41 protein-coding genes and 1 tRNA gene (1 of these 42 only partly in view) are annotated in these 47357 nt (G+C 72.0%); 15 read left to right on the forward strand and 27 right to left on the reverse strand.

From position 1 onward, the window contains the following. Positions 1–1889, forward strand: partial view of a glycosyl hydrolase gene (locus tag Mam01_RS37865; RefSeq protein WP_239101592.1) — the 3' portion only. Its footprint begins 916 nt before the window's first position; the window shows 1889 of its 2805 coding nt (coding positions 917–2805); its start codon lies beyond the left edge, outside the window; it ends in the stop codon at positions 1887–1889. A gap of 51 nt (positions 1890–1940) precedes the next feature. Here the strand turns inward: Mam01_RS37865 and Mam01_RS25135 are convergent, their stop codons facing one another. Continuing rightward, positions 1941–2888, reverse strand: a complete 948-nt coding sequence (locus Mam01_RS25135) for an AraC family transcriptional regulator (protein WP_204287660.1) — start codon at positions 2886–2888, stop codon at positions 1941–1943. 81 nt (positions 2889–2969) lie between these two features. On the opposite strand from Mam01_RS25135, the gene Mam01_RS25140 reads away from it, so the two are divergent. Both Mam01_RS25140 and Mam01_RS25145 read left to right on the forward strand, forming a co-directional pair. Continuing rightward, positions 2970–3473: an anthrone oxygenase family protein gene (locus tag Mam01_RS25140; protein WP_204287661.1), complete on the forward strand. Its 504-nt coding sequence runs from the start codon at positions 2970–2972 to the stop codon at positions 3471–3473. Positions 3474–3800: 327 nt separating this feature from the next. After that, complete coding sequence (locus Mam01_RS25145) at positions 3801–5198, forward strand: glycoside hydrolase family 16 protein (protein ID WP_239101593.1); 1398 nt, start codon at positions 3801–3803, stop codon at positions 5196–5198. Positions 5199–5246: 48 nt separating this feature from the next. Here the strand turns inward: Mam01_RS25145 and Mam01_RS25150 are convergent, their stop codons facing one another. Next, a complete protein-coding gene (locus Mam01_RS25150; protein ID WP_204287662.1) occupies positions 5247–5915 on the reverse strand; it encodes a hypothetical protein in 669 nt (222 codons plus the stop codon). Positions 5916–6149: 234 nt separating this feature from the next. After that, positions 6150–6743 carry a TetR/AcrR family transcriptional regulator gene (locus Mam01_RS25155; protein WP_204287663.1) on the reverse strand — a complete coding sequence of 198 codons (594 nt, stop codon included), beginning with the start codon at positions 6741–6743 and terminating at the stop codon, positions 6150–6152. Positions 6744–6823: 80 nt separating this feature from the next. Here Mam01_RS25155 and Mam01_RS25160 point away from each other — a divergent pair, with 80 nt between their 5' ends. Continuing rightward, the gene (locus Mam01_RS25160; RefSeq protein ID WP_239101594.1) at positions 6824–7531 is read left to right on the forward strand and encodes an alpha/beta fold hydrolase; all 708 of its coding nucleotides are present in this window, start codon (positions 6824–6826) and stop codon (positions 7529–7531) included. Between the two features lie 29 nt (positions 7532–7560). Here the strand turns inward: Mam01_RS25160 and Mam01_RS25165 are convergent, their stop codons facing one another. Further along, positions 7561–7950, reverse strand: a complete 390-nt coding sequence (locus Mam01_RS25165) for a response regulator transcription factor (RefSeq protein WP_225311067.1) — start codon at positions 7948–7950, stop codon at positions 7561–7563. A gap of 128 nt (positions 7951–8078) precedes the next feature. On the opposite strand from Mam01_RS25165, the gene Mam01_RS25170 reads away from it, so the two are divergent. Continuing rightward, positions 8079–8153 (forward strand) — tRNA-Arg (locus Mam01_RS25170). Positions 8154–8363: 210 nt separating this feature from the next. Further along, positions 8364–8777, forward strand: a complete 414-nt coding sequence (locus Mam01_RS25175) for an RNA-binding S4 domain-containing protein (RefSeq protein ID WP_239101595.1) — start codon at positions 8364–8366, stop codon at positions 8775–8777. Between the two features lie 172 nt (positions 8778–8949). Here Mam01_RS25175 and Mam01_RS25180 read toward each other — a convergent pair whose 3' ends face one another. From Mam01_RS25180 to Mam01_RS25215, 8 genes are all read right to left on the reverse strand, one after another. Next, complete coding sequence (locus tag Mam01_RS25180; RefSeq protein ID WP_204287666.1) at positions 8950–11841, reverse strand: glycosyl hydrolase family 95 catalytic domain-containing protein; 2892 nt, start codon at positions 11839–11841, stop codon at positions 8950–8952. Between the two features lie 390 nt (positions 11842–12231). Further along, positions 12232–12927, reverse strand: coding sequence for a DUF305 domain-containing protein (locus tag Mam01_RS25185; RefSeq protein ID WP_204287667.1), 696 nt, complete (start codon positions 12925–12927; stop codon positions 12232–12234). Further along, positions 12924–13535, reverse strand: coding sequence for a thioredoxin-like domain-containing protein (locus Mam01_RS25190; RefSeq protein ID WP_204287668.1), 612 nt, complete (start codon positions 13533–13535; stop codon positions 12924–12926). The genes Mam01_RS25185 and Mam01_RS25190 overlap by 4 nt, the downstream gene beginning before the upstream one ends. A gap of 85 nt (positions 13536–13620) precedes the next feature. Next, entirely contained in the window at positions 13621–14568 is a 948-nt protein-coding gene (locus Mam01_RS25195) for a M56 family metallopeptidase (protein WP_204287669.1), read from the reverse strand. Beyond that, entirely contained in the window at positions 14565–14921 is a 357-nt protein-coding gene (locus Mam01_RS25200) for a BlaI/MecI/CopY family transcriptional regulator (protein ID WP_204287670.1), read from the reverse strand. The genes Mam01_RS25195 and Mam01_RS25200 overlap by 4 nt, the downstream gene beginning before the upstream one ends. 57 nt (positions 14922–14978) lie before the next feature. Further along, a complete protein-coding gene (gene gap / locus Mam01_RS25205) occupies positions 14979–15977 on the reverse strand; it encodes a type I glyceraldehyde-3-phosphate dehydrogenase (RefSeq protein WP_204287671.1) in 999 nt (332 codons plus the stop codon). A 141-nt stretch (positions 15978–16118) separates the two neighbouring features. Continuing rightward, positions 16119–17066, reverse strand: coding sequence for a GlxA family transcriptional regulator (locus Mam01_RS25210; RefSeq protein WP_204287672.1), 948 nt, complete (start codon positions 17064–17066; stop codon positions 16119–16121). A gap of 121 nt (positions 17067–17187) precedes the next feature. Then, entirely contained in the window at positions 17188–18159 is a 972-nt protein-coding gene (locus Mam01_RS25215; protein WP_204287673.1) for a helix-turn-helix transcriptional regulator, read from the reverse strand. Between the two features lie 46 nt (positions 18160–18205). Here Mam01_RS25215 and Mam01_RS25220 point away from each other — a divergent pair, with 46 nt between their 5' ends. Next, complete coding sequence (locus Mam01_RS25220) at positions 18206–18661, forward strand: hypothetical protein (protein WP_204287674.1); 456 nt, start codon at positions 18206–18208, stop codon at positions 18659–18661. A gap of 86 nt (positions 18662–18747) precedes the next feature. After that, positions 18748–20343 (forward strand): serine/threonine-protein kinase, encoded by a 1596-nt coding sequence (locus Mam01_RS25225; protein ID WP_204287675.1) that lies wholly within the window; start codon positions 18748–18750, stop codon positions 20341–20343. Between the two features lie 40 nt (positions 20344–20383). Here the strand turns inward: Mam01_RS25225 and Mam01_RS25230 are convergent, their stop codons facing one another. Next, positions 20384–20947 (reverse strand): ArsR/SmtB family transcription factor, encoded by a 564-nt coding sequence (locus tag Mam01_RS25230; protein WP_204287676.1) that lies wholly within the window; start codon positions 20945–20947, stop codon positions 20384–20386. A gap of 79 nt (positions 20948–21026) precedes the next feature. On the opposite strand from Mam01_RS25230, the gene Mam01_RS25235 reads away from it, so the two are divergent. Then, positions 21027–22454 (forward strand): alpha/beta hydrolase family protein, encoded by a 1428-nt coding sequence (locus tag Mam01_RS25235; RefSeq protein WP_204287677.1) that lies wholly within the window; start codon positions 21027–21029, stop codon positions 22452–22454. A 9-nt stretch (positions 22455–22463) separates the two neighbouring features. Here the strand turns inward: Mam01_RS25235 and Mam01_RS25240 are convergent, their stop codons facing one another. Both Mam01_RS25240 and Mam01_RS25245 read right to left on the reverse strand, forming a co-directional pair. Continuing rightward, the gene (locus Mam01_RS25240; RefSeq protein ID WP_204287678.1) at positions 22464–22880 is read right to left on the reverse strand and encodes a hypothetical protein; all 417 of its coding nucleotides are present in this window, start codon (positions 22878–22880) and stop codon (positions 22464–22466) included. A 68-nt stretch (positions 22881–22948) separates the two neighbouring features. Beyond that, positions 22949–23662: a TetR/AcrR family transcriptional regulator gene (locus Mam01_RS25245; RefSeq protein WP_204287679.1), complete on the reverse strand. Its 714-nt coding sequence runs from the start codon at positions 23660–23662 to the stop codon at positions 22949–22951. A gap of 389 nt (positions 23663–24051) precedes the next feature. Here Mam01_RS25245 and Mam01_RS25250 point away from each other — a divergent pair, with 389 nt between their 5' ends. Beyond that, a complete protein-coding gene (locus Mam01_RS25250; RefSeq protein ID WP_204287680.1) occupies positions 24052–25038 on the forward strand; it encodes an LLM class flavin-dependent oxidoreductase in 987 nt (328 codons plus the stop codon). Positions 25039–25081: 43 nt separating this feature from the next. Here the strand turns inward: Mam01_RS25250 and Mam01_RS25255 are convergent, their stop codons facing one another. Beyond that, positions 25082–25669 (reverse strand): TetR/AcrR family transcriptional regulator, encoded by a 588-nt coding sequence (locus tag Mam01_RS25255; protein ID WP_204287681.1) that lies wholly within the window; start codon positions 25667–25669, stop codon positions 25082–25084. Between the two features lie 139 nt (positions 25670–25808). Here Mam01_RS25255 and Mam01_RS25260 point away from each other — a divergent pair, with 139 nt between their 5' ends. After that, positions 25809–27227 (forward strand): MFS transporter, encoded by a 1419-nt coding sequence (locus Mam01_RS25260; protein WP_204287682.1) that lies wholly within the window; start codon positions 25809–25811, stop codon positions 27225–27227. Here Mam01_RS25260 and Mam01_RS25265 read toward each other — a convergent pair. Genes Mam01_RS25265 through Mam01_RS25285 form a run of 5 tightly spaced genes read right to left on the reverse strand, consistent with a single transcriptional unit; the run spans position 27224 to position 37275 of the window. Beyond that, positions 27224–29266 (reverse strand): YehQ family protein, encoded by a 2043-nt coding sequence (locus Mam01_RS25265; RefSeq protein WP_204287683.1) that lies wholly within the window; start codon positions 29264–29266, stop codon positions 27224–27226. The two genes, Mam01_RS25260 and Mam01_RS25265, sit on opposite strands and share 4 nt — an antisense overlap. Beyond that, entirely contained in the window at positions 29263–30384 is a 1122-nt protein-coding gene (locus Mam01_RS25270) for a VWA domain-containing protein (RefSeq protein ID WP_204287684.1), read from the reverse strand. Before Mam01_RS25270 ends, Mam01_RS25265 begins: the two co-directional genes overlap by 4 nt. Before the next feature lie 14 nt (positions 30385–30398). Next, positions 30399–32642, reverse strand: coding sequence for a DUF5682 family protein (locus Mam01_RS25275; protein ID WP_204287685.1), 2244 nt, complete (start codon positions 32640–32642; stop codon positions 30399–30401). Positions 32643–32644: 2 nt separating this feature from the next. Further along, positions 32645–33721: an ATP-binding protein gene (locus Mam01_RS25280; RefSeq protein WP_204287686.1), complete on the reverse strand. Its 1077-nt coding sequence runs from the start codon at positions 33719–33721 to the stop codon at positions 32645–32647. Next, positions 33718–37275 (reverse strand): WGR and DUF4132 domain-containing protein, encoded by a 3558-nt coding sequence (locus Mam01_RS25285; RefSeq protein ID WP_204287687.1) that lies wholly within the window; start codon positions 37273–37275, stop codon positions 33718–33720. The genes Mam01_RS25280 and Mam01_RS25285 overlap by 4 nt, the downstream gene beginning before the upstream one ends. 253 nt (positions 37276–37528) lie before the next feature. Between Mam01_RS25285 and Mam01_RS25290 the strand changes: the two genes are divergently transcribed. After that, positions 37529–38236 (forward strand): ThuA domain-containing protein, encoded by a 708-nt coding sequence (locus Mam01_RS25290; RefSeq protein ID WP_239101596.1) that lies wholly within the window; start codon positions 37529–37531, stop codon positions 38234–38236. Between the two features lie 135 nt (positions 38237–38371). Here the strand turns inward: Mam01_RS25290 and xynA (Mam01_RS25295) are convergent, their stop codons facing one another. Beyond that, the gene (gene xynA / locus Mam01_RS25295) at positions 38372–39460 is read right to left on the reverse strand and encodes an endo-1,4-beta-xylanase XynA (RefSeq protein WP_204287688.1); all 1089 of its coding nucleotides are present in this window, start codon (positions 39458–39460) and stop codon (positions 38372–38374) included. 696 nt (positions 39461–40156) lie between these two features. On the opposite strand from xynA (Mam01_RS25295), the gene xynA (Mam01_RS25300) reads away from it, so the two are divergent. Next, complete coding sequence (xynA, locus tag Mam01_RS25300; RefSeq protein WP_204287689.1) at positions 40157–41152, forward strand: endo-1,4-beta-xylanase XynA; 996 nt, start codon at positions 40157–40159, stop codon at positions 41150–41152. A gap of 109 nt (positions 41153–41261) precedes the next feature. On the opposite strand, the gene Mam01_RS25305 is transcribed toward xynA (Mam01_RS25300), so the two are convergent. Both Mam01_RS25305 and Mam01_RS25310 read right to left on the reverse strand, forming a co-directional pair. Then, positions 41262–41471 (reverse strand): DUF397 domain-containing protein, encoded by a 210-nt coding sequence (locus tag Mam01_RS25305; protein WP_204287690.1) that lies wholly within the window; start codon positions 41469–41471, stop codon positions 41262–41264. After that, entirely contained in the window at positions 41462–42250 is a 789-nt protein-coding gene (locus Mam01_RS25310) for a helix-turn-helix domain-containing protein (RefSeq protein ID WP_204287691.1), read from the reverse strand. The genes Mam01_RS25305 and Mam01_RS25310 overlap by 10 nt, the downstream gene beginning before the upstream one ends. A gap of 358 nt (positions 42251–42608) precedes the next feature. On the opposite strand from Mam01_RS25310, the gene Mam01_RS25315 reads away from it, so the two are divergent. Beyond that, positions 42609–43097 (forward strand): ATP-binding protein, encoded by a 489-nt coding sequence (locus Mam01_RS25315; RefSeq protein ID WP_239101597.1) that lies wholly within the window; start codon positions 42609–42611, stop codon positions 43095–43097. A 70-nt stretch (positions 43098–43167) separates the two neighbouring features. Here the strand turns inward: Mam01_RS25315 and Mam01_RS25320 are convergent, their stop codons facing one another. Continuing rightward, positions 43168–44049 (reverse strand): aminotransferase class I/II-fold pyridoxal phosphate-dependent enzyme, encoded by an 882-nt coding sequence (locus Mam01_RS25320; RefSeq protein ID WP_204287692.1) that lies wholly within the window; start codon positions 44047–44049, stop codon positions 43168–43170. A 170-nt stretch (positions 44050–44219) separates the two neighbouring features. Between Mam01_RS25320 and Mam01_RS25325 the strand changes: the two genes are divergently transcribed. Then, entirely contained in the window at positions 44220–45026 is an 807-nt protein-coding gene (locus tag Mam01_RS25325) for an arylamine N-acetyltransferase family protein (RefSeq protein ID WP_150929996.1), read from the forward strand. A gap of 136 nt (positions 45027–45162) precedes the next feature. On the opposite strand, the gene Mam01_RS25330 is transcribed toward Mam01_RS25325, so the two are convergent. Together Mam01_RS25330 and Mam01_RS25335 are read right to left on the reverse strand one after the other, a co-directional pair. Next, a complete protein-coding gene (locus tag Mam01_RS25330) occupies positions 45163–45579 on the reverse strand; it encodes a cobalamin B12-binding domain-containing protein (protein ID WP_204287693.1) in 417 nt (138 codons plus the stop codon). Next, positions 45549–47195, reverse strand: coding sequence for an acyl-CoA mutase large subunit family protein (locus Mam01_RS25335; RefSeq protein ID WP_204287694.1), 1647 nt, complete (start codon positions 47193–47195; stop codon positions 45549–45551). The genes Mam01_RS25330 and Mam01_RS25335 overlap by 31 nt, the downstream gene beginning before the upstream one ends. Positions 47196–47357 lie beyond the last annotated feature (162 nt).

The raw sequence follows: 47357 nt of genomic DNA on the forward strand, positions 1-47357 counted from the left end.
TGGCGCTCTACCGTCACCAGTGGCTGGCCACGAGCAGCCCGCTGACGTCGTACACGTACGTCTCGCCGCGCGGCACGATGAAGCTGCGCGAGGGCACGTCGTTCACCACCGCCCAGACGTTCCACGGCGTGCTGCCGTCGCTGCCCGACCTCGGCGCGTACGACAGGACGCGGCTCGGCGACTACGTCAGGCAGGAGGCGAACGCCGCCGACCCGTGGAAGGGCGCGACCGACACCTACTGGACCGGCAAGGCGCTCGGCCGCCTCGCCCAGCTCGTGCCGATCGCCGACCAGCTCGGCGACACGACCTCCCGCGACAGGCTGCTCGAGCTGCTCAAGGGCGAGCTGGAGAGCTGGTTCACCGCCGGGGGCGCCGAGCAGTTCCGTTACGACTCCACCTGGGGCGTGCTCACCGGTTACCCAGCCTCGTACGGCAGCGACACCGAGGTCAACGACCACCACTTCCACTACGGCTACTACCTGATGGCCGCCGCGACCGTGGCGAGGTACGACGCGGCCTGGGCGGCGAACTGGGCGCCGATGGCCAGGCTGCTGGCCGCCGACGCGAACAACTGGGACAGGTCGGAGACCCGGTTCCCGTTCCTGCGCAACTTCGACCCGTACGCCGGCAACGGCTGGGCGTCCGGGCACCAGGGCTTCGCGGCGGGCAACAACGAGGAGTCGTCGTCGGAGGCGATGAACTTCGCGGCCGGGGCGATCCTGCTCGGCGCGGCGACGGGCGACACGGCCCTGCGCGACCTCGGCGTCTACCTCCACACGACCCAGACGTCGGCCATCGCGCAGTACTGGTTCGACAAGGACGACGCGGTCTTCCCGGCCGGGTTCCGGCACGACACGGCGGGCATGATCTGGGGCTCCGGCGCGGCGTACTCCACCTGGTGGACCGCCAACCCCGAGGAGATCCACGGGATCAACGTGCTGCCGGTCACGGGCGGGTCGCTCTACCACGGGCTGTACCAGGCCGACGTGAAGCAGAACCTGTCGGAGATGGAGGCGAACAACGGCGGCCCGGCGGTCGAGTGGAAGGACGTCGTCTGGGAGTTCCGGGCGCTCGCCGACCCGGCCGCGGCCAAGAGCGCGTGGGACGCCGGATACACGACCCTGACGCCCGAGTCGGGGGAGTCGCTCGCGCACATCTACCACTGGATCTACAACCTGGCCAGGATGGGGGTGGTCGATCCGGGTGTGACCGCCGACAGCCCGACCGCCGCCGTGTTCGTGAACGGCTCGGCGCGGACGTACGTCGCGCACAACTTCGGCTCGTCGGCCAGGGTCGTCACGTTCTCGGACGGCAGGACGCTGACCGTCCCGGCCAGGTCCACCGCGACCAGCGCGGGCACGTCCTCCTCCCCGTCACCGTCCCCGTCCCCGTCTCCATCGCCCTCTCCTTCCCCCTCCCCGTCCCGTTCGCCGTCTCCGTCACCCTCTCCATCGCCCTCGCCGTCTCCTGGTGGGGTGGACGCGCGCTCGACCATCCAGGCCGAGGCGTACCAGGCGCAGAGCGGCACGCAGGTGGAGACGACGCAGGACTCCGGCGGCGGGCAGAACGTCGCCTACATCGGCCACGGCGACTGGCTGCGCTACGACAACGTCGACTTCGGCTCGACGGCGGCGCGGCAGTTCAGGGCGCGGGTCGCCTCCGGCGCGGCGGGCGGGGCGAGCGGCCTGGTGCAGGTGCGGCTCGACAGCCTCACCGCCGCCCCGATCGGTGACTTCGCCGTCGGCAACACCGGCGGATGGCAGGCCTGGCAGACGATCCCCGCGAACATCACGGGTGTCACCGGCAGACACACCGTCTACCTGACCTTCAGCAGCGGCCAGCCGGCCGACTTCGTCAACCTCAACTGGTTCACGTTCGCCACGTCCTGACGAACGCGGTGGGCGGCACGTCCCGGCCGGCGTGCCGCCCACCCAGGCCGGTCAACCGGCGGAGCGGCGCGGGCTCTCCCGGTATCGCTGGGGGCTCACGCCGTGTTCCCGCTTGAAGGCCGTGCTCAGCGCGAAGGCGGTGCCGTACCCCACCTGCCGGGCCACCGCCTCCAGCGTCGCGTCCGTCTCACGCAGCAGGTCGGCCGCCAGTGCCAGCCGCAGCCCGGTCAGGTAGGCCATCGGCGGCTCGCCCACCAGCCTCCCGAACCGCTGCGCCAGCGCGGCGCGGGAGACCCCCGCCCGGCCGGCCAGTTCGGCGACCGTCCAGGGGCGGGCCGGTTCGGCGTGCAGCATCCGCAGCGCGCGCCCCACCACCGGGTCGCCGTGCGCGCGGTACCACCCCGGGGGCCGCGCGTCCGGCCGGGAGAACCAGGCGCGCAGCACGCCGATCAGCAACAGGTCGAGCAGGCGGTCGAGCACCACATCCTGGCCCGGTTCGTCCCTGCCGATCTCGCGGCCGAGCAGCGTGACTAGGGAGCCGTCCCAGGAGTCGCCGGGCAGCACCAGCAGCGTGGGCAGCGCCGCCAGCAGCCGCCCGGTGACCGCGCCGCGCATCTGGTAGGTGCCGATGAGCATCACGGCCGACCCGTCCGGGTCGTTGCCCCAGTTGCGGATGCCCAGGTCCATCTCCGCCGACAGGGCGCGGCCGTCCGGCGTGGTGCAGACCTGCCCGGGGTGGATCACGACCTGCGGGGCGGTCGCCGGGTCGTCGGCGACCGTGTAGTGAGCGGGACCGCGCACGACCGCCACGTCGCCGGGCCCCACCCGTACGGCCCGGTCCTCGTCCGGGGTGATCCACGCCTCGTCGCGCACCATCGCCACCAGGCACAGCGGCGCCTCGTCCTGGATCCGGACCGACCAGGGCGGGCTCAGGGTCGCCCGCAGCAGGAAGGCCCCCCGCGCCCGGGGCCCGTCCAGAAGGTCGGCCAGCGCGTCCATGCCCAGATCGTAGACGGCCGGATATGCGGTCGAGCGTCTCGGCGATGTCGCCCGGAGCGGTCCGCCGGTTGACTGATCATCATGATTTACCTTCCGGCCGCCGCCTCCGCCGCCCTCTCCATGCTCATGACCGCCGGGATGGCGGGCACCTTCTTCGGGTTCTCGGCCGGTGTCATGCCGGGCCTGAACGCGGCGGGGGCCTCCTCGGCGATCGACGCGATGAACGCCGTCAACGTCAGGATCCAGAACCCGGTGTTCCTGGCGGCGTTCGTCCTCGCCCCGGTCGTCACCGCCGGGACGGGCGCCCTGCTGCTGTCCCGCTCCGGCTCCGGCGCGGCGTGGCCCTTCTTCGCGGCGGCCGCAGTGTACGCCGTGGGCGTGATCCTGCCGACGGCCGCGGTGAACGTGCCGATGAACGACGCCCTCGCCGCCGTGGTGGTCCACGGCGACCCGGTGGAGGCGGCCAAAATCTGGTCGGACTACTCGCCCCGGTGGACCGCCTGGAACACCGGGCGGGCCGCGGCGGGCGCGGTCAGCCTGCTGCTGATGGGGTACGGCGTCTACCGCTGGGGCCGGGGCTCCTGACAGGGCCCGCTCCCGTTCGTCACAGCACCGCTCGTGCCAACAGAGAGCGCTCTCGCTTGTCAGCTTTATGCGAGCCTTAAACGCAAGAGAACGCTCTCTCAGATTTCACAGATCCTCTTGACGCGAGTGAGATTCAAAGGGGAAAGTGGCGCTCAAGTGGTCCGCGGTTCGCGGTGCGCGGGCCCTCACGGCTCCTCGCCGGACGCCGCCGTCCGGCCGTAAAGGACGTGCACTGCGCAGACGTGCGGATGTGCCGTCTCCGCCCGTGAGGCCGCCCGCACCCCCCATCCCCTCGCCGCGACGACCGGACCGAGGAGAGAGGTACTCATGCGTGTGCTCCACTCCCCATGGCGGCGCTCGATGGTGGCGCTGCTCGCCGCCACCGCCGCGGTCGCGGCCCTCGCCGTACGGCCCGCCGACGCGTCGGTGCCCGCGACGCCGTCCGGCTGGTCGCTCGTCTGGTCCGACGACTTCAACGGGTCGTCGGGATCGCTGCCGTCGTCCAGCAACTGGATCATCGACACCGGCCACGCGTACCCCGGAGGCCCGGGCAACTGGGGGACGGGCGAGATCCAGAACTACACGGCCGACCCGGCGAACCTCAGCCTGGACGGCGGCGGCAACCTGCGCATCACCCCGATCGGCAGCGGCTCGAACTGGACCTCCGCCCGCATCGAGACGCGCCGCTCGGACTTCAAGCCCGCCGACGGGCGCGTCCTGCGGATCGAGGGCCGCATCCAGATGCCGAACGTCACCGGCAACGCCGCCCTCGGCTACTGGCCCGCGTTCTGGGCGCTGGGCTCGCCGTACCGCGGCAACTACCAGAACTGGCCGTCCATCGGCGAGCTCGACATCATGGAGAACGTCAACGGCCTCAACTCCGTCTGGGGCACCCTCCACTGCGGCGTGAACCCCGGCGGGCCGTGCAACGAGACCAACGGCCTCGGCACCAGCCGGGCGTGCCCCGGCTCGTCCTGCCAGTCGGCGTTCCACACCTACCGCTTCGAGTGGGACCGCAGCGTCAGCCCCAACCAACTGCGGTGGTACGTCGACGGCCAGCAGTTCTTCAGCGTCAGCCAGAGCCAGCTCGACGCGACGACCTGGTCGAACATGACGTCCCACGCGGGCTACTTCCTGCTGCTCAACGTGGCCATCGGCGGCGGGTTCCCCAACGGGGTCGCCGGATTCTCCACGCCGACCTCGGCCACCGTCTCCGGGCGGCCGATGCTGGTCGACTACGTCGCGGTCTGGCAGAGCGGCGGCGGGAGCAACCCGTCGCCGTCGGCCACCCCGAGCAACCCGCCGGGCGGCGTGGACGCCCGTTCCACCATCCAGGCCGAGGCGTACCAGGCGCAGAGCGGCACACAGCTTGAGACGACGCAGGACTCCGGCGGCGGGCAGAACGTCGCCTACATCGGTAACGGCGACTGGCTGCGCTACGACAAGGTGAACTTCGGCTCGACGGCGGCGCGGCAGTTCAGGGCGCGGGTCGCCTCCGGCGCGGCGGCCGGCGTGAGCGGCCTGATCCAGGTGCGGCTCGACAGCCCGACGGCCACCCCGATCGGCGACTTCGCGGTCGGCAACACCGGCGGGTGGCAGAGCTGGCAGACCATCCCGGCCAACATCGCGGGCGTCACCGGCACGCACACGCTCTACATCACCTTCAGCAGCGGCCAGCCGGCCGACTTCGTCAACCTCAACTGGTTCACGTTCGCCACGTCCTGACCGGTGCGGGCGGGGACCCTGCGAGGGCCCCCGCCCGTGCTCGCGTCGTCATTCGGTGGGCGTGACGGTTCCGGGTGACTCCGTCTCGGTGGGTGTGGCGGGAGCCGAGCCACCGGGCGACTGCTCCGGCGCCTCTCCCGGAGCGCCGGGAGCACCGGGAGCGCCGGGCGGGGACGGCGCGCCCGGGCCGCCTCCGGCATGACCCGGCAGCGGCGGCCGGCTGGCGTCCGCGATCAGGACCGCACGCGGACTGTCCCCGGGCGTGCCGATCACCCACACCTGGTCGCCCTGCTGGATGCCCGGTAAGCCCTTGTAGTCGGCGACGATCCTGGTCGACTCGTCCACGGCGTAGGCCCGTCCGTCGACGGAGATGGAATCGCTCCGCACCGAGTCCACGGCGCCCGTCTGGCTGGTGAAGGTCTGGTAGTCGCCCTGGCCGGGCCGCCCGGGCTGCGGCTGCCCCTGCTGGAGCAGGGCGAGCTCCGTCAGCCCGAACTGGGCCGGATTGAACTTGATCGGGCCGGGCTGCTCCTTGGGCTGCTGAGCCTGTACGGCGCGGGACGGCGTGTGGTCGCTCGGAGCGTTGGCCGCGGCGAGGCCGGCGCCGGTGGCGAGCGTGAGCGCCGCGGCGACTCCGAGGAGAAGACGAGGCCGTTTTCCTCGCGGTGGCGTCGGTGGCTTCTCCTCCGCGTTCCCGCGGAATTCGGGACTGGTCATCGGTACTGCTCCCTCTGCTCGGCCATCAGCAGCCGCAGGCCACGCGCGTATGGGCGCGGCGCGGGTACGAGGTGGCCGGCGTGGCTTGGATGTACGCGGACATGGGCGGCTGTGCCCGTGGTGAAAGGTGGAAGTGGCCGGCGTCCCGGCGTATGCGCACGCACGGCGGCGTACGAGGTTCGGCCCGAAGGGCCGCCCGGCACGATATGGCCGGGCCGCCCGCGATCCGTCCGGTCAGCCGCCGGTCTGCGCCGGTCGGCCCGCCCTCGGATCCCCTCGCCGCCCTACCCCATCGAGTACGGCGGTCACCGCGTGATCGGTAAAGCCCTCGTCCAGAGGCAATTGCCGGAATACGACCCGCAGCCAGACGGCCCCGGCGAGCATGTCCATGATCAGCATCGGGTCGGCGGACGCGTCCAACTCGCCGCGCTCGCGGGCCCGTTCGAACATCGGGAGTTCACGGGCGAAGCGGTCGGCGAAGAAGCCCTTGACCGCGGCGGCGAGATCGGGGTTGCCGGCGGCGGCGCCCAGCGCGGCGACGGCGATGTCCGCCGCCGGGGGAGTGGTCAGCAGGCGCGCCAGGCCGCGCAGCAGAGCCCGGAGATCACCCCGGAGGCTGCCGGTGTCGGGCACCTCGAAGTCGAGTGCCCGCGCCTCCACCAGCGCGGTGCCGAGCAGCGCGGCCTTGGACGGCCACCACCGGTAGATCGTCGTCTTGTTGACCCCCGACCGTTCGGCCACACCCTCGATGGTCAGGCCCTCGTAGCCCCTCTCCGCCAGCAGCCGAAGCGCGGCGTTCAGGATCTCGTCCTTCTTGCGTGGGGCCACCCCGGAAGCCTACTGCAACGCACCGTTGTGTTTGAATGCTTCTGCAACGCAACGTCGCGTTGCGTTTTAGGAGGTGTGTCGTGACCCTGCCGGTCGTCTTCGTCCATGGAATTCGGCTCAGCGGCACCATGTGGTCGCCCGTACGGGCGCTGCTGCGGGTGCCGTCCGCCGCTCCCGACCTGCCGGGACACGGCGTTCGCCGCGGCCTGCCGTACGACACCGAGGGCGCCTGCGACGTCGTGGCGGAGGCGATCGCCGGCCTGGGCGGCCGGGCGCTGGTGGTGGGGCTGTCCCTCGGCGGTTACGTCGGTATCACCACCGCCGCGCGGCATCCGGATCTCGTCGCGGGGCTGGTCGCGATGGGCTGTACGGCCCGGCCGGGCGGGGCCAGGGCGCAGGCCTACCGGGTCGTCGGCCGCCTGGCCGCCCGCGATCCGGAGTTCGCGAACCGGGTGAGCCGCTTCGCGCTGCGCCACATGCTGCCGGGGCCCACCGGCGAGGCCATGATCGAGGGCGGGCTGAGCTGCGAGGTCGTGCCGGCCGTCGTCGAGGCGGTCGCGAAGGAGGATCCGATCGCCTCGCTGGCGGGCTATCCCGGGCGGGTCTGGCTGGTCAACGGCGCCCGGGACCCCTTCCGGGCGGACGAACGGGAGTTCCTCCGGGCCTGCGCCGACGGCAGCCTCACGCACGTAAGGGGTCGCGGGCATCTGACCGTGCTCGCCGATCCCGGCCGGGTGGCCCGCTTCGTAGAGGAGGCGGCCCGGCAGGCGTCCCCGTGCCCGGCCTGATCAGCCCCGCGCCGTACGTCCCGCTCGGGTCAGAGCGGCCTGGGGCTTCCGACGAGGTCCCGTACGGTCTGGATCAGCTCAGCCGGGTCGAACGGCTTGGTGAGATAGGCGTGCACGCCGATGTCGTACCCCCGCCTGCGGTCGTCCTCCTGGGCGCGGGCCGTGATCAGCATGACCTTGATGTGCTGGGTGTCCGGATCCTGGCGAAGCCTCGTCGCCGTCTCCCAGCCGTCCATGCGCGGCATCATCACGTCGAGCGTGATCACGTCGGGAGCGACGTCGCGCACCCGGTCCAGGCAGTCCTGCCCGTCGTACGCCGTCTCGACCTCGAACCCCTCAAGGGTCAAATTGACCGCGATGAGCTGCCGGATGACCTCGTCGTCATCCACCACCAGCACGCGTCCCAGAAGCTCACCCACGGGCGCCAAGTTAGCCAATGAGGAGGGGTGGGCGTGCGGTTTTCGCTGATCCGCCCGCCTCGGCCTCGGGACGGCCGTATTGATGTGACGAACGGCCCCCAAGTGCTGGTAGCCTTGTTCCCGGTTGAGCCCCCTTAGCTCAGGGGATAGAGCACCGGCCTCCGGAGCCGGGAGCGCAAGTTCGAATCTTGCAGGGGGCACCAGATCAAGACCAGTTCACATGTCGTGTGAGCTGGTCTTTTTCATGACGTACGACCTGTCGCGATGCTGCATTGCGACGGTGTCGGATGTCCGGCGACGGGGTCCGCGGGCAACGCGCGGGCAATGGAGCCGCTCACGGAAGTCCTGGTCGATCTCGTCGTGACCGCCGGCTCGCACGCCCTGCTGCGCGCCGCTCTCAGTACAGTGGCGGGGTGTCGGGTGAGCAGGTGGGCGCGCGGGTGGACATCTGGATCTGGTCGGTACGGCTGACCAGGACTCGTTCGATCGCGTCCGACGCCTGCCGGGGCGGTCATGTCCGGGTCAACGGGGTGCGGGTCAAGCCCGCGCACGTCGTCCGGGTGGGTGACGAGGTCCGTCTGCGGCACGAGGGGCGCGAACGCATCGTGGTCGTCTCCCGCGTCATCACCAAGCGTGTCGGCGCCGTCGTGGCCGCCGAGTGCTACGTCGACAAGAGCCCTCCGCCTCCTCCGCGCGAGGAGGCGGTGACGGTGGCCGTACGGGCCCGTGGCGCGGGACGTCCCACCAAGCGCGAGCGCCGCAGCATCGACAAGCTGCTCGGGCGCCCGGCGGTGGAAGCCCGGGACCGCCAGGCGCACCCGGAGTGAACGGGCACGTTCTCCGGTCAGGGCGAACGACAGATGATCGGGCGGGCCTCCAACGTCACGGAGTCCCGCCCGTTCTCATCGGCGCTCGCTGGCTGTGGGCCGATCGTGGACCACGACAGAGATTCCGGCCTGGCCGTGGAAAGCTCGGGGGAGCGCGGCCGGGTCCCTCGTGTCACACGGTGACGACCTGCCATTCCTGGTTGACGCCGCCGTTGCCGGTCCATTGGATGACCCGGGCGCCGTCGGCTGTGGAGCCCCCTTCGACGTCCGCGCACAGTCCGTTGCCGACGTTGACGAGCCGGTAGTAGCCGCTCGTTGCGGCGGAGACGAGTTTCCACCGCTGGTTCGCGCCGTTGGTGTCGGTCGTCTGGACGAGGGCGGTGCCCTGGGTGGCGTTCGGGCTGGTGAGGGCCTTGCCGCTGCCGACGCTGATCAGCCGGAACGAGCCGTCGGAGTTCTGCGTCATCCGCCACTGCTGGTTGGCCCCGCCCGTCCAGGGCCACTGGACGACGGTCGCGCCGTCGGCGGTGGAGCCGCCGTAGACGTCCAGCACCTTGCCGCTGTTGCGGTTGACCAGGCGGACGACGCCGGTGGACGGGCCGCCGGCGCCCAGTTCGACGGTGATCTGGGTCGTCGTACCCGCGGTCAGTGACACCTGCCGGGCATGGCCGCCCAACGGCGAGCCGGCGACGCCCGCGCTGGTGGTCACGGAGGCGATCCCACGCCGGACGATGAGCGTCACGGTCTGGGTGACGTCGGAGACGACGGTGGCGGTGACGGTCCGGGCGCCGATGTCCCAGGTGAGCGAGTCGATCCGGACGCGGTTGCGGCCGCGTACGCCGGTGATCGCGCCCTTGGCGAGCTGGTCGGGCAGCGCGGGCAGCAACTCCAGGACGCCGGGCCTGGTGTAGACCAACGCCTCGGCGAGAATCGCGGGCAGCGAGTTGGCGGCGTCGGCGTTGTAGATCGACAGGTTCGGGTTGTGCGAGGTCATCAACGACCGGAAGACCATGTTGTTGCCCAGGATCTTCCGCAGGTTGCCGTACACGCCGGCGCCGTCCTTGAGCCGGGCTCGGGCGAGGCTGCGGTGGATGGCGCCGTGGGCCTCCCCTCCCTCGTCCCCCCGCAGATCCAGGGCGCGGCTCGCGTAGCGGATCAGGTCGGGCCTGTCCTCGGGGTTGATCTCGTGCAGCGGCCAAATCGGATACATGTGCTGCACGTGCCGGTGGTTGTACCGGTCGGACAGGCTGGGCCACGACCATTCCGCGAGCGCCCCGTCGCCGTTGATCCGATAGTCGGGCATCTTGGCCAGCAGGGCGGTCCAGCGTTGTACGCCCTGGCCTGAGCCCTGCTCGGTGCCGAGGAAGTTGGCGGCGTCGATGGCGGCCTGCAGCGCGTGCTTGCCCGCGGCGATCTCCCCGGTCGCGTTGATCGACAGTTGCCTGCCCGTGTTGCCCGGGCTGTTCTCCATGGAGAAGCACGGTACGAAGACGACCTTGCCGCCCGCGTCGGTGCGGGTGAGGAAGTCTTCGTAGAACAGCGCGAGCTCGATCAGGACCGGGGCGAGCTTGGTGCGGTAGAAGGTGGTGTCACCGCTGACCTGGTAGTACTCGAGCAGGGGATAGAGCAGCCAGTCGGCGCCGCCGATCCAGGTGTGGCCGGGGAACCCGCCGTCGAAGTGCAGCATCTTGCCGTACTCGCCGTCCGTACGGGAGGGAGCGAGCAGGCCGCGGGTGCCGTAGAGGTTTCTGGCGTTGGTGCGCCAGTCGTTGATCTGGCCGAGGATCAGGGCGAAGTAACCGTCCATGGCTTCGGTGAGGGACAGGATGTTGCCGGCGGCGACCTGGAAGTTGACGTTGGCGTCGGTGGTGAAGTCGCCGGCCCATGCCGCGTCCCAAGCGCCCGTCCACAGGCCGGTGAGCCGCGGCGGCAGGACGCCGCTGGAGCTGAGGAACAGGTAACGGCCGGAGTCGTACATCCGCTCCAGCAACGCGAGGTCGATGACGTTGCGGTTGGAGTTCTGCCGGGCGATCAGCTCACCGGTCGACAGTTGCCGATCGGCGGCGCTGACGTTCAGGTCGAGGCGTGAACGGTCGTACAGCGGGGTGTGCAGGGCGGTGTGCCGCGCGAGCAGCGCCGCGTAGTCGGCGCTCAGCGCGGCCAGCGCCGTGTGCAGGGGTTTGGCGTCCCACGCGGTGGACGATTCGTAGCGGTCGAGTTTGGTCAGCAGCACGAGTTTCGTCGCCGCGGCCACGACGATGGTCGACCCGCTCACCCGCACCGAGCCGCCGGTCGCGACCACCCGGGTGACGCCCTCGTAGCCGAACGCCCCCTGCCCGGCGGGGTAGGTGCCCCGCAGGTTCAGGTAACCGTCACCGTTGGCGACCGTGGCCAGGGTGGTGAAGCCGACGGACCCCGGCACGCCGCTCAGGGCCGTGTTGACGCTCAGCGTGGTGTCGATCGTCCGGCCCGGCGCGGCCGTGAGTTCGTGGACGATGACCCGGTCGGCCCGGGAGGCGAAAGCCCGGCGCGTCCACGCACCGTAGCTGTCGGTCCACGTCGAGGTGACCTCCCCGCTCCGGAAATCGGTGATCCGGGCGTAGTTGCCGACGGTTGTCATCCCCGGGGTGCTGATCCGCAGCTCGTAGCCCGGATGGAAGGTCTGGGTCCAGCGCAGCGACCAACCGGAGGTGAAGTCACTGGTGGCGCCGTTGAAGTCACCGGCGAGCGCCTTGTCCCTGACCCCCGCCAACCGCCCGGACAGCACCGGCGGGGTCAGGTTGCGGGTGCCGTTGGGCAGCACGAACCGATGATGCGTGAAGACGACCTTCTCCAGAGTGGGCGCGCCGTAGAGCATGGCCCCGTACTCGCCGTTGCCGGTCAGGAAGGCGTCGGTCCAGTTGGCGGCGGCGGCCGTGTCGTAGATGCCGCGTTGCGGCAGCGTCACCTGCGGTGGTACGGCCGCGGCCGCCCGGCCAGAGAAGATCGTCGAAGGAAGCGCGGCGGCGCCGACGGTCGCCGCCGTGGTGGCGATGAAGCGTCGACGGTTGAGCGGCATGTTCATCGAAGCTCCTGGTGGCGAGTCGGGGAGACGGTCGCGGCCGAGCACCGCCCGTGCCGCCACGGCTGGTCCATCGCCTGGTCCATCGCCGTGGTACGGCCGCCGTTCGAGAGGTCACCCGGGCCTGTGGTCAAAAGGTGCCTCCGGGGGGGGGGAGAACCGATTCGATAGCGCGGAGACATCCCATGTATAGGACGCGTGGCCGCAACGTATGACGTCTTATGTGACCCGTCAAGGAATGATCGTAGAAGCCGCATACCCCGGTCTCGAGTCCCAGGACGGCTGACGACTCTCCCGCGAACTACCTGAAATTTTCATCGGGAGGACGGCCGGGCGCGGGCGACTCGGCACGGGTGCGCCTACCGTCGGCCGGATCCTTCCTCCGTCGTGGGCTCAGCCGTGTCCGCCGGGATTCATCCCATCTCTGGCGAGCGATGCTTCTGCATCCTCACCAGGAGATTCTCGCGACGAGGCCGTCGTGCGAGACGCGTCCCTCGTCGACAGCATCCGTTCCATCGACGAGATCTCTCCTTGTTGAGCGGCGACGATCGCCTCTGCAAGCCGCCGGACGCGCTCGTCGCCGCTCGACCGCAGGGCGGCGCGCGCCATGTCCACGCCACCCTTGTGATGGGCGATCATCAGGCGGAGGAACAGCGCCTCCGCCTCACGACCCTGGGCCTCCGCCAACTGCTTCAGCTGATTGGAGGTGCCCATGCCCGGCATCGAGGTGACCGTGTGGCCCATGGAGCCGTGCCCCGTCCGCGTCCATGCCATCGGAGGAGCCAGGGAGGTCTGCGGCAGCCCCCACATGTCGAGCCAGGCGAACATCTGGCCGATCTGCTGCTGCTGGGTCAGTGCGATGTCATAGGCGAGAGTCCTCACCTCCGCGTCCGTGGTGCGGTCGCGCACGATCAACGCCATGCGTACGGCCTGGGCATGGTGGGTCTGCATGTCCCTGGCGAATCCGGCTTCGGGGGAGTCGTCGGCCGGAGCCTGGCGAGAGAGGGCCGCTCCGGCCAGGACGACCACCACGACGGCGATGCCGATGACGGCCAGGGCCCGCGGGCCCAGGCGTCCGGACAAGGTCATACGGCGGGCTCTCCCGTTCCTCCGTCGCACGGTGCGCCCGGCTCGGGGGCCTCGGGGCTCTTCGCGTGGGCGCGGATGAAGCGCGCGAGTCTGGGGTCGTCCGGGCCGTCCAGCGCGAGTTGCCTGCCCCACGCGCTCGCGACGACCGCGGGCTTCTGGCCGGTGAACGGGGAGAGGACCACGTACTCCCGGCCGGCGACGAGGTCGCGGAGTTTCCGCCGGTCCTCGTCTGGGAGGGCGGGCGAGTGGGTGATCCAGACGGCGCCGTGCTCCTGGGCGTGCACCACGTTCTCGGTGCGGACCGGCTGGTCGTAGATGCCGCAGTTGATCCAGGTCGGGTCGTGGTCGCCGCCGACCGGAGGGGACTGCGGGTAGGTGACAGCCTCGGTCGTGTGATTGCGGTTCTTGACCGCGTAGGTGCGGACGGCGTCGAGCGACGTCTTGTTCCTCTCCCGGAGGAACAGGACTCCACTGGCTACGGCGATCCCGCTCACGAGAAGGGCCGACGTGCCGACCACGGTGATCCTCCGCAACCGCTCGGCCTTCCGCTGCCGGGCCTGCAGTTGTGAGAGGCGCTCTTTCCTGCTCGCCTGCTCCGCACCGGTCATGGGCTGCTCCCATCGCCTATCTTCTACGACGGGTAGAACTTCTACACGAAGTAGAATATGGCTGCCGTAAATCCGGGACCACGAGTCACGCGGGCCGGATGACCACGCACAACAACGGCGAGACCAGCACGGCCAGGGGTCCGACGAGGAGCAGACCGGCGATCGAGTAGGCGACGGCGGGGATCCACCGCGGCCGCTCGTCCGCCCTGCCGAGAAGCCGCTCCAGACGGTGGACGACCCCGGTGTCGGCCAGAGCGGGCATGTCGTCCGCGGAGGAGCCCGTTCGCGGCGTGGCCATGCGTACCAGCGCGCGAGCCAGTGGCAGCTCTCCATGCACCCGGCGGGCCTGGTCGTCCGCGAGCATCTCCAGCAGGACGGGAACGGCCTGCCGGGCGGTCCGTGCCGCCGCGAGCCAGGGAAAGGCCTCGGCCAGAGCGACGAACGGCAGCAGGATCAGATCGTGCCTGCCCCGGGCGTGCGCTCGTTCGTGGCCGAGGACGGCCCGCAGCTCCTGCCTGTTCAGCAGGTCGAGCGTGCCCTGACTGAGCACGACCCGGACCCGCCGCCCGGGAACGCAGTACGCGATCGGTTCCGCGGTGGGCAGGATGTAGGCGTCGTGGTCGGCGGCGTGATCGGCCACGAGGTCCACCAGCAGACGCTGCCGTCGCTGCTCCGCGACCGTCCTCACGGTCACCCGGACGGTGTGCGCGAGCAGCCAGGCAAGCACGCCCAGCGACCAGGCGAGGGCGACGAGCGGGGCCGGGCCGAGCCCGGTCAGCCCGGGCCCGGCGAGGACGCGACCGACGAGGGTGTGCATCCCGTGGGGGAAGACCGCGGCCACCGGCGCGACCGAGGCGACCAGCCCCAGCCCCACCGCTCCGAGCCCGCCGGCCAGGCCGATCGCCTGCCACAGCACCAGGGCGGCTCTGGGGCATCGGCGGGTCCACCTCGCCGTGGCGAGCCGCGCGGAGACCCGCCCGCCGAACACGACGGGCGTCAACGCGAGGCCTGCCGCGAGCAGCCACAGGCTCACCGGGCAGCCTCGTCTCGCCCGTCGAGCGCCTCGCGGAGGGCCGCGGCCACCTCAGGGGAGACCGTGCCGACGAACCGGCTCACGGCGGCCTCCACGTCACCGGCCTCGTCGAGGGCGGCGCGCATGGTCTCGGCCACGAACGTGTCCCTGTCCGCGCCGGCCCTGTACAGGTGTGCCCGTCCCTGTCGCTCCCGTGAGACCAGACCCTTGCGGGAGAGCCGTACGAGAACGGTCAGCACCGTGGTGACCGCCGGCCGGGAGGCGAGACCGTCGGCGAGATCCTGGGCGAACATCCCCTCCGGATGGTTCCACAGGGCCTCCATGACCGATCGCTCCAGGTTGCCGAGTCGCACGGTCCCGCCTCTCCTTCACCTCGATGACTCTCTACAGAGAGTAGAAGGTGAACGGGCTCAGTCGCGGGTGAGCAGCTCCAGGGTGTCGACGACGCGGTTCGAGAAGCCCCACTCGTTGTCGTACCAGGCCACCACCTTGACGTGCCTGCCATCGACGCGGGTGAGGGCGGCGTCGAAGATCGCCGACGCGGGCTGGCCGGTGATGTCGCTGGAGACCAGCGGCTCGTCGGCGTAGTCGAGGATGCCCTTGAGCCTGCCGTCGGCGGCGGCGCGGTAGGCCGCGAGCACCTCGTCCCGCGTCACCTCGCGGGAGACGGCGGTGTTCAGCTCCACGATCGAACCCACCGGGACCGGCACGCGGATCGCGTCGCCCGACAGCTTGCCGTCGAGGTTCGGCAGCACCTGGCCGATGGCCTTGGCGGCCCCCGTGGTGGTGGGCACGATGTTCACGCCGGCCGCGCGGGCGCGCCTCAGGTCGCGGTGCGGGCCGTCCTGCAGGTTCTGCTCCTGGGTGTAGGCGTGCACCGTGGTCATGAAGCCGTGCTCGATGCCGGCCAGGTCGTCGAGCACGGACGCCAGCGGTGCCAGCGCGTTCGTGGTGCACGAGGCGTTCGAGACGATCACGTGCCTGGCGGGGTCGTACGCCTCGGTGTTCACGCCGTAGGCGAGCGTGACGTCGGCGCCGTCGGAGGGGGCGCTCACCAGCACGCGCCGGGCGCCCGCGTCGATGTGCGCGCGGGCGGCACGCGCCGCGGTGAAGCGGCCGGTGGACTCGAGCACGATGCCCACGCCGAGCTCGGCCCAGGGCAGCTTGGCCGGCTCGCGTTCGGCGAGCACCTGGATGCGGCGGCCGCCGACCACGAGCTCGGCGCCGTCGACCTCGACGGGAAGGCCGAGGCGGCCGAGCGCGCTGTCGTACTTGAGCAGGTGCGCGAGGGTCTCCGGGGCGGTGAGGTCGTTGACGGCGACCACTTCGAGGTCGGTGTCACGTTCGAGCAGGGCGCGGAGGGTGTTGCGTCCGATGCGGCCGAATCCGTTGACGGCGATGCGAGTCATGGGCGTTCCTTTCGTTCCGCGCTCCATGATCGGCGTCCGGGCACAGGGCCGACAGTGGCCTGAATGACAGCACGCGCAAGAATCCAGCCAGAAGTTTCGCCACCGTTCGCAAGGATCTCGCCACACCCTGCCTGGCCCAGTTCAGGCCGAGAAGGTGTGGCGATACTCGGTCGGGGAGGTGCCGAGGATGCGCTGGAAGTGCAGGCGCAGGTTGGCGCCGGTGCCGAGCCCGACCCGGTCGGCGATCTGCTCCACGCCCAGGTCGGTGCGTTCGAGCAGTTCGCGTGCCAGGTCCACGCGTGCCCGGAGCACCCACTGCATCGGCGTGTAACCGGTGTCCTCCACGAACCGGCGGGAGAAGGTGCGCGCCGACACCCGCGCGTGGCGGGCGAGGGTGTCGAGGGTCAGCCGTTCGGACAGGTGCGCCAGGGCCCACTCCCGCGTGTTCGCGAACAGGTCGCCGAGCGGTTCGGGGACGCTGCGGGGAACGTACTGCGCCTGGCCGCCGCTCCGATAGGGCGCCGCCACCAGCCGTCTCGCCACGTGGTTGGACAGCCCGACGCCGTGGTCGCGACGCACCAGGTGCAGGCACAGGTCGATGCCGGACGCCGCTCCCGCCGACGTCAGCACGTCGCCCTCGTCCACGAACAGCACGTTCTCGTCCACCCGTACGAGTGGATGCTTGCCGGCGAGGGCCTTCGTGTAGTGCCAGTGGGTCGTCGCCCGCTTGCCGTCGAGCAGGCCCGTCGCCGCCAGCGCGAACGCCCCCGTCGAGATGGCCGCGAGCCGGGTTCCGCGCTCGTGGGCGGCCATGAGCGCGCCGAGGACCGCGGCCGGCGGCTCCGTGGTCGCCGGCTCCCGATAGCCGGGGATGAAGACGGTGTCGGCCTGCTCGACGGCGTCGAGGCCCTCGGCCACGTGATAGGAGAGGCCGTCGCCGCCGGTCACCAGTCCGGGCGCGGCGCCGCACACCCGCACCTCGTACGGCATGCTCGGCCGGTTGGAGAACACCTGCGCGGGGATGCCGACGTCGAGCGGCTTCGCGCCATCGAGCACGAGCACGGCGACGCGATGGCTCTTCGGGCTCATCGGCCTCCTCCGGCTCTCCCGCGGCCCGGTGCGCATCGCCTCGCGTCCTGACCGCCATGTCCACTGCCGCAAGCATCCTGCCATCCACCCGCTCGGGCACGGGTCACCGGTAGAGCACAGGTCACCGGTAGAGGACGGCCAGGGCCGCGGCGGTGTCCGCCAGCCTGCGCCGCAGCTCGGCGGGCTCCAGGACCTCCACCTCGGCTCCGAGCCTGAGGAACTCGGAGTGGGCGTGCGTCAGTGACTCGATCGGCACGGTGGCCCTGATCCAACCCTCCGCGTCCGGCCCCTCGGCAGTGTCGTCCACGGCGGTCACCACGGCCGAGCTCATCGTCTCCCGCAGCCGCTCACACCCGTCCGGCGAGAGCCGGATGACCGCGTGCCCCTGGAACAGCCGCGACCGGAAGCCCGCCAGGTGCTCGCGCCAGTGCCCGGCCAGGTCGAAGCCCTCGGGGCGCTCGAACGTGTCGTCCGTGACCCGCAGCCGCAGGATCTGGGTGACCCGGTAGGTCCGCAGGGCGCCGTCGCAGCGGGCCACGAGGTACCACTTCCCGCCCTTCAGGACCAGCCCGTACGGCTCCAGCCGGCGTTCGACCTCGGTGGGGGCGGCCCATCGCCGGTAGAGCACCTCGATGACGCGGCCGTTCCACACGGCCTCGGCGACGTCGGGCAGGTGTGGCACGTGGTCGCCGTCGTGATACCAGCCGGGCGCGTCGAGGAGGAAGTGGCTCCGTATCCGCCTGGCGCCGTCCCGCAGGGTGGCGGGCAGCGCGGCCTCGATCTTGAGCTCGGCCGCCGCCGCGAGGGCGCCGAGCCCGAGCTCGGCGGCCGGTCCCGGCAGCGGGGCCAGGAACAGCGCCTCCGCCTCCCGCGGGGTCAGGCCGGTGAGCCGGGTGCGGAAACCGTCCATCAGCCGGTATCCGCCCTCGTGCCCGGCCTCGCCGTACAACGGGATGCCGGCGGCGTGCAGTGACTCGACGTCGCGGTAGATCGTGCGGACACTCACCTCCAGCTCTTCGGCGAGCTGACGGGCCGTCAGGCGCTCCCGCGACTGGAGCAGCAGAAGGATGGACAGCAGCCGGGATGCGCGCATATCCACTGACAATAGGTGTCAGTGGAGGGGCCGTACGGTCCCGGGCATGGGAAACGACTTCGACTTCTTCGTCGGCAGGTGGGACGTGGCCAACCGGAGGCTGCTCAAGCGGGGTGTCGGCAGCGACGAGTGGGAGGAGTTCCCCGGCCACTGCGTCGCGTACGGCTTCTTCGACGGCGCGGGCAGCTTCGACACGCTCACGCTGCCCACCAAGGACTTCGACGGCGCGACGGTCCGGACGTACGACGCCGAGCGGGACGAGTGGTCCATCTACTGGATCAACAGCAGGCGCGGCCTCGATCCGGTCCCGGTCGTCGGCCGCTTCGTCGACGGGGTCGGCACCTTCTACGCCGACGACACCGACGACGGCCGCCCGATCCGCGTCCGGTTCACCTGGTCGGGAATCACGCGCGACTCGTGCCACTGGAAGCAGGCCTTCTCCTACGACGGCGGCCAGACCTGGGAGACCAACTGGACCATGCACTCCACCCGCGTCGGCTGACGGACGCGGCCGGCAGCGAAGAGGTCGGTGTCCGGCCGCTGTGAGGCGTTCCGCACCGGGCCCTCGCGTCGCTAGGGTCCGGTGCCATGGTCACCCCCCTGGAGCCTGACGACCCGCGCGTACTGGGTGAGTTCACACTGAGCGGACGGCTCGGCGAGGGTGGGCAGGGGGTGGTGTTCCTCGGCCGGTCGCCCCGCGGCGAACCGGTCGCGGTGAAGGTGCTCAAATCGGGGCTCGACGCGACGGTGAGGGAGCGGCTGGTCCGCGAGCTCGACGCGATGCGCGGAGTCGCGCCCTTCTGCACCGCCCGGGTGCTGACCGCGGTGGTCGACGGGCGGATGCCGTACGTGGTGAGCGAGTTCATCGACGGGCCGTCCCTGCAGCAGCGGGTCGATTCCGGCGGCCCGCTGCGGGGCGGGGAGCTGGAACGCCTCGCGGTCGGAACGGCCACGGCGCTCGCGGCCGTTCACGCGGCCGGGATCGTGCACCGGGACTTCAAGCCGGCCAACGTGCTGCTGGGGCCGGACGGCCCCCGGGTGGTGGACTTCGGCATCGCCAGGCAGGAAGCGAGCGACACGATCACGGCGGGCCCGGTCGGCACCCCGGCCTACCTGGCTCCCGAGCAGATCGCCGGGGACCCGGCCACGCCGGCCTCCGACGTGTTCGCCTGGGGAGCCACGATCGTCTTCGCCGCCACGGGCCGCCCGGCCTTCGGCGCCGCCACCGTCCCCGCCGTCATGCACCGGATCCTGACCGCCGAGCCCGACGCCTCGGCGCTGCCCCGGCCGCTGCGCGGGGTGGTCGAACGGTGCCTCGCCAAGGATCCCGCGCGCCGGCCGGCCTCCCGCGACCTGCTGCTGGAGCTCGTCGGGGCCACCCCCGACCCGCTTCAGGCGGGCGCGGCCGCGGCGGCCACCAGGCCGGAGGGAGTACGGCAGGGTGGGACGACCGCGATCCTCCCGGCCTTTCCGGCCACCGGTCCGGCCGGGACGATCCCGCCGGGCCCGGAGACCACCGCGGCGGGTGACCGCCGGCAGGCCTCCCGTACCGGGATCGTCGCCGGGGCGGTGGCCGCCGTGGCCGCGCTGTCGGTCAGCGCCGCGCTGCTGGGGCCGCGCCTGCTGTCCGGCGGCTCGCCCGGCACCTCGTCGCACGCCGGCGCGACGACGACCGTCTCGCGGACCGCCGGCTCACCGGCGCGGCCCGTGGACGCCACACCGGGGGACACCGTCACGGACGACGGCGCGACCGAGCACGACACCGCGACGACGGACGACACCGCGACGACAAACGACACGACGGAGACGGACGCCGCGGAGGACCCCACAGCGACTCCGAAGGGCACTTCCCTGCCGTCCACCACGCCGGGCGGGACGGTTCCGGCCGCGTTCGCCGGCACCTGGGGAGGCCATGTCGTGCCCGACGAGCTGGTGGGAACCAGCGAGGCCGACGTCCAGATCGTGCTGGAGCCGGGCGGGCGCACCGGAGGCTGGCAGGACGCCGACAGCTCGTGCCGGGGGAGTCTGACGCTGACGCGCGGCTCCGCCACGGCACTCGTCTTCCGGCTGGACAGGTGCGCCGCCGGCAGGGTCACCCTGACCCGGACGAGCGAAGGGCTCGCCTACCGACGGGACGGCGGCGAGGACGGCGTCACCTACCAGGGCCTCCTGATCCGGGACTGACCACTCCGTACGGACATCCTCGGCCTGCCGGCGCCGCCGCTCAGGGTTCGTCGGCGGGGAGGGCGAACATCCGGATGAACATGGGGCGCGCCCCCGGTGGCGCGTCCTGGGCCCGGTGGCTGTACCTGAGCAGCAGGGCGATGTACGCGTCGAAGAACTCGGCGAACTCCTCCTTGGTCATCCGGCCGAGACCGCGCGAGCCCTTGGCCCAGTCGGGATCGCGCCGGTAGGCCTCGGGGAAGCGCTCCAGGAGCGCCCGGTCCTCCTCGAAGCCGACGCGGTGGAACTCCTCCAGCACCGGGCGGTCCTCGGGCGCGAGCTGTCCGGGGGCCGGCGCGCGCATGTCGCGCGGGGTCTCGGTTCTGCGCCACCAGCGCTCCCGGCCGGCCGATCTTTCGGGGATCTCCTCGATGAAGCCGTACTTCTCCAGCTGGCGCAGGTGGTAGCTGGTCGTGCCGGTCTTCGCGTCGAGCAGCGCGCCGATCGTCGTGGAGGTCGCGGGCCCGTGGATGTTGAGGTGGCGCAGGATGAGGCGCCGCATGGGGTGGGCCAGAGCCCTGAGACGGGCCGGGTCGTCGAGCAGGAACGGCTCCTCGTCCTTCATGAGGATCACCCTAGTCCTCCAGAACGATATCTGCAGAGAACTGTCTGCCGAGACTTCTCTGCAGACTAGTTTCGGCATCATGCAGCGAATCACCCTGGCTCTTGGCCTCGTTCTCACCCTGACGGCCGCCCCCGCGGCGGCCGCCGCCCCGCCTTCCCCCGCCGCCGGAGCGGCGGCCGCCGCTCCCGCCGACCTCACCGGAAGGGAGGTGAGCTTCGCGGGCGGCGGCGGCCTCACCCTGCACGGCACGGTCCTGTCGCCGGTGAAGGCGTCACCGGGGCGGCCCGGCATGGTGCTCGTCCACGGGGCCGGCACCGGCACACCGCGCGCGAAGCTCATGGGCGAGGCCGTGGCGTTCGCCCGCGGAGGCATGTCCGTGCTGGTCTACGACAAGAGATCGGAGGGATACTCCCTCTTCCGCCGGTCCTACTCGGTCCTCGCGGACGACGCGCTGGGCGCGGTGGCCGCGCTCCGGTCGCAGGCCGGTGTGGACCCGGCGAAGGTGGGCGTCTGGGGGCTCAGCGAGGGTGGCTGGGTCGCGCCCCTCGCGGCCTCCCGCTCCCGGGATGTCGCGTTCGTCGTGGTCGTCGGCGCCAACGCGCTCGCGCCGCTGCGGCAGCAGACCTGGGCCACCGCCGCGGGCCTGCGCAAGGCGAAGGTGGCGGGATCGCTGGTGGACCGGGCCGAGCCGAGGCTGTACCGGGCGATCGCCGACGGAGGCATGTTCCCCGAGCCCTGGTACGACCCCAAGCCGGCCCTCGCCGCGGTGCGACAGCCGGTGCTCGCCGTCTGGGGCGTCCACGACCTGCTCACGCCGCCGAAGGAGACCCCGCCGATCTTCGCGCGGGCGCTGGAGAAGGGCGGCAACCGGCACTACACGTTCCGCTTCTTCCCGGGAGCGGACCACGCCGCCCACCTCACGCCCGACGGCGGTGTCACCCGGCTCCCCGCCCTCGCGCCCGGGTACGCCGGCCTGGTCGGCTCCTGGGTCCGCGAGGTCGTCTCGGGACGGCCGCCTCTGGCGAGCACGTCGGGTCCCGCGCCCGAGCAGGCGGACCCGACCGTGCCGGTGGACCGTCCCGCGCCGTGGGAGTCGGCGCCGGTGCAGGCGGCCGTGATGCTGCTGCTGATCGTCGCGTTCGCCGCCTACCCGTTGACCGCCCTCGCCCGCCGGCTGCGCGGGCGGTCCCGTACGGCCCGGCCTGCCGCGCCCCGCGTGCTCAGCGCGGCCGGGCTGGTCGCGGTGCTCGGGTCGTTCGCCTTCCTGTTCTACCTGCTCATGACCGGAGGCAAGCTGGCCGCGCCGGGGCCCGTGCTGCTCGGCCGCCCGATCGTCTGGCTGGCCCTGCAGGCCCTGGCGCTGACCACGGTGGCCGCCGCCGTACGGACGGCCGGCGCGTGGCGGAGGGCCGGGACGAGGAGCGAGCGGGTCCGCCTCGGTGTCCTGCTCGCCGGCGGCGTCGCGTTCCTTCCGTGGGCCCTCTACTGGGGCCTGCTGCTCCCGTGAGGGAGACGCTCAGCTCGTGAGCAGGCCGACTCCGAGGGTCAGCACGCCGGCCGCCAGGCACAGCGCGCCGATCCAGAGCAGGATGATCAGCCGGTTCGGGCGGGTGGTGCCCCGTCCCAGCGAGGACAGGAAGAAACCGGCGGACATCAGCGCGGCGGCGGCCGGGACGCCGAGGCGGGCGATCCACAGCGGGACACCGCTCAGGCCGGTGGCGTCGACGAAGAGCAGGCACACGAGCCCGAGGGTCACCAGCACCCCCGCGTGCGCGTGCCCGGCGCGGGCGAAGGCCTGCTGGAAGGCGGTCAGCGACACCTGGCCGCGGACGATCCTGGAGAGGAACCACCCGCCGAACTCGATGGTCACGATGGTCAGCAGGACGGCGCCCGCGATCACCTGGGTCTCCTGGCTGAGCTGCAGGGGGGTCATGGCTCTCCTGTGGCAGAGGTGGCAGGTCGGGGGTCGGGGCCGCGTACGACCCGGGGCTGCGGAAGCGGTCAGGGGCCGGTGCTCAGTGCGGTCGCGGGAAGATTGAGCGTCCGCGCGAGATCGGCGAGTTCCGCCTCGAACAACTCGCCCGCGTCGTCGCCGATGGCCCGGGTCAGGCCGAGCGCCTCGACGCTGACCATGCCGTACAGCCGCAGCCAGCACCGGGTGAAAGCGACCTCGGCCGCGGAGGAGGGGAGCTCCGTCTCCAACTGTTCGAGGAGCCGCCGGGCCGGCGTCTCGGTCGCCGGGGAGGGCGTTTCGGGCGGCAGGGGCGCGGGCCCGTGGTCGCGCCAGACGCCGGAGAAGACGTCCGCGAAGAGCCTGCCCACCTGACGCCGTGCCTGCCTGACCGACGCGCCCTCGTCCGGCGAGGACACGAACCAGGAGAGGTGGAACTCCGCGGCGTGTTCGACCGCCCAGTGCCGCAGCGCCCTGCTCGCGGCGACGAGCCGGCCCGCCGTGTCGGCCGCGTCGACCTGATCGACGCTGCCGGCGATGTGCTCGGTCAGCTCTTCGAGAATGGCCACGACGACCGCGTCCGTCAGGGTGCGGTGGCTGTCGAAGTAGCGATAGACCCCGGGAGGGGTCATGCCCATCTCGCGGGCGACCGCCCGGATCGTCAGCGCCTCGGCTCCCTGGTCCGTCAGGATGCCGCGGCTCACGGAGATCAGCTCACGCAACGTGGCGTCGCGCACACGCTGACGCCGGAGCGAAACCGTCATACAACCTCTCCACTGCTCGCGCCTCTCTCCCGCAGCGACCTGCGGGAGATCCACAGTTTACGCATGTTAACTCTTGCGTCTATTAGTAATGCAAACGCCCCAGGGAAACTACGGCTACTGATGATCCGGCCCGTGCCGGATGAGTGGAGCGCTACGCCGACGTCCACGTGCGCCCGTCCGCGAGGGCCTTTTGGCGAGGGCGGGGCATCCCCTTTGTGGGTCGTCGGGCGGCGCGGCGCGCTGAGCTGCCCAACGTCACCCTGTGCGTAACATCTGCGCTTCCGGAGCCGTTCCTGGGCCGTTGACAATCTGAGGCATCCTCAGGTTGACTGTCCGGCGGGCATAACATGAGGAATCCTCCGCATGTGCCCCTCCTGGAGGAGAGGACGTTGGCCGAGGGAATCGCCGTCTCCGTGCACGACACCGCACCCGTCTGGCGCGGCGACACCGCGGGCGACGCGCTGCGCCGCTCCGTCGACCTCGCTCAGGCCGTCGAGGCGCTGGGCTACCGGCGTCACTGGGTCGCCGAACACCACGACACCCCGGCGCTCGCGACCTCCAGCCCGGCCGTGCTCGCCGGGTCCATCCTCGCGGCGACCTCCACCATCCGCGTCGGCTCGGGCGCGGTGCTGCTGCCCAACCACTCGCCGTACGTGGTGGCCGAGCAGTTCGGCGTCCTGGCCGGGCTCCACCCGGGCCGGGTGGACCTCGGGCTCGGCCGCGCCACCGGCGGCTCCGGCCGGGCCGCCGCCCGCATGGGCGACCCGCGCGGGCTCGACTTCCCGAGCGCACTGCGTGAGCTGGGCGAATACTTCACGGGCGGCAGCGGTGGCGTCCGCGCGATCCCCGAGCCGGCCACGCCGCCCGAGATCTGGCTGGTCGGGTCGAGCGCGTCCAGCGCCGCGGCCGCGGGCCGTCTCGGCCTGCCCTACGTGTACGCGCACGCGATCGTCGGGGCCGGCGCGCCGGAGGCGCTGGAGGCCTACCGCCGGACGTTCCGGCCCTCGGCGGCCCTCCCCGGGCCGTACGCCGGGGTGGCCGTGATCGCGGTCGCGGCCGACAGCGACGAGCGCGCGCACCGGCTCGCCACGTCCTTCGTGTACGGCCAGATCCTCATGCGCACGGTCGACCCCGCCACCCTCCTGCCGACGGAGGAGGAGACGGCCGCGCACCGGTTCACCCCGGAGGAGGAGCGGTTCCTGCGGGACAGGATCGGCCCCCAGTTCGTCGGCAGTCCCGAGCGGATCGCCCCCCGGCTCGGCGACCTGCTGCGCGCCACCCGCGCGGACGAGCTGTTCGTGCTCACCCAGGTGCCCGACCACCAGGCCAGGATCCGCTCCTACGAGCTCGTCGCCAAGATCGTCTCGTCGCTGTAGCCCTCCGCCAGGGTCCGGGGCCCCGCGACGGCGCGGGCGGAGGTCAGGCGCGGGGGATGGTGATGCCCTCCAGGACCAGTTGGAGGAAGCGCGGGCTGCCGTCCCTGTCGCCGGCCGCCTGTTCCCGCACCCAGGCGGCGCCGCTGAGGAGGTCGAACAGTTCGTCGGGGGTGAGGTCGGGCCGTACGCTGCCCGCCGCCTGCGCGGCGCGCAGCAGGTCGGCGCCGCTGCGGTGCATCGCGTTGCACATGGTGTGTGAGGGCGTCCCCTCGTCGTACATGCTCTGCGCGAGGATGCCGACCAGGCCGCGGAAGGTGCTGAAGTGCGCGACGGCCTCGCGCATCCACGCGGTCAGCGCGTCGAGCGGGTCCGCGGCGCCGGACAGCCGCTCGGCATGGGCGACCAGGTTCTCCAGGCCGTCCCGGGTCGCGGCCTCGACCAGCGAGGCCCGGGTGGGGAAGTGGCGGTACAACGTGCCGATCGCCACCCCGGCCTGGCTCGCGATGTCCTCCAGGGACGCGTCGGCCCCGGTGCTCTCGAACGCCTTGCGGGCCGCGGCCAGGATCGCGTCGTAGTTGCGCCGGCCGTCCGCCCGCTTGGGGCGCTGGGCGATGTAGGCCTTGCCGTCCATCGGCTACCTCCCGCTTGACATCCTGAGGGTGCCTCAGGTTAAATGCTCCCGATTAACCTGAGACGACCTCAGTATAGGTGCGGCCTCGTATCCGGGTGCGCCTCACCCCTGCCCCCCATCAGCGGACCGTGGAGGTTCCATGGCCACCGGAACGACCCCCGAAAGCGTCTCGGGCGCGCCCCGAGACGCCCCCGGCCGCGGCTGGGCCCTCGCGCTCGCCGCGATCGTCGGCGCCGAGTTCATGCTCCAGCTCGACGGCACCGTCGTGAACGTCGCGCTGCCCACCCTGCAGTCCGACCTCCACCTGACGGTGGCCGGGGGATCCTGGGTGCCCAACGGCTTCTTCCTCGCCTTCGGCGGGCTCCTGCTGTTCGCCGGACGCCTCGGAGACGTGCTGGGCCACCGCCGGGTGTTCCTCGCCGGGATCGGGCTGGTCGTGGTGGCCTCGCTGATCGCCGGGCTCGCGCCGAACCTGGAGGTGCTGCTCGCCGGCCGGATCCTGCAGGGCGCCGGGGCGGCGATCTGCGGGCCCACCGGACTGGCACTGCTGGCGATCGTGTTCCAGGGGGAGCGGCGGCAACGCGCCTTCGGGCTCTACTCCACCGTGACCGGGCTCGGCGCCTCCGCCGGCATGGTCCTCGGCGGCCTGCTCACCTGGGCCGGCGACTGGCGCTGGAGTCTGCTGGTCAACGTGCCGATCGGGCTGGTCCTCGCCGTGGTCGCCGCCCGCGCACTCGGCCTGCGCGACGAGGCGACCCGGTCGCGCTCCCTCGGCCTGCCGAGCGCGCTGCTGAGCACCGCGACCCTCACCACCGCCGTGTACGGCCTGGTCCACGCGGCGGAGAAGGGCTGGGGCGACCGCTGGACACTCGCCGCGCTCGGCGCGGCCGTCGTGCTGGCCGTGATCCTGCTGCTGGTGGACCGGCGCGCCGCCGAGCCGCTGCTGCCCCTGGCGGTCCTCGCCGGCCGCGAGCGGGCCGGGGCCTTCCTCGACCTGGTGCTGCTCGCGGCGGTCCTCACCAGCTTCCTGATCTACCTGGTGCAGTACCTCCAGGGAGTGCTCCACCTCGACGCGCTGCGAAGCGGCCTGGCCATTCTGCCCTTCGGCCTCGCGCTGCTCGTCAGCACCCAGATCCTCACCTCGTACATCGCCAAGATCGGCCTCAAGACCCGCGCGGTGGCCGGCCTGGTGGTCGTGCTGGCCGGGGTGGCGTGGCTGACCCGCCTCGACGGTGACAGCACCTATCTCACCGGAGTGCTCCCGGCCCTCGTCGTCATGGGGCTCGGCGTCGGCGTGGCGATCATCCCGTTCAACATGATCGTGCTCACCACCGCACCGCCCGAGTACGCGGGTGTGACCGCCGGGGTGCTGCAGACGGCGCTCACGATCGGCGGATCGCTCGGCCTGGCCGCGATGCTGATCCCGCTCACGCAGGGCTCCGGCGGCCTCGCGGAGACGATCTCGTCGGTCTTCGTGTGGGCGAGCGCCGCCCTGGTGATCGCGCTGCTCGTCGCGCTCGTCTTCTGGTACCGCCCCGGAGCGCGGGAAACGACCTAGTTGAGGTCCAGCGCCACCTCCAGGCGGAGGTAGGCGTCGATCCAGGCCTGCTCGGCCGTCTCGTCGACGGTGTGGGTCCGCGCCGCCGCGAAGGCCGTGACGGCCTTGGCGACGCGGTGCAGGCCGAGCACGGTCAACCGCCGCGCCGCGTCGGCGAGCCGGTCGTCGTACGTCGGCGGCAGGTGGGACAGGCCGTGATGGGCCGCTTCGGCGAGCAGCGCCCGGGCGTCGATCAGAGCCGCGGTGAGGGGTTCGGGCCGGCCGTCATCGGCGACGGTGAGCCTGCCGCTTCGATCGGGCGGCTGGAGGTCGGGGACGACGACCCGGCCGCCGGCCGACAGGCCGAGCGGTTCGATGACGACGCCGCCCGCGGTCCGCCCGACCACGCCGCTGACGAAACGCGGTTCGCCCTCCGCACCGAGGAGCGCGGCGGCCAGCGAGTCGAGGCGTCCGGGAGCGGCGGCGGTGTGGGTGGCCCTGACGGTGGCGGTGTTACCCGCCCGGTCGGCGATGACGGCGTCGAGACGCTGGTCTCCGGGCGCGTAGCCGACGGACACCACCCGGTCGACGGCGACGACCCGGACCAGTTCCGCCTCCACCCGCGGGCGGACGGGCCGGAGCGGGAGAGCGTCCAGCTCCCGGCCGAGCGCGGCGAGGTCGGTCACCACCAGGGATGACGGCAGTTCGTCCCAGGCGCCCCGCGACGCGCCGACCGTCGTCTTCGAGATCCGGCCGGTGGCCAGCCGCACCGTGCGGCTGGCGCTGCGGACGGCCGACTCCGTGACCACGTTGCCGGTGGCCAGGGCCTCCAGTGTGGACGAGGCGATCCGCCGCCGGGCGAGCGCCGGCCCGTCGTCGTCGCCGTCCCAGTGGCGGCGGAGGACCAGCACCATGGCGCTGTCGCCGTGGGCCAGGTAGACCTCGGCGATCCGCCGGTCGCCGACGGCGCGGATCCGGCAGCCGAGACCGTCCAGCCGGGCACGGCGCAGCGGGGTCTCGGCGGCCTCGGCGGTGCCGAGCACGCTGCTGCGCAGGGTGGCCTCCGGCCGCGTCACCGCGCGGTGCCGGGCGTGGAGTTCGGCGAGGTGGCTCGCGAGCAGTTCGGGACGGTAGTGGGAGCTCCGGTCGCGGTAGGCGGCCAGTTGCCCGGCGAGGTCGGTGACGGCGAGCAGCGGCCAGCGCAGCCCGGCGGTGTCCAGGTGGCGCAGCACGTCGGCGATGGTGGCGTCGAGGCCCTGACCGAGATGCGCCGCGCCCTCGCGCAGGACCGTGCCGGCCAGGCCCAGGGCACGCTCCAGCCCGGATCCGCCTCCCGGCCCGGGCTCACCGCCGACGTCGACCCGCACGTCCTGGACGCCGGGGTGCCGCGCGTCGGCGACCCGGAACGCCCACACCGCCAGGGCGATGACGTCGTCGCGGCTGCCGGCGACGGCGTCGGTGTGGACGAACCCGAGGTCGCCGGGGACCAGGAAGCGCACGGTCGCGGTGGCCAGTTCGACCTGCGGCACCGGATCGCCGGGGGTCGCGCGGCGCACCCGCGCGGTGAACCCGGTCCGCTCCGTACGGCGCGCGGCGGCCATCAGCCGGGCGCCGATCCTGGCGGTGAGCTCGTCGTCGGTCACCTGGCCCGGCGACCAGGGCGGCGCGGGCTCCGCGACACTCTCGGCAGCCACGGGGGCGGCGTCGACGGGCACCCCCCCAGCATCGACGGCCGCCGCGTCAGCGTCGACGGGCGCCGCGTCGGCGTCCGTGGGCGTCGGGGCGGCCTCCGCAGGATCCGGGGCGGGCAGGCGCTGGTAGGCGAGGATCACGCCGATGACGTGCCGGCAGACGCCGACGGAACCACACGTGCAGCGGCCCGCGTCGAGCCCGCCGGGAGGCAGGGCCGTGGTCACGCCGTCGGGGAAGACGCCGTGCACTGTGCCGTGGTCGTCGGTCCGCACCTCCGGCGCGGCCTCCTTGCCGGCCCGTTTGACCAGGCCGCGGTTGGTGAGCGCGGCGAGGGAGTCGGTGGTGAGCCCGAGCAGGTCCGTCCTCATCTGCCCACATGCTCCGCGACGAAGGACGCCAGCTCGCCGGGGGTCATCGCGCCCACGTGGGCTCCGGCGTCGGCGAGGCGCTGTGCCAGCCCCCGGTCGTAGTCGGGATTGGCCTGCTGGTCGAGGGCGGCCAGGCCCAGCACCTTGCTGCCCTGCGTCACCAGGTCGCGTACGACGCGCACCAGCCGCTGTGGATCGCCGCCCTCGTAGAAGTCGGAGATCAGCACGACGATCGCCCGGCGCGGCTGGTCCACCAGGCCCGCGCCGTACGCCGCCGCGCGGGCGATGTCGGTGCCGCCCCCGAGCTGGACCTTCATCAGCAACTCCACTGGATCGTCGACGTCGGAGGTCAGATCCACCACTTCGGTGTCGAAGGCGACCAGGTGGGTGCGCACGCCGGGCAGGCCCCACAGGCAGGCCGCGGTGACCGCCGAGTGGATCACCGAGTCGACCATCGACCCGGACTGGTCGACGAGCAGGATCACCTGCCACTGCTCCAGGTGGCGGCGGGTGCGGGAGAAGAAGTACGGGGTCTCGATCACCACCTTGCCGGTCTCGGGCTGGTAGCGGCCGAGGTTGGCGCGCAGGGTCCTGACCATGTCGAAGTTGCGGGCCAGCCGCAGCCGGCCGCGCCGTCGCACCTTCGTGCCGGAGAACGCGCTGCGGACCTCGGTGGCGAGCTTCTCCGTCAGCTGCCGGACGACCTGCTCCACGATCCGCCTGGCCAGCCGCAGCACCTGCGGGTTCATCAGGTGCTTGGTCCGCAGCACCGCCTTGAGCAGCGCGGGATTGGGCTCGATGCGCGCCAGCACGTCCGGGTCGGTCACCACGTCGTGGATCTCGTACCGCTCGACCGCGTCGCGTTGCAGCCGTTCGACGGTCTCCTTGGGGAACAGCCGGGCGATGTCGTCGAGCCAGTCGACGGTGGTCAGCACCGACTCGCCCGTCCCGCTCTGCCGCCGCACGCCCCGCCGGCGCAGGTCCTCGTCGCGGCCGTAGAGCCAGTCCAGGGCCGCGTCGCGAGCGGCGGCCCCCGCGTCGAGCCCCTGCCCGCCGAGGCAGGCGCCGCCCGGCTCGCCGAGCAGCAGACGCCACCGTTCGAGAGTGGGGTCGGTCATCGAGGCCTCCGAGGTCACGGTGTGATCAGTCCCTCCCGGCGCAGCGCCGCCTCGACCCGCTCGTCCAGAGCCCTCCCGGCGGCCACCAGTTCCGGCGCCGCGTCCAGCCGCATCAGGTCCCACCCCGACGCGCCGCCCGTACGCCGCTCGACCAGGCGGGTGGCGATGAGGTGCCGTTCGCGGGGCGGGAAGAAGCCGAACGCCTGGCGCAGCGCGGGCAGGGCGACCAGGAAGTCGTGGTCGGTCATCTCTCCGACCAGGTCGTCGAGCAGTTCCAGCATCCCGGAGGTGTGCAGCACCTCCTCCCGGGCGAGCGCGAACAACCCGGTCAGCCAGTCTCCGGCCGACTCGGGGACGAACGCGCCGCGCACCGCGCGGGCGGGGTCCGCGGCGGCCGTCCCGCGCAGCGACCAGCCCAGGCCCAGCGCCGCGCCGCGCAGGTCGGGCGGCGCGTCCCGGCAGGCGGCGACCCGGTCCGCGACGCCCAGCGCCGCGGGCGTGTCCAGTCCGAGCGACGGGCCGGCGTGCCTGAGGGCGTCGCGGACGGCGGTCATCGCGCCGACGCGCCGGAGGTCGGCCGGTGCGGGTCCGCCGCGCACGCCTTCGGCCAGCCACAGCGCCCGGCGGGTGGCGGCCCGGACGACCGTGCCCACAGTGGCGCCGCCGCTGGTGCGGAACAGGTCGTCGTGGCGCCACATCGCCAGGGCGACGGCGAGGACGCGGCCCAGCTCTCCCAGGTCGGCCGCCGTCTCGACGGCCCTCGTCAGGTCGTCGAGCACCTGCCCGGTCAGGTCGCCGACGCCGCACAGCGCCGTGTCGAACAGCACCTCGGCCAGCTCGTCCAGGCCCGCGCCCGGGATCCGCTCGGCGAGGGCGGCGGCCGCCGCCTCCTGCGGGTCCACGCCGTACCCGCCGGCCTCGATCAGCGCGGGCAGCCGGTCGTCGGCCTCCGTGAGCGTCCATCGTTCGGTCAGCTCCGCGCCGCCCGCAGGGCGGGGTCCCGAGGTGCGCACCACGCCGGGGATCCGCAGCACCCGCAGCCGGTGCAGCAACCGGCTGCGCTCGCGGCCGGCGTCCGAGCCGAGGTCGAGCCGTTCCTCCCCCGGATCACCCAGCACCGCGAGAACCGCGTGGACCAGCGGCGGCAGCGGAGTCGAGGGATGCAGGCGCCCCATCCGGTCGCCGCTGAGGGCCGCGACCATCTCCACGATCACGGGATGGCTACCGGCCCGCAGCGGGCCGCGCGCCGCCCAGGGCAGCGGGGTCTCGATCGCCTCGCCGACCAGCGCGCTCGCCAGGCCGTCCAGCACGTCGACCCGGGCCGGATGCGGGTGGCCGCGCAGCAACGCGAGCCCGTCGGCGGTGGCCCGGGCGGCGATGAGGTCCGCGGTGGACACCGGCTGACGCCGGGCGCGCAGCCGGGCGGTCACCGCCTCGGTGAGCCCGCGGGCGGCCTCGGCGGGACCCGACTCCCACAGGCGCTGGTAGTAACCCGGCGACGGCATCCCCGACTGGTAGCCGTCGAAGGCGTCCAGCCGCCGGAACGAGTACGGCACCAGGTAGCTGCCGACGACCGCCTCCGCCGGTGGCCGCGGCACCTCCGGCCAGTCGTGGTCGCCCTGCCCGGCCAGCCGGACCAGCGCGGGGCGGTGGAAGCCGCCCGTGACCACGACCACCGGCCGGTCGCCCGCGTCGGCGACGGCGGCCCGGACCCACCGCGCCATGTACGCCTCGCGGGCCGTGTCGTCCGGACCGGCCGGTGTGTCGCCGCGGACCAGGTCGAAGTAGGTCGCCAGCCGTTCGGCCAGCCCGCCGCCCGGTTCGATCTCGAACAGGTGGTCCCACAACGCGTCCACGTTGTCCACATCGAAGGTGCGGCACAGCCGTCCGGTCACCTCGGTGTAGCGGGCCTCCGCGTCGGCGTAACGGTTGCGGACCCCGGCCAGCGCCGGATGCCAGGCGGGCAGGTCGATGAACCGGAGCTCCGCGCCGACGTCCCGGCCCGCGACCAGCGCCGTCCACTCGGGGGAGTAGTCGCACAGCGGGGTCCACGAACCGTGCCGTCGTTCGGAGTCCCGGTAGCTCGTGTAGACCGCGATCGGCAGCTCGTGCTCCAGCAGGAGCTCGTCCATCCGGTGGTTCATCTCCGCCGGGCCCTCGACCAGCACGTACGCGGGCCGCAGGGAACGGATGGTGTCGGCGACCAGCCGGGCGCAGGCGGGGCTGTGGTGCCGCACGCCGAGGAACGTGACCGCCATCGTCAGCCCGGCAGAAGGTGACGGGCCTCGTACACGGCCTTCCACTGTTTGCCCGACCGCCGCTGCTCCAGATATCTGCGGAGTTTCGCCAGGTCCTCCGGGTTGTCCTTGGCCGCCGTGCCGGCCAGACAGGAGACCAAATCGGCGGCGGTGCCGGGCTCTCCGCGCAGGAACCACCCGCGCAGCCCGACGGCGTGCGCGACCGAGACGGCCTCGGCGGTGCTCATCACCCCGGACAGCCGGTCGGTGGCGTCGCCGCGCGCGGTCTGCCCGCCGCGCAGCTCCCGGAACGCGGTGACCAGGACCTCCAGCACGTCGCGCCGTGGCGGCGCGCCGACTCCTGACCGTTTCAGGAGAGCGGTGGCCTCCGCCTCCACCAGCAGCAGTTCGGTGTCGAAGTCGGCGATGGGGAAGACCGTCTCGAAGTTGAACCGGCGCTTGAGCGCGGCGCTCATCTCGTTGACGCCGCGGTCGCGGGTGTTGGCGGTGGCGATGACGGTGAACCCCTCCTGGGCGAACACCATCGCCTCCGGGCCGGTCAGCTCCGGTACCGCGAGCACGCGGTCCGACAGAGGCGACAGCAGGCAGTCCTGCACCTCCAGCGGGCACCGGGTGATCTCCTCGAAGCGCACCACCTTGCCCTCGGCCATGCCGCGCAGCAGCGGAGCGGCCACCAGCGACCGGGTGGACGGGCCCTCGGCGACCAGCAGCGCGTAGTTCCACGAATACTTGATCTGGTCTTCGGTGGTGGCCGCTCCGCCCTGGATGGTGAGCGTCGAGGTTCCGCTCACCGCCGCGGCGAGCAGCTCGGACAGCAGCGACTTCGCCGTGCCCGGCTCGCCCACCAGCATCAGCCCGCGGTTGGTCGCGAGCGTCACCAGCGATCGGTCGATCAGTGAGGGGTCGCCCACGAACTTGCGGCTGACGCCCAGCTTCTCGTCCCCGAGGACGAAGCGCCGGGCGGCCCGCAGGCTCAGCGCCCAGCCGGGCGGCCGGGCGTCGGTGTCGCTGTCCCGCAGCCTGGCCAGCTCGGCGGCGTAGCGGATCTCGGCCGGGGGCCGCTGTGCGTGCTCGTTCAACGGGTGATCTCCCTGAGGTCGCGCAGGATCTCGGACACGGTGATCGGGTCGAGGCCGTCGAGGGACACGCCCGTCAGGGTCTGCTCGTCGGCGAACTCGGGGTAGCCGATCGAGATGCCCGGATCGAGACCGACGGTGACGGTCCCGCCGCCGGGCACGTCCCGCTCGATCCAGCCCTGCCAACCGGCGTCCTGCGGGTAGCCCCGCCGCCAGCCCCGCCGTTCCAGGCCGAGCACCCGGCCCGTGGGAACTCTGGCGGCCAGGATCTCGCCCAGCAGGGTCTCGTCCGGGCCGTAGGTCTCCCGGCCCAGCTGCGGGAACGGCTGCAGGATCTCGTAGTCGGCGAACACCTCGGCCCACGCGGCCCGTTCCCCACCCAGCTCCAGCGGGTGTGCCACCCCGACGACGGCCTCGTCGGGCAACGTCAGCGTGTCGTCCTCGACGTCGGCGAAACTGCGGTCCTCGGCCACCCGCAGGGCGCCGGTGAGCCGGCCCGAGGAGTCGTAGAGCCCCCACACCAGCCGCCGCACGATGTGCCAGAGCAGCGGGTGGCCGACGAGCAGCCGCCGGAAGTCCGCACCGGTCCAGCGGCGCCGGTTCACCATGGCCTGCTCCAGCCGGTGGATGCTGTCCGCGGCCACGGCGCGCACGTCCTTCTTCAGCCCGGTGAACCGCTGGTAGGCGGCGGGCGCGAGCTCCGGATCGTCGTTCGCCCCCGGCTTGGGCAGGTTCTTCAGCCGCTTCCCCGCGGCGTCGGTCACGTACGGCTTGAGCTGCTCGTCGAAGCCGACGACAAATTGCCTGCGGCCGTAGTCGAGGGTCAGGCTGCCGTCGGCGGCCAGCCCGAAGTCGGGCACCAGCCGGTCGGCCAGCTCCTGCGAGGTCAGGCCGAGATCCGCGGCGACCTCGTTCATCTTCTGCCTGGCCCGGTTCTTGAGCCCGGTGAACTTGACCTTCTCGGCGATGCCGTGCAGGTGCATCAGGGCGACGTCGGAGCCGATGGCGGCCAGCAGGTCCAGGCCCGCGACCGCCCGCGAGTGCCCGCCGTCACCGGGCCAGGTCCTGATCAGCGGCGTCAGCCGCCGGATGGTCTCGTCGTCGCCGATCAGTGCCAGCGCGTCCATCACCCAGCTCTCCTTGGACGGATAGCCGGCCCCCTGCCAGCGCTGGAACAGGGCCCAGCCGAGGTCCGCGAGGCCGCGGCTGTCGCAGGCCTCCTTCACCAGGGTCAGACCCGCGTACGGGTCCCCGAGCCGGGAGATCGCCAGCATCGTCATCACGTGGCGGACCGCCTCGGGCGGCAGCACACCCGCGCCGCCGCGCAACTGGACCGGTGTGAAGACCGCGACCTCCGCCCACTCGGGCAGCACGGGCATCCTGGCGGGCAGCGCGTCGAGCGGGTCGGCCGCGAGCAGATCGGCGACCGCGGTCTCGGCGGCGGGGCCGTACCCCGCGGCGGCCTCCGTCACGGCCTCGCGGCCGTCGCCCGCGGCCAGCACCGCCAGCGCCTGCTCCGCCTGCCGCCGGGCCACTCCGGGTGTGCCCAGAGCCGCCGGGATCAGTGCCCTCGCGGCCGTCTCGGGGTGGCGGGCCAGCCACGCCAGCGCGGTGGCGCGCACCGACCTCAGCCGGGCCAGCCACTCGGCCATCAGCACGGCGATCTCCGGGGCGGTGAACGGAAGCAGCAGCGGAGCGATCTGGACGGGGGCGCGCCGGGCGCTGTCCAGCATCATGGGCAGCGCCGCCGGCCCGAACCTGGCGGCCACCTGCGGCATCCAGTCGGAGGCTCCCCACAGGTAGCCCGGGCGCCACTTCTCGATCAGCGGTGCGGCCAGCTCCTCGGGCCCGCCGGCGAACAGGGCGCTCTCGTCGTACGCGTACGAGGGGGTCTGCCGGCCAGTGGCGATCTGCTCGGCGATCCGGGAGGCGACCTTCTTCCACTCGCGCCGGGGCCGGTCCCAGGAACGGTGCTCCGGCAGGGCGGCACTCCAGGTGTCCCGCTCGCCCGGCCGCCACAGCACGGCCGGCTCGTCGGTGCACACCAGGTCGTTCACCACGGCGGGCTTGCGGGCCTTGCGCGGGCGGGTCCAGGGCGGGCTGACCAGCACCTCGGGCAGGGCGTCGAGCGGAGCGACAGGGACGGCCGGCGCGGCCGTGATCTTGTTGATCCGCCCGGTCGCGGCGTCGTCGACGCTCGCGAGCACCTCGGCCACCAGGCCGGGATGGGCCAGCACATGGGCGCGCAGCAGCATGTCCACGACCTTGCCACCGGACGTGCCATTGGAGGTGGCGAGCATCCGCATCGCCCGGCGTGGGAAGCGGGCCGCCGCGCGCAGGAGTGCCGGCTCGGCGTGCTTGTGGTCGATCCGGTCGAGGATCGCCCGCATGGCCGCGTCGGTCGGCAGCTCGGCGAGCACGCCCAGCAGCCGCCGCCGGCTCTCCACGTCGTAGAGCTTGTCGTACCATCCGGCGAGCACCGGTACGGCCGCGCCTCCCATGCCATCGATGATCGTGGTGGGCAGAGCGAGGAAGTTCATCACACCGTAGCCCGGCAGGTGGTCGGCGATGAGCGCCGCCTGCTCCGGCGTGCTGACCGCGGCGATCAGGCTGAGGGCGGGATTCGGGTTGACGCGGCTCACTTCGGCGCAGTCGTCCGCGACCCAGTCCACCTCGGTGGGGGCCAGGTAGGAGGCCGCCACCCGATGGTGGAGCCCGCCTTCCCGGCTCGCCTCCAGCGCCGCGACGACCTCGGCGTACTCGGCGTCCGGCACCGCCGAGAGGACGGCACGGACCCGCGAGGCGATTTCCATCCAGGGCCAGCCGTACCAATGATTGGGGGACTCATCGTCGGCGAGCCGCCGGATCGGCTGGGCGTACCCGTTGAGCGAGGCCAGTTCGGTCACGGCGGTCGCCGCGAACACCGGGCCGCGTGCGACCAGCCAGGTCTCGGCGAACAGCGGCAACGACGTCCGCTCGTTCCACGGCAGGGCGGCGGCCACCAGCGAGGCGACCACCGCGGCGCCGAGCGGCGAGGGCTCCCCGGCCAGGTGCGCCGTGCCCGCGGCGGCGATCTCCTGGTCGGAGCACTTCGCCAGGGAATCGCGGATCAACTGCCGACGCTCGTTCACCATCGCGGCAAGTTGACTGGGCGCGCTCGCGTCCGGCCGCTTCACGGTGACCTGCACGCCACCCCGCCGCGGATGAAGAGCGCGCAGCCAGGCGGCCGGCATCGTCAGCCGGTCCTCGTCCTCGGCGTCGCCGATCCCTGCCGGAGAGGTCTCCTCCGGAGAAGTCGCGGCAGAGGAGGCCACGGGCGGGGAGGTCACCGGCGCGGCGGCCGCTTCGTCTTCCGTGTAACCCTTGCGCAGCTTCTCCGCCACCAGCTTGTCCGCAGCCGCCGTGGCGGCGGCAGCGGAGCCGAACGACTTGACCTGCGTCTGACCGGTCGCGCCGAGCCGTCCATAGCGAATGTTCAGCTCCGTACCGTCCTGGCGCACCTCCCAGAACTTCGCCGAACCGCCGCCGACATAGGTCAGCATCCGACCCGCGCTCATACCGATACCTCCACGCTGCGTCTGGTGTAGAGCCCGTCGTTCAATGGACTTCAAGCGTCACGGCGGAGCGACCGCGCCGTCTCGGACGCCTCCTCCTCGTGATCGCAGCGCGAGTATCGCGCTCGCGACCGACAATCCCGCTCCATCGATCGGCCGCTGCGGCGCTGGTGTGGAGGATTTGTGGCGTTAGCCGCCACGCTGGTGTGGAATGTGAAGATCACTGACGCTGATCCCGAGCGAGACAGGCGAGCGCATGACAGGTGACCAGGGCCGCAGGGCCCTCGTGGTGCGGGGTGGCTGGGAAGGGCACGTCCCGGTGGAGGCCACCGAGTTGTTCATTCCGTTCCTGGAGAAGAACGGCTTCGAGGTGGTCCGGGCCGACTCCCCGGCGCCGTACGCGGACAGCGCGTTCATGGCGGACGTCGATCTCATCGTGCAGTGCTACACGATGGGCACCATCGAGCCGGAGGAGGTGCGCGGGCTGGACGCCGCGATCCGGGCGGGCACGGGGATGGCGGGATGGCACGGCGGCATCGCCGACTCCTTCCGCAGCACCTCCGACTATCTGCACCTCATCGGAGGGCAGTTCGCCTGCCATCCGGGGAAGGACCCGGCCGAATGGCGCGAGGGCGCGGAGGAGAACTACTTCGTGCCGTACACCGTGAACATCCTGCCCGAGGCGGCCTCGCACCCCATCACGGAGGGCATCGCCGACTTCGACCTCGTCACCGAGCAGTACTGGGTGCTGACCGACGAGTACGTCGACGTGCTGGCGACGACGACGCAGAAGGTCCGGCCGTGGGACCCCTGGCACCGGGAGGTCACCTCGCCGGCGATCTGGACCCGGCGGTGGGGGAGCGGGAAGGTCTTCGTCGCCACCCCGGGCCACAACCTCGAGGTCCTGCGGAACGACAGCGTGCGCACCGTCATCGAACGGGGGATGCTCTGGGCCTCCCGGTGAACGCGGGGAGCCGCGGGCTCTGACGGGCACGTAGAGACGGGCATGGAGAGGGGAGCGGGCGTGATCGCCCGCTCCCCGTGTTCTTCACGTCGTTTCTTCACGTCGCCCGTACGTCGTGACGTACGGGCGGGTGGGTCAGCCGATGGTGCAGGCCGAGCCGTTCAGGCTGAAGGCCGAGGGGGTGGGGTTGCTGCCGTTGTGCGTGCCCTGGAAGCCGAACGAGGTGCTGGCACCGGGGGCCAGCGAGCCGTTGTAGGACACGTTGCGTGCGGTGACCGACGAGCCGCTCTGGCTGACGGTGGCGTTCCAGGCGCTGGTGACCTGCTGGCCGCCGGAGAAGGACCACGTCAGCGTCCACCCGTTGATGGCGCTGCTCCCGGTGTTGGTGACGCTGATGTCGGCGGTGAAGCCGTTGTTCCACTCGTTCTTCACGTAGGACACGCGGCACGGTCCGCCGCCCTGCGGCGAGGAGGGCGAGGTCGAGGGCGTGACCGAGGGCGAGGGACGGGTGGACGGCGAGGACGACGGCGAGGCGGAGGGGCTGGTGGTGGTGCCGTTGATCGTGACGTTGGAGTTGCCGCTGCTCTGGTAGCCCTCGGTGGCGAGGATCTGGTAGTCGTGGCTGCCGAGCTGCATGCCGTAGCGGGCCCAGGCGTCGAAGTGGTTGCCGATGGTGATGGTGCCGCCGACCCGCTTCTGCTGCCGGACGCTCCAGTACTGGTTGAACGTCTGGTTGCCGTCGATCGACGGGGCGTTGTACCGAGTCGTCTGGTAGACGTCGTAGGTGCCGCCGTCGCTGGTGACGGTGCCCTTGAAGGTGCCGGTGGGACGCCAGGAGCCCCAGCTGTCGACGATGTAGTACTCCACCAGCGGACCGCGGGTCCATCCGTACAGGGCCAGGTAGGCGTTGCCGGAGGGGTTGAAACTGCCGGAGTAGGTCACCGTTCTGCGCGCGCCGGGCTTCCAGCCCTTGCCGGCGACGAAGTTGTTGGTGTTCCGCCAGGAGGTGCTGTAGTTCCCGCCCGAGCCCAGGTCCATGGAGACCGTGCCCTGGCTGTCGGTCCAGAACGAGAAGAAGTACCCGTCGTGGGTGCCGGTCTGGTTGGTGGTGACGGCCGCGTGGGCCACACCGGGCAGCAGCGCCACCGCCGCGGCCAGCACCACCGCGGCCGTACGGCCGATCAACGACCGCAGACGGCCGCGGCCTCTCAAGTGCACGTTCATGTACGTACTTCCTCCTCGTGAGAAAGGCCGAAGGCGGCCGGGCGGCGTCGGGCCGCCGGTGGCCTGTGGGGTCACGGCCGCCATCGGGCGTCGACGTCGCACAACGCGGCGGAGGGTGACCGGTCGTCGTGTCTGCGACGACCGGAGGACCACATCGCGGTCGGTGACCGGTTCCGACAGCGGTTGAGGCCCCTCGCCGACGAAACTATCGATTGAACGGCGAAAGTGTCAGATGGCGTCCACACCGCTGTCAACGACGCGTGTGAGGCGGGCCGGGGCCGACGATCTCGCCGCGTTCATCACCCCTGGCCACCGCCCCTCGTGGGCGATCCCTGCACGAAGTGGGCGATGAAAATTTCGAGGATGACGCCGATTGCCGCCCAAAACGGCACCTGTTCTCGCGGCCCGCGCCTGTCTCGCTGCGTCGTGTAGCCGGAATCGTGAAACTTTCACCGACATTGACCGGCTCTTCACTCCCTGGAGTTCGGCTTCGTGCGACTGGGCGACCAGCGTCTACACGAATCTCCACCTGCCCAAAGGGTTCTACGGGCCCTCCGAAATCGTTGACACCCCAAGTCAGGCGTGCCGATACTTTCGCCAATGCGCCGATAGTTTCGGCATCGGGTTGACCACGATTGCTGGCCGCGACCGTTCTCCCTGCCGTCTTCGGCTTGTTCACGAGGAGGAAGTACGTACATGAACGACGTTCACGTGCACTTGAGAGGCCGCGGCCGTCTGCGGTCGTTGATCGGCCGTGTGACCGCGGTGGTGCTGGCCGCGGCGGTGGCGCTGCTGCCCGGTGTGGCCCACGCGGCCGTCACCACCAACCAGACCGGTACCAACAACGGGTACTTCTTCTCGTTCTGGACCGACAGCCAGGGCACCGTCTCGATGGACCTGGGATCGGGCGGAAACTACAGCACCTCCTGGCGCAACACCGGCAACTTCGTCGCCGGCAAGGGCTGGAAGCCCGGCGGACGCCGGACCATCACCTACTCCGGCAGCTTCAACCCGTCCGGCAACGCCTACCTGGCGGTCTACGGCTGGACCCGGGGCCCGCTGGTCGAGTACTACATCGTCGACAACTGGGGCACCTACCGCCCGACGGGGACGTACAAGGGCACGGTGACCTCTGACGGCGGCACCTACGACGTCTACCAGACGACTCGGTACAACGCCCCGTCGATCGACGGCAACCAGACGTTCAACCAGTACTGGAGCGTCCGGCAGCAGAAGCGGGTCGGCGGCACCATCACCATCGGCAACCACTTCGACGCCTGGGCCCGCTACGGCATGCAGCTCGGCAGCCACGACTACCAGATCCTCGCCACCGAGGGCTACCAGAGCAGCGGCAACTCCAACATCACCATCGGGGGCTCCGGCAACCCCACGTCGAACCCGACCACTCCGCCCCCCGGCAACGGCGGCGGCTGCACCGCGACGCTCTCCGCCGGTCAGCAGTGGAGCGACCGCTACAACCTCAACGTCTCGGTGAGCGGTTCGAGCAACTGGACCGTCACGATGAACGTGCCGTCCCCGGCGAAGGTCCTCTCCACCTGGAACGTCAGCACCAGCTATCCCAGCTCGCAGCAGCTGGTCGCCAGGCCCAACGGCAGCGGCAACAACTGGGGTGTGACGATCCAGCACAACGGCAACTGGACCTGGCCGTCGGTCTCCTGCTCGGCGAGCTGACACACCGACCACACGGCACACAGGGCGCGGCGGCTCACACCCGCCGCGCCTCGTTCCCGTCCCACCCCCGCGCGTCCAGGGAGAGGCGGCACCGGCTACCGCCTGATTTTCATCGGAGCAGGGAGTCGAAGTCTCCGGCTTTGATGCCGCTGACGAATGCCTGCCATTCGGCGGGGGTGAAGGCCAGCGTGGGGCCGTCCGGGTCCTTGCTGTCCCGTACGGCGACCACCCCCGGCAGGTTGACGGCCACCTCGACACACTGACCGCCGTTGTCACCGGAAAGCGACGACTTACGCCATACCGCAGCGCTCAGGTCCATCCCCGTCTCGCTTCCTCGATCATTTCGATGGACATGGATTCAGGATAGGCCCACCGGCGAATCGCCTCATAACGCTTCCAGATCGCGCTTACGGTGTCATGTTCTGTGGTGATCTGCCCTGCTGCAGAAGAGTCCACATGAACGGCGTCGGGTTGCCCGTCCGGAAGCTCGGCGATCATAAATGCGCCCAGCAATCCGGCGAGGCAAACCGGATCCACGACCTGGATGTAAACGGTCGGCCTTTGCGCGATCTCAAGTAGGTGATCGAGTTGTTCGCGCATCACCGCGGCCCCGCCGACCCTGCGGCACAGCACTCCCGGGTCGATGAGCACGAGGATGAGCGGGGGAGTCTCCCTGTCGAGGATTCTCCCGCGCTGCATCCGCGCCTGGACGCGCTCTTCCACCTCTTCAAGGGAGATCTGCGGGGCCTGACCGAACAGATGCCGGGCGTACGCCTCGGTCTGGAGGAGGCCGGGGATCAGGAGGGGGTCCCAGGAACGGAGGATGCGGGCGGTGGGCTCGATCTCCTCGACCCAGCTGCGGAACCAGACCGGGGCGCCGGGCTGGGCGACGATCCGCTGATAGAGCCGCGTGAACGAGACGCCGTCGGGCGTGCCGAAGAGCCGGTCCAGCCGTTCGGCGTCGGACTTCGACGGGGTCCGGGTGGCCTTCTCCAGGCGGCTCACCTGGGTCTGGGTGCGGCCGAGGCGCGCGGCCACCGCCGCCTGCGAGAGCTGCGCGGCCTCCCGGAGGCGGCGCAGCTCCGCGCCGAAGCGCACCCTCGGGGACGCGGGATCGAGAGATGGCACAACATTCATCGCATTTCCTCCCGATCAAGACAATTCCATTCGGCGTACGCGGGGTAATTCCGTGCCCAGTCCACGACAGGCCAGGGGGTGTCATGACCTGCGCTGTTTCGGCCTGCCGAACCACTCGCCGGCCCGATGACGGAAAGGAAGTCTAGGCGCGGGTCGTCCATTCGGGAAAGCCGGATAAAAGCAGAGCGCGCATTTCTCCGGCGGCTGCACGGTCGATCCCGGATGAACGCGGTGAAACTCCTCCGCCAACCGGGCGAGGGGAGGTCCGCGCAGGGCGGAGAAAGGCCGGGAGGCCGAATCTCCAGGCTGGAGGCGATCGGTGACGGCGGGCGAGCGGCACGAGGGGTTCGCCGGGACGAGCCGGAAGCCGCGCGGCGCGGGCGTGCGCGCCTCGCCGGTCCCTCGGCCGTACGGCACCTGGCGGCGGGAGTTCCCCGGGGCGGACAGATCGGTCTCCGAGGCTCGGGAGTGGGCGCGCGGCCTGCTCGGAGAGCGGGTCGCGGCACCGGTCCTCGACGACGTGGTGCTGCTGCTGAGCGAGGTGGTCACCAACGCCGTCACGCACTCCGACTCGGGACGCGACGAGGACGGCCGGGTGGCGGTGCGGGTGACCTGCGACACCGGAGGCGTACGCGTCGAGGTGCGCGACGGCGGATCGGCCACCGGCGCGCCGGTGGTGCGGGCGCCGGACACCGAGGCCGTCGGCGGGCGCGGCCTCTGGCTGGTGGACGGACTCGCCACCGCATGGGGTGCGTGGCAGGACGACACCGGCACATCGGTCTGGTTCCGGGTGGCCGCGCGCCGGTGACCGTACGGACCGCCGCCAGGCGCATGATCGACGCGGCGGGACGCGTCACCCCGGCTTCAGGCCGGTGGGGTCACGGGATGGCGCGGGCGGCCAGGACCGTCCGGAGGAGTCCGAGGAGGGCGGCCACGTCGTCCTCCCGGCCGACCGGCACGCGCAGGTGGTCACGCAGCCCGATGGAAGTCATGTCGGCGGCCGAGGCGTGACCGGCCGCGCGCAGTTCCTCCGCGACCCGCGACGCTGTCCCGGGCAGCCGGACGAGCACGAAGTCGGCGGCCGAGGGGAGGAACTCGACGCCCAGTTCCGCCAGCCCCCGGCACAGCGACTCCCGGGCGGACCGGTTGGTGGCGCGGAGGCGTTCCAGCACGGCCACATCGTGGGCCGGGGCGGCGGCGGGCGGACGCGGCGCGGGCAGGCGTCCCACCACCGCGGGCGCCCCGATCAGGTAGCCGAACCCCGGCGACCCGTCGGTCCGCAGCACGCAGACGTGCGACCCGTACCGCGCGTTCCACCGGGCGGAGGTGAAGCCCGGGCCCAGCGCGAACTCCGCGCTCGACTCGTCGAACACGACGAGCGTGCCGTACCGCCGGGCCGCCGCGCACAGCGACCGTACGGACTCGGCGTCGAGCACCCCGCCCGTCGGATCGTGCGGGTGGGCCACGACGACCATGCCGGCGCCGTGCGCCATCCGCGCGCACAGCTCCTCGGCGCAGATCCGGTAGTCGCGCAGGGGCAGCTCCACGAACGGCATCCCGGCGGAGCGCAGGCTGTCGGCGTGCCCGCGCCGGGTCTGCGCGTTGATCACGGCGGGCCGGGGATCGGCGCGGCGCGAGGCGGCGAGCAGGCGGATCAGCTCGTCGGCGTCCGCGGCGACGGCGACCCTGTCCTGCCCGACGAAGTGGCGCCGGGCGATCCGCCCGGCCAGGTCCGGGGCGGAACAGGACAAGGTGCGCATGGCCGTCCTCCTGTAAGGACAACAGGGCTGGTCGCACCGTAGCCGGGCGCGCTATCAGCGTGGTCTCAGTCGCATCCCACCGTCGCGGTGGCCTCAGACCCGCCTCCGCGTGGTCTCGGGCCGCTCTCGCGGGCCGCCCCCGGAGGCCGCGCGATGGCACGATCGAACGCATGGACCAGCGGATGATGCGCGCCTATCTCGACCGCATCGGCGCGCCGGCGCCGCGCGCGGCAGACCTCGACACGTTGCGTGAGCTGCACCAGCGGCACCTCTACCACGTGCCGTGGGAGAACATCTACACCCGTCTCGGCACACCGGTCACCCTCGACGAGGACGTGTTCCTCGACAAGCTCGTACGGCTGCGCCGCGGCGGCGGGTGCTACGAGCTCAACGGGGCCTTCGCCGCGCTGCTGCGTGAGATCGGGTACGACGTCACGCTGCTGGCGGCGGCGGTGTTCGAGGAGGACGGCACGCCCGTCTTCCCGCTCGACCACCTCGTCCTCCGGGTCGAGCTGGACGGGCCCTGGCTCGTGGACGTCGGGTTCGGCCAGTTCAACGTGTTCCCGCTGCGCATGGACACCGACGAGCCGCAGCGCGACCCCGGCGGCGAGTTCCGGGTGGTCGAGGCCGGCCACGGCGACCTCGACGTGTACTGCGATGGCAGCCCGCGCTACCGGGTCGAGGCGCATCCCCGGCGGCTGCGTGACTTCGTGCCGTCCTGGGACTGGCACCAGGTGTCGCCCGAGTCGTTCTGGAACGCGATGGACCTCTGCTCGCTCAGCACCCCCGACGGCCGGGTGACGCTGCACGGCAACCGGCTGATCACGACATCGGGCGGCCGTACGACGGAGGTGACGCTGGAGGACGAGCAGGCGGTCGTGGCGGCCTACCGCGACATCTTCGGCATCGACCTCGACCGGTCGCCCGGAGCCTGCTACGCCGAGCGCTTCGCCACGACGGAGCCCCTCAACGCCTGAACCGCCCGGAACGCCTTCGGGCCTCGCGCGGTCGCCGCCCCTCCGCACCCGGCACGGGCGGCGACCGCCCGCGAGGCCCGGGGGGAGCGCCACCGGCCCGGCGGTCGTGCTCAGTGGCCGGGCTCGGTGGCCGGGTTCACTTGTCGAGCAGGGCGGCGACCTCGTCGACGATGACGTCGAGGCGGCTGCCGGTGCCGAAGATCTGGTCGACGCCCAGGGCCAGCAGCGTCTCCCGGTCCTCGGCCGGGATCGTGCCGCCGACGACGACCCGCAGATCCCCCAGCTCCTCGGCGCCCAGGGCGCTCATCAGGCGGCGGCACTCCTGCAGATGGTTGCCCGACAGAGAGGACAACCCCACCATGTCGGGCCGCTCCCGGCGGACGGCGGCCACGAGGTCGGCGGGGGTGGTGTGCCCGAGATAGACCACGTCCATCCCGGCCTCCCGCAGCCCGTTGCACACCACGATCGCGCCGCGCCAGTGGGCGTCCATGCCCAGCTTCGCCACGACGCCCTTGCGGCCGCTCAGCTCTCCTGCCACAACGGGAACTCCCATCGTCCCAGCTCGTCGCGGAACACCCGGCCGAGCTCGCCCAACGTGACATCCGCGTCGACCGCGTCGAGGACCGCCGGCATGACGTTCTCGCCGTCCCGGCAGACGCGGGCGACCCGCTTGAGGGCGACGCCGGCCCCCTCCCGGTCGCGGCGGGACCGCGCCCGCTTCAGCGCGGCCACCTGCCGGTCGAGGCTGCCGTCCGGCAGCTCGAAGCGGTCGAGCTCCTCGGCGTCGCCGTCGAGTTGCGTGTTGACGCCGACGACGAGGCGCTCGCCGTTCTCGATCGCCTTCTGCTCGGTGAAGGCGGTCCGCGCGAGCTCCGCGTGCACCCATCCCCGCTCGGTCGCGGCGACGATCCCGCCGAGCTCCCCGATGCGCTCCAGGACGCTCCGGGCCCGCTCCTCCAGCGCGTCGGTGAGGTACTCCACGAGGTAGCTGCCGCCGAGGGGGTCGGCGACCTTCGCCACCCCGGTCTCGTGCAGCAGCACGTACTGCGTGCGCAGCGCGGTCAGCGCGGCGTGCTCGCTCGGGATGCACACCGCCTCGTCGTACCCGTTGACGTGCAGCGACTGGGTGCCGCCGCACACCGCCGCGAGGCCCTGCAGGGCGCTCCGCGCGATGTTGACGTGCGCGTGCCGGGCGCTGTTGGTGACCCCCGACGTCTGGACGTGGTAGCGCAGCAGCTGCGCCCGCGGGTCGCGGACGCCGAGCTCGTCGCGCACCCAGTGGGCCCACATGCGGCGCAGCGCGCGATACTTCGCGACCTCCTCGAAGAAGTCGCTGTGGGCGCTGAGGAAGAAGGTGACCCGGGCGAGGACCGGCTCGGCGGCGAGGCCGCGGCCGAGCAGCGCCCGTACGACGGCCTGCCCGTGGGCCAGGCACAGCGCCATCTCCAGGACCGCGTCCGCGCCGGCCTCGCGGTAGTTGTAGCCGCTCACGCTGACCGGGTTCCAGCGCGGCATCGTCCGGAGCGCGAACTCGGCCAGGTCGCAGGCCAGCCGGAAGGACCCGGCGGGCGGCAGCGCCTCGGGCGCGATGGTGATCGCCGTCTCCATCAGGAAGTCGTTCTGGCTGGTGCCCGCGAGGCGGGCGGGCGCGAAGCCGCGCCGCTCGGCCGACCGCACGTACATCGCGAGGTGGGGCACCGCCCCGATCGGCTGGGAGGAGACCAGCGAGACGCTCACCTCGTCCAGCGGGATGCCGTCGAAGAGCGTGTCGAAGTCGCCGCGCAGGTCCACGGCGACGCCGCCGCGGCCGACGTCGGCCCCGGCCCTCGGGTCGTCGGAGTCGAAGGCCCGCAGGCTGGGATAGTCGAAGACGCCGTTGATCCCGGTGGCCCCGCCGTCGAGCAGCATCCGGTAGCGGGCGTTGGTCTCCTGGGCGGTGCCGAACCCGGCGAGCTGCCGGATGGTCCAGGGACGTTCGCGGTACATCGCCGGACGGATGCCGCGGGTGTACGGAAACTCACCCGGCAGGCCCAGCCGGATATCCGGTCCGCCGTCCGGGTCCACGGGGTGCCGCTCCGCCGTGCCGGGCACCGCCACCTCCGGCAACGGCACGCCGCTCGCCGAACGGATCGGCGCGTCCTCCGCCGGCTGCTTCCTGACGCCGTCCATCAGGTTCTCCCGAAGGGACCGTCGCCTTGGGGCGAGGGGGGAATCGGGATCGGGAGGGCCGCCAAGGCCCGAACGTTCCCTGACCTGTGTGGTCTGCACATCACAGGCTTCCTTCCGGATTTCGTCGGTGCCAGGCGATACCGTGGTGCTGTCGTTCCCGGA

Source organism: Microbispora amethystogenes (genome assembly GCF_016863015.1).
Lineage (GTDB): Bacteria > Actinomycetota > Actinomycetes > Streptosporangiales > Streptosporangiaceae > Microbispora > Microbispora amethystogenes.

What these genes read in the sequence shown, in the direction of transcription:
- Mam01_RS25135 (WP_204287660.1), bottom strand. Translation starts at nt 2,888, where the DNA reads ATGGACGCGCTGGCCGACCTTCTGGACGGGCCCCGGGCGCGGGGGGCC.
- Mam01_RS25140 (WP_204287661.1), top strand. Translation starts at nt 2,970, where the DNA reads ATGATTTACCTTCCGGCCGCCGCCTCCGCCGCCCTCTCCATGCTCATG.
- Mam01_RS25145 (WP_239101593.1), top strand. Translation starts at nt 3,801, where the DNA reads ATGCGTGTGCTCCACTCCCCATGGCGGCGCTCGATGGTGGCGCTGCTC.
- Mam01_RS25150 (WP_204287662.1), bottom strand. Translation starts at nt 5,915, where the DNA reads ATGACCAGTCCCGAATTCCGCGGGAACGCGGAGGAGAAGCCACCGACG.
- Mam01_RS25180 (WP_204287666.1), bottom strand. Translation starts at nt 11,841, where the DNA reads ATGAACATGCCGCTCAACCGTCGACGCTTCATCGCCACCACGGCGGCG.
- Mam01_RS25185 (WP_204287667.1), bottom strand. Translation starts at nt 12,927, where the DNA reads ATGACCTTGTCCGGACGCCTGGGCCCGCGGGCCCTGGCCGTCATCGGC.
- Mam01_RS25190 (WP_204287668.1), bottom strand. Translation starts at nt 13,535, where the DNA reads ATGACCGGTGCGGAGCAGGCGAGCAGGAAAGAGCGCCTCTCACAACTG.
- gap (WP_204287671.1), bottom strand. Translation starts at nt 15,977, where the DNA reads ATGACTCGCATCGCCGTCAACGGATTCGGCCGCATCGGACGCAACACC.
- Mam01_RS25210 (WP_204287672.1), bottom strand. Translation starts at nt 17,066, where the DNA reads ATGAGCCCGAAGAGCCATCGCGTCGCCGTGCTCGTGCTCGATGGCGCG.
- Mam01_RS25215 (WP_204287673.1), bottom strand. Translation starts at nt 18,159, where the DNA reads ATGCGCGCATCCCGGCTGCTGTCCATCCTTCTGCTGCTCCAGTCGCGG.
- Mam01_RS25220 (WP_204287674.1), top strand. Translation starts at nt 18,206, where the DNA reads ATGGGAAACGACTTCGACTTCTTCGTCGGCAGGTGGGACGTGGCCAAC.
- Mam01_RS25225 (WP_204287675.1), top strand. Translation starts at nt 18,748, where the DNA reads ATGGTCACCCCCCTGGAGCCTGACGACCCGCGCGTACTGGGTGAGTTC.
- Mam01_RS25230 (WP_204287676.1), bottom strand. Translation starts at nt 20,947, where the DNA reads ATGAAGGACGAGGAGCCGTTCCTGCTCGACGACCCGGCCCGTCTCAGG.
- Mam01_RS25235 (WP_204287677.1), top strand. Translation starts at nt 21,027, where the DNA reads ATGCAGCGAATCACCCTGGCTCTTGGCCTCGTTCTCACCCTGACGGCC.
- Mam01_RS25240 (WP_204287678.1), bottom strand. Translation starts at nt 22,880, where the DNA reads ATGACCCCCCTGCAGCTCAGCCAGGAGACCCAGGTGATCGCGGGCGCC.
- Mam01_RS25245 (WP_204287679.1), bottom strand. Translation starts at nt 23,662, where the DNA reads ATGACGGTTTCGCTCCGGCGTCAGCGTGTGCGCGACGCCACGTTGCGT.
- Mam01_RS25255 (WP_204287681.1), bottom strand. Translation starts at nt 25,669, where the DNA reads ATGGACGGCAAGGCCTACATCGCCCAGCGCCCCAAGCGGGCGGACGGC.
- Mam01_RS25260 (WP_204287682.1), top strand. Translation starts at nt 25,809, where the DNA reads ATGGCCACCGGAACGACCCCCGAAAGCGTCTCGGGCGCGCCCCGAGAC.
- Mam01_RS25265 (WP_204287683.1), bottom strand. Translation starts at nt 29,266, where the DNA reads ATGAGGACGGACCTGCTCGGGCTCACCACCGACTCCCTCGCCGCGCTC.
- Mam01_RS25270 (WP_204287684.1), bottom strand. Translation starts at nt 30,384, where the DNA reads ATGACCGACCCCACTCTCGAACGGTGGCGTCTGCTGCTCGGCGAGCCG.
- Mam01_RS25275 (WP_204287685.1), bottom strand. Translation starts at nt 32,642, where the DNA reads ATGGCGGTCACGTTCCTCGGCGTGCGGCACCACAGCCCCGCCTGCGCC.
- Mam01_RS25285 (WP_204287687.1), bottom strand. Translation starts at nt 37,275, where the DNA reads ATGAGCGCGGGTCGGATGCTGACCTATGTCGGCGGCGGTTCGGCGAAG.
- Mam01_RS25290 (WP_239101596.1), top strand. Translation starts at nt 37,529, where the DNA reads ATGACAGGTGACCAGGGCCGCAGGGCCCTCGTGGTGCGGGGTGGCTGG.
- xynA (WP_204287688.1), bottom strand. Translation starts at nt 39,460, where the DNA reads ATGAACGTGCACTTGAGAGGCCGCGGCCGTCTGCGGTCGTTGATCGGC.
- xynA (WP_204287689.1), top strand. Translation starts at nt 40,157, where the DNA reads ATGAACGACGTTCACGTGCACTTGAGAGGCCGCGGCCGTCTGCGGTCG.
- Mam01_RS25305 (WP_204287690.1), bottom strand. Translation starts at nt 41,471, where the DNA reads ATGGACCTGAGCGCTGCGGTATGGCGTAAGTCGTCGCTTTCCGGTGAC.
- Mam01_RS25320 (WP_204287692.1), bottom strand. Translation starts at nt 44,049, where the DNA reads ATGCGCACCTTGTCCTGTTCCGCCCCGGACCTGGCCGGGCGGATCGCC.
- Mam01_RS25325 (WP_150929996.1), top strand. Translation starts at nt 44,220, where the DNA reads ATGGACCAGCGGATGATGCGCGCCTATCTCGACCGCATCGGCGCGCCG.
- Mam01_RS25330 (WP_204287693.1), bottom strand. Translation starts at nt 45,579, where the DNA reads ATGGGAGTTCCCGTTGTGGCAGGAGAGCTGAGCGGCCGCAAGGGCGTC.
- Mam01_RS25335 (WP_204287694.1), bottom strand. Translation starts at nt 47,195, where the DNA reads ATGGACGGCGTCAGGAAGCAGCCGGCGGAGGACGCGCCGATCCGTTCG.